Annotated in this window: 58 protein-coding genes (1 of these 58 running past the window's edge); 41 read left to right on the top strand and 17 right to left on the bottom strand. The window is 37.1% G+C overall.

From position 1 onward, the window contains the following. A protein-coding gene (locus R2800_01435; GenBank protein ID MEZ5015687.1) for a hypothetical protein crosses the window boundary here: on the bottom strand, positions 1-311 show its 5' portion. It extends 157 nt beyond the left edge of the window; 311 of the gene's 468 nt are visible here — the first part of the coding sequence; it begins with the start codon at positions 309-311; its stop codon lies off the left edge, out of view. Between the two features lie 250 nt (positions 312-561). Then, positions 562-3,969 carry a DUF4175 family protein gene (locus R2800_01430; protein MEZ5015686.1) on the bottom strand — a complete coding sequence of 1,136 codons (3,408 nt, stop codon included), beginning with the start codon at positions 3,967-3,969 and terminating at the stop codon, positions 562-564. Positions 3,970-4,058: 89 nt separating this feature from the next. Here R2800_01430 and R2800_01425 point away from each other — a divergent pair, with 89 nt between their 5' ends. The 4 genes from R2800_01425 to R2800_01410 are packed head-to-tail and all read left to right on the top strand — an operon-like array spanning position 4,059 to position 8,170. Continuing rightward, complete coding sequence (locus R2800_01425) at positions 4,059-6,194, top strand: DNA mismatch repair protein MutS (GenBank protein MEZ5015685.1); 2,136 nt, start codon at positions 4,059-4,061, stop codon at positions 6,192-6,194. Positions 6,195-6,238: 44 nt separating this feature from the next. Next, complete coding sequence (locus R2800_01420; protein MEZ5015684.1) at positions 6,239-7,153, top strand: EamA family transporter; 915 nt, start codon at positions 6,239-6,241, stop codon at positions 7,151-7,153. Further along, entirely contained in the window at positions 7,140-7,601 is a 462-nt protein-coding gene (locus R2800_01415; GenBank protein MEZ5015683.1) for a GNAT family N-acetyltransferase, read from the top strand. Before R2800_01420 ends, R2800_01415 begins: the two co-directional genes overlap by 14 nt. After that, positions 7,601-8,170, top strand: coding sequence for a DUF1572 family protein (locus R2800_01410; protein ID MEZ5015682.1), 570 nt, complete (start codon positions 7,601-7,603; stop codon positions 8,168-8,170). Before R2800_01415 ends, R2800_01410 begins: the two co-directional genes overlap by 1 nt. A gap of 61 nt (positions 8,171-8,231) precedes the next feature. On the opposite strand, the gene R2800_01405 is transcribed toward R2800_01410, so the two are convergent. Beyond that, positions 8,232-8,633 carry a DUF6249 domain-containing protein gene (locus R2800_01405; GenBank protein MEZ5015681.1) on the bottom strand — a complete coding sequence of 134 codons (402 nt, stop codon included), beginning with the start codon at positions 8,631-8,633 and terminating at the stop codon, positions 8,232-8,234. A gap of 105 nt (positions 8,634-8,738) precedes the next feature. On the opposite strand from R2800_01405, the gene R2800_01400 reads away from it, so the two are divergent. Both R2800_01400 and R2800_01395 read left to right on the top strand, forming a co-directional pair. Next, on the top strand, positions 8,739-9,314 hold the full coding sequence (locus R2800_01400; protein MEZ5015680.1) for an RNA polymerase sigma factor: 576 nt from the start codon (positions 8,739-8,741) through the stop codon (positions 9,312-9,314). A 23-nt stretch (positions 9,315-9,337) separates the two neighbouring features. Continuing rightward, on the top strand, positions 9,338-9,856 hold the full coding sequence (locus R2800_01395; protein MEZ5015679.1) for a hypothetical protein: 519 nt from the start codon (positions 9,338-9,340) through the stop codon (positions 9,854-9,856). On the opposite strand, the gene hxpB is transcribed toward R2800_01395, so the two are convergent. Next, positions 9,849-10,502 (bottom strand): hexitol phosphatase HxpB, encoded by a 654-nt coding sequence (hxpB, locus tag R2800_01390; protein MEZ5015678.1) that lies wholly within the window; start codon positions 10,500-10,502, stop codon positions 9,849-9,851. The genes R2800_01395 and hxpB overlap by 8 nt on opposite strands. Before the next feature lie 122 nt (positions 10,503-10,624). On the opposite strand from hxpB, the gene R2800_01385 reads away from it, so the two are divergent. The 3 genes from R2800_01385 (at position 10,625) to R2800_01375 (ending at position 14,692) form a co-directional block, all read left to right on the top strand. Continuing rightward, entirely contained in the window at positions 10,625-11,962 is a 1,338-nt protein-coding gene (locus R2800_01385; protein MEZ5015677.1) for a pitrilysin family protein, read from the top strand. Between the two features lie 42 nt (positions 11,963-12,004). Continuing rightward, positions 12,005-14,101: a pitrilysin family protein gene (locus R2800_01380; GenBank protein ID MEZ5015676.1), complete on the top strand. Its 2,097-nt coding sequence runs from the start codon at positions 12,005-12,007 to the stop codon at positions 14,099-14,101. Between the two features lie 129 nt (positions 14,102-14,230). Continuing rightward, on the top strand, positions 14,231-14,692 hold the full coding sequence (locus R2800_01375) for a hypothetical protein (GenBank protein MEZ5015675.1): 462 nt from the start codon (positions 14,231-14,233) through the stop codon (positions 14,690-14,692). Positions 14,693-14,739: 47 nt separating this feature from the next. On the opposite strand, the gene R2800_01370 is transcribed toward R2800_01375, so the two are convergent. Together R2800_01370 and R2800_01365 are read right to left on the bottom strand one after the other, a co-directional pair. Further along, a complete protein-coding gene (locus R2800_01370; protein ID MEZ5015674.1) occupies positions 14,740-15,399 on the bottom strand; it encodes a tetratricopeptide repeat protein in 660 nt (219 codons plus the stop codon). Continuing rightward, the gene (locus tag R2800_01365) at positions 15,366-16,814 is read right to left on the bottom strand and encodes a tetratricopeptide repeat protein (GenBank protein ID MEZ5015673.1); all 1,449 of its coding nucleotides are present in this window, start codon (positions 16,812-16,814) and stop codon (positions 15,366-15,368) included. Before R2800_01365 ends, R2800_01370 begins: the two co-directional genes overlap by 34 nt. Before the next feature lie 147 nt (positions 16,815-16,961). Between R2800_01365 and miaB the strand changes: the two genes are divergently transcribed. The 21 genes from miaB (at position 16,962) to R2800_01260 (ending at position 36,414) form a co-directional block, all read left to right on the top strand. Further along, entirely contained in the window at positions 16,962-18,389 is a 1,428-nt protein-coding gene (miaB, locus tag R2800_01360) for a tRNA (N6-isopentenyl adenosine(37)-C2)-methylthiotransferase MiaB (GenBank protein ID MEZ5015672.1), read from the top strand. A gap of 15 nt (positions 18,390-18,404) precedes the next feature. Further along, complete coding sequence (locus R2800_01355) at positions 18,405-19,688, top strand: sigma-54 dependent transcriptional regulator (GenBank protein MEZ5015671.1); 1,284 nt, start codon at positions 18,405-18,407, stop codon at positions 19,686-19,688. 20 nt (positions 19,689-19,708) lie between these two features. After that, positions 19,709-20,209, top strand: coding sequence for an LptE family protein (locus tag R2800_01350; GenBank protein MEZ5015670.1), 501 nt, complete (start codon positions 19,709-19,711; stop codon positions 20,207-20,209). A gap of 13 nt (positions 20,210-20,222) precedes the next feature. Further along, the gene (locus R2800_01345) at positions 20,223-21,284 is read left to right on the top strand and encodes a tetratricopeptide repeat protein (GenBank protein MEZ5015669.1); all 1,062 of its coding nucleotides are present in this window, start codon (positions 20,223-20,225) and stop codon (positions 21,282-21,284) included. Then, on the top strand, positions 21,281-21,592 hold the full coding sequence (secG, locus tag R2800_01340; protein ID MEZ5015668.1) for a preprotein translocase subunit SecG: 312 nt from the start codon (positions 21,281-21,283) through the stop codon (positions 21,590-21,592). The genes R2800_01345 and secG overlap by 4 nt, the downstream gene beginning before the upstream one ends. Before the next feature lie 77 nt (positions 21,593-21,669). After that, positions 21,670-22,752: an endolytic transglycosylase MltG gene (mltG, locus tag R2800_01335; GenBank protein MEZ5015667.1), complete on the top strand. Its 1,083-nt coding sequence runs from the start codon at positions 21,670-21,672 to the stop codon at positions 22,750-22,752. A 120-nt stretch (positions 22,753-22,872) separates the two neighbouring features. Further along, the gene (gene gap / locus R2800_01330; protein ID MEZ5015666.1) at positions 22,873-23,886 is read left to right on the top strand and encodes a type I glyceraldehyde-3-phosphate dehydrogenase; all 1,014 of its coding nucleotides are present in this window, start codon (positions 22,873-22,875) and stop codon (positions 23,884-23,886) included. Between the two features lie 74 nt (positions 23,887-23,960). Then, a complete protein-coding gene (locus R2800_01325; protein ID MEZ5015665.1) occupies positions 23,961-25,172 on the top strand; it encodes a phosphoglycerate kinase in 1,212 nt (403 codons plus the stop codon). Between the two features lie 115 nt (positions 25,173-25,287). After that, a complete protein-coding gene (locus R2800_01320) occupies positions 25,288-26,982 on the top strand; it encodes a carbamoyltransferase C-terminal domain-containing protein (protein ID MEZ5015664.1) in 1,695 nt (564 codons plus the stop codon). 110 nt (positions 26,983-27,092) lie between these two features. Further along, on the top strand, positions 27,093-28,493 hold the full coding sequence (locus tag R2800_01315) for a T9SS type A sorting domain-containing protein (GenBank protein MEZ5015663.1): 1,401 nt from the start codon (positions 27,093-27,095) through the stop codon (positions 28,491-28,493). Between the two features lie 87 nt (positions 28,494-28,580). Next, complete coding sequence (locus R2800_01310; GenBank protein ID MEZ5015662.1) at positions 28,581-29,483, top strand: DUF72 domain-containing protein; 903 nt, start codon at positions 28,581-28,583, stop codon at positions 29,481-29,483. 5 nt (positions 29,484-29,488) lie between these two features. Then, positions 29,489-30,091, top strand: a complete 603-nt coding sequence (locus tag R2800_01305) for a hypothetical protein (GenBank protein ID MEZ5015661.1) — start codon at positions 29,489-29,491, stop codon at positions 30,089-30,091. Between the two features lie 97 nt (positions 30,092-30,188). Then, on the top strand, positions 30,189-31,403 hold the full coding sequence (gene sucC / locus R2800_01300; GenBank protein ID MEZ5015660.1) for an ADP-forming succinate--CoA ligase subunit beta: 1,215 nt from the start codon (positions 30,189-30,191) through the stop codon (positions 31,401-31,403). Positions 31,404-31,514: 111 nt separating this feature from the next. Further along, a complete protein-coding gene (locus tag R2800_01295; protein ID MEZ5015659.1) occupies positions 31,515-32,174 on the top strand; it encodes a hypothetical protein in 660 nt (219 codons plus the stop codon). A 9-nt stretch (positions 32,175-32,183) separates the two neighbouring features. Further along, complete coding sequence (locus R2800_01290) at positions 32,184-32,483, top strand: transcriptional regulator (GenBank protein MEZ5015658.1); 300 nt, start codon at positions 32,184-32,186, stop codon at positions 32,481-32,483. A gap of 44 nt (positions 32,484-32,527) precedes the next feature. Then, positions 32,528-33,007, top strand: a complete 480-nt coding sequence (locus tag R2800_01285) for a hypothetical protein (protein ID MEZ5015657.1) — start codon at positions 32,528-32,530, stop codon at positions 33,005-33,007. Positions 33,008-33,015: 8 nt separating this feature from the next. Next, the gene (locus R2800_01280; GenBank protein ID MEZ5015656.1) at positions 33,016-33,498 is read left to right on the top strand and encodes a hypothetical protein; all 483 of its coding nucleotides are present in this window, start codon (positions 33,016-33,018) and stop codon (positions 33,496-33,498) included. Positions 33,499-33,508: 10 nt separating this feature from the next. Beyond that, positions 33,509-34,846: a cell envelope integrity protein CreD gene (gene creD / locus R2800_01275; protein ID MEZ5015655.1), complete on the top strand. Its 1,338-nt coding sequence runs from the start codon at positions 33,509-33,511 to the stop codon at positions 34,844-34,846. Next, positions 34,839-35,201, top strand: a complete 363-nt coding sequence (locus tag R2800_01270; GenBank protein MEZ5015654.1) for a diacylglycerol kinase family protein — start codon at positions 34,839-34,841, stop codon at positions 35,199-35,201. Before creD ends, R2800_01270 begins: the two co-directional genes overlap by 8 nt. A gap of 4 nt (positions 35,202-35,205) precedes the next feature. Further along, a complete protein-coding gene (locus tag R2800_01265) occupies positions 35,206-35,841 on the top strand; it encodes a DUF1361 domain-containing protein (protein ID MEZ5015653.1) in 636 nt (211 codons plus the stop codon). A 99-nt stretch (positions 35,842-35,940) separates the two neighbouring features. Then, the gene (locus R2800_01260) at positions 35,941-36,414 is read left to right on the top strand and encodes a Dps family protein (GenBank protein MEZ5015652.1); all 474 of its coding nucleotides are present in this window, start codon (positions 35,941-35,943) and stop codon (positions 36,412-36,414) included. A 50-nt stretch (positions 36,415-36,464) separates the two neighbouring features. On the opposite strand, the gene R2800_01255 is transcribed toward R2800_01260, so the two are convergent. The 7 genes from R2800_01255 to R2800_01225 all read right to left on the bottom strand — a co-directional run bounded on the left by R2800_01255 (position 36,465) and on the right by R2800_01225 (position 44,069). Beyond that, positions 36,465-38,018, bottom strand: coding sequence for an FAD-dependent oxidoreductase (locus R2800_01255; protein MEZ5015651.1), 1,554 nt, complete (start codon positions 38,016-38,018; stop codon positions 36,465-36,467). Between the two features lie 58 nt (positions 38,019-38,076). Further along, positions 38,077-40,092: a cytochrome c biogenesis protein CcdA gene (locus R2800_01250; GenBank protein ID MEZ5015650.1), complete on the bottom strand. Its 2,016-nt coding sequence runs from the start codon at positions 40,090-40,092 to the stop codon at positions 38,077-38,079. Positions 40,093-40,218: 126 nt separating this feature from the next. Then, entirely contained in the window at positions 40,219-40,911 is a 693-nt protein-coding gene (gene purQ, locus R2800_01245; protein MEZ5015649.1) for a phosphoribosylformylglycinamidine synthase I, read from the bottom strand. Between the two features lie 18 nt (positions 40,912-40,929). Continuing rightward, positions 40,930-41,913 carry a DUF6427 family protein gene (locus R2800_01240; GenBank protein MEZ5015648.1) on the bottom strand — a complete coding sequence of 328 codons (984 nt, stop codon included), beginning with the start codon at positions 41,911-41,913 and terminating at the stop codon, positions 40,930-40,932. Positions 41,914-41,931: 18 nt separating this feature from the next. Further along, positions 41,932-43,383, bottom strand: a complete 1,452-nt coding sequence (locus R2800_01235) for a hypothetical protein (protein ID MEZ5015647.1) — start codon at positions 43,381-43,383, stop codon at positions 41,932-41,934. Positions 43,384-43,411: 28 nt separating this feature from the next. Then, complete coding sequence (locus R2800_01230) at positions 43,412-43,825, bottom strand: DCC1-like thiol-disulfide oxidoreductase family protein (protein MEZ5015646.1); 414 nt, start codon at positions 43,823-43,825, stop codon at positions 43,412-43,414. 19 nt (positions 43,826-43,844) lie between these two features. After that, entirely contained in the window at positions 43,845-44,069 is a 225-nt protein-coding gene (locus tag R2800_01225) for a hypothetical protein (protein MEZ5015645.1), read from the bottom strand. Positions 44,070-44,224: 155 nt separating this feature from the next. On the opposite strand from R2800_01225, the gene R2800_01220 reads away from it, so the two are divergent. The 8 genes from R2800_01220 (at position 44,225) to R2800_01185 (ending at position 48,724) form a co-directional block, all read left to right on the top strand. Next, the gene (locus R2800_01220; GenBank protein ID MEZ5015644.1) at positions 44,225-44,899 is read left to right on the top strand and encodes a DUF4294 domain-containing protein; all 675 of its coding nucleotides are present in this window, start codon (positions 44,225-44,227) and stop codon (positions 44,897-44,899) included. A gap of 21 nt (positions 44,900-44,920) precedes the next feature. After that, on the top strand, positions 44,921-45,658 hold the full coding sequence (gene bshB1, locus R2800_01215; GenBank protein ID MEZ5015643.1) for a bacillithiol biosynthesis deacetylase BshB1: 738 nt from the start codon (positions 44,921-44,923) through the stop codon (positions 45,656-45,658). Positions 45,659-45,732: 74 nt separating this feature from the next. After that, complete coding sequence (gene rpmB, locus R2800_01210) at positions 45,733-45,969, top strand: 50S ribosomal protein L28 (GenBank protein MEZ5015642.1); 237 nt, start codon at positions 45,733-45,735, stop codon at positions 45,967-45,969. A 26-nt stretch (positions 45,970-45,995) separates the two neighbouring features. Continuing rightward, positions 45,996-46,178 carry a 50S ribosomal protein L33 gene (rpmG, locus tag R2800_01205; protein MEZ5015641.1) on the top strand — a complete coding sequence of 61 codons (183 nt, stop codon included), beginning with the start codon at positions 45,996-45,998 and terminating at the stop codon, positions 46,176-46,178. A gap of 19 nt (positions 46,179-46,197) precedes the next feature. Beyond that, entirely contained in the window at positions 46,198-46,365 is a 168-nt protein-coding gene (locus R2800_01200; protein MEZ5015640.1) for a DUF4295 domain-containing protein, read from the top strand. Between the two features lie 112 nt (positions 46,366-46,477). Beyond that, entirely contained in the window at positions 46,478-46,879 is a 402-nt protein-coding gene (locus tag R2800_01195; protein MEZ5015639.1) for a hypothetical protein, read from the top strand. A gap of 35 nt (positions 46,880-46,914) precedes the next feature. Beyond that, positions 46,915-47,754 (top strand): helix-turn-helix transcriptional regulator, encoded by an 840-nt coding sequence (locus tag R2800_01190; GenBank protein MEZ5015638.1) that lies wholly within the window; start codon positions 46,915-46,917, stop codon positions 47,752-47,754. Between the two features lie 127 nt (positions 47,755-47,881). Next, positions 47,882-48,724: a choice-of-anchor V domain-containing protein gene (locus R2800_01185; GenBank protein ID MEZ5015637.1), complete on the top strand. Its 843-nt coding sequence runs from the start codon at positions 47,882-47,884 to the stop codon at positions 48,722-48,724. A gap of 80 nt (positions 48,725-48,804) precedes the next feature. Here R2800_01185 and R2800_01180 read toward each other — a convergent pair whose 3' ends face one another. The 3 genes from R2800_01180 to R2800_01170 all read right to left on the bottom strand — a co-directional run bounded on the left by R2800_01180 (position 48,805) and on the right by R2800_01170 (position 53,968). Further along, a complete protein-coding gene (locus R2800_01180) occupies positions 48,805-50,397 on the bottom strand; it encodes a pyruvate dehydrogenase complex dihydrolipoamide acetyltransferase (GenBank protein MEZ5015636.1) in 1,593 nt (530 codons plus the stop codon). Between the two features lie 181 nt (positions 50,398-50,578). After that, positions 50,579-52,408: a DNA polymerase III subunit gamma/tau gene (locus R2800_01175; protein MEZ5015635.1), complete on the bottom strand. Its 1,830-nt coding sequence runs from the start codon at positions 52,406-52,408 to the stop codon at positions 50,579-50,581. Between the two features lie 132 nt (positions 52,409-52,540). Then, positions 52,541-53,968: a hypothetical protein gene (locus tag R2800_01170; protein ID MEZ5015634.1), complete on the bottom strand. Its 1,428-nt coding sequence runs from the start codon at positions 53,966-53,968 to the stop codon at positions 52,541-52,543. Positions 53,969-54,309: 341 nt separating this feature from the next. On the opposite strand from R2800_01170, the gene R2800_01165 reads away from it, so the two are divergent. From R2800_01165 to R2800_01155, 3 genes are read left to right on the top strand one after another with little or no spacing between them, the layout of a single operon-like run. Continuing rightward, the gene (locus R2800_01165; protein MEZ5015633.1) at positions 54,310-55,215 is read left to right on the top strand and encodes a mechanosensitive ion channel family protein; all 906 of its coding nucleotides are present in this window, start codon (positions 54,310-54,312) and stop codon (positions 55,213-55,215) included. 57 nt (positions 55,216-55,272) lie between these two features. Further along, positions 55,273-56,070, top strand: coding sequence for a hypothetical protein (locus R2800_01160; GenBank protein ID MEZ5015632.1), 798 nt, complete (start codon positions 55,273-55,275; stop codon positions 56,068-56,070). A gap of 41 nt (positions 56,071-56,111) precedes the next feature. After that, positions 56,112-57,029 (top strand): MlaD family protein, encoded by a 918-nt coding sequence (locus R2800_01155; GenBank protein ID MEZ5015631.1) that lies wholly within the window; start codon positions 56,112-56,114, stop codon positions 57,027-57,029. On the opposite strand, the gene R2800_01150 is transcribed toward R2800_01155, so the two are convergent. After that, positions 57,018-57,644: an outer membrane beta-barrel protein gene (locus tag R2800_01150; GenBank protein ID MEZ5015630.1), complete on the bottom strand. Its 627-nt coding sequence runs from the start codon at positions 57,642-57,644 to the stop codon at positions 57,018-57,020. The genes R2800_01155 and R2800_01150 overlap by 12 nt on opposite strands. Positions 57,645-57,671: the final 27 nt, after the last annotated feature.

The following is a 57,671-nucleotide window of genomic DNA, read 5'->3' as shown; positions in this document are numbered from 1 at the left end:
ATTGCGGCTGCTACAATTAAGAATAAACAGAAAATCATTATTAATGTAGGCCCTCCAGAGTCTATTTTGCGCATTTTAGACTTTACTACAATTTTGGTTTTGCCTCCCTCTCCTTTAAACCTAACGTGAGTAATTGGCAAAGTCTTGATATCAGTAACACTCTCTGCATGAGGAATGATCTTTAAAACTTTGTCGTTCTCCGATACTTCAAAATCTAGGTTATGCACTTTTACATGTTTACCTAGCAATCGGTTTTTAATGTCTTCTATCCGCATAGAAGAGTTGTACTGATAAGTTCGTGAAAATATCATAGGTACTCTGATTTAAGTTAAGAACTAATTACATTATGAAAGTTAAGCATATTTTTTGCCTACTACAATAGGTGAAAACACGGTAAACCCTCTTTACCTATATATAGACGAGAAGAGCTATATATAGGTTTGTAATAACATTGTGATAATGAATACTTTAACAATTAGTTACATAACTGTGGCAAAAAACAAGACAGATATTAAACTTTTTTAATGCGATTTACTATAAAAAGTAGAAAAATATATTATATTATGTACCTAGTATTTTATAGTATTCTTCTACCATAGATTTATAATATGGCTTGAGTTGTGGAGGCGCTACTTTATACTCTTCCAGAATACTTTTGCTCTTATCTATATATTGCTTTAAATCATCAGGAACAGGTCTTGCCTGCTTCTCTGCAGACTTTGAAGAGCGCTTATCATCTTGCTCCTGCTCTCTTACTGACTCTTCTACTTTTAGTAACCTAGATAATATTTCTTTCTGTCTCATTAGCAACTGAGCAGTTAGTCTTTTATTGACCAATTCTGCCTCTGTTCTATCCATTTGCTTTTCTAATTCGCGAAGTTCATTAACCTCTGCCCCCATCCCGTTACTATTAAGTAGCATATTCAACTCTTGTAGCTGCTTACGTATAGCTGATTGCTGTTGTGCCAACCTTGCCAATTTTTCCGCAGTCATTCCTTCTTTTTCACTATTACCTTCCTCACCCTGCTCTCCTTGCTGACCAGACTTAGGACTACCAGACTGACCTTGTTGACCTCCCTTCCCTTTTTGCTTAGCTTGTTGCATTTGCTGCATTGCATTACCGAGGTCTTTTTGTTTAGTAATTACATCGCTTAGCTGCTTACCCATTCCAGGTTTTGGCGTTTTACCTCCAGGCTTCTTACAGCTGCCTGAACTACCTTGAGATGCCTGACTTTGCATTTGCATTAGGTTAGACAGGGTCTCATTCAACATCAAGGCCAAATTGTTTACATGGGTCATTACATATTGTTGCCTACTAACAGCTTTGCTCACATCCCTATCTTCCAACAATGCAACCGAACGATTCATGTTCTTTTCCAAAGAAGTGGTCTCTCTATTAATAGCCGCTGATAAAAACTCAATTCTTTTACTAAGTGCAAAAAGGCTATCTCTTATCATCAGGGAATTTGTATGTAGTTTTTTCTGTTCTTGCTTGTTAGCAACGTACTGCTTACTGATAACTTGAGTAGATCTAACCTGCTCCATCAACTGCTCTTGCTTGAAAGACAGACGCATTAAATTGGATAACACTTGACGTACCGCCTTTATATCTACTTCTATCTGCTCTATATCCATACCCGATGCTTGCTGGCGAAGGGTAGACGCCATTTTTTTCAGGTTTTCCGCTGCTTTGCTTTGCGATTTTGACGCTTTAGACTTTTCACTTTTATTTAGCTCTTGCTCACTACTCTTCATCTCTTCTTGCGCCTGCTCACCTTGCTCTGTAGGTGTTTCTAACTGTTGTTGTTTTTCTAGCTGCTCATTTAACTCCTTTGCTTCCTTCATATCTTCCTTCAACACATCTTCTACATCTTTTTCAATTTTCTTTTGCTCTTCTGTAAGGGTCTTCAAGGCTTCCTCATCCTTGGCATTATCTGTTTTCTCTTTTAAGGCTAATTCTTTAGCCGCTAATTCATCAACCTTATTGGCCATATCCTCCAGCCTCATTTGCATTTCCATCTGCTTCATCAATTCCTGCATACGCTCCAGATCCATATCGAAAAGCTTATTCTCCTGCTCCAACTCTTGCATAGACTGAACAGCATTCTCCTTGTTCAGCTTCTTCATCAGGTCTTCCAACTTCTTCATCTGCTCCTTCAACTCTTTATCGAGCAGATTATCCATTTGTTTTTCTAATTGCTCTTGCTTATTCCTAAGATCCTCACTGTATTGTTTTTGTTTACTCTGTTCTACTTGCTCCTCAAAACGTTTTTTTACAGCATCCATTCTGCTTTGCAACTGCTGTTGCATCTTCATCAAATTCTTCATCGACTGCTGCATCTCCCAACCCATGGAGTTGTTTTGCAATAGCTTATTTTGCAGCTCCTTATACTCTTGCTTTAATGCTTCACTTTGCTCAGAGCTACTACTTAGGTCCGAATTTATTTGCTTAGCATGCTCATTAATTGCAGAATCAATTTCTTTTGCATTAAACATTTTAAATGTTCTTGCATCACTTCTTGTAGCCTTACTACCATTTATCTGATCATTATCCCACGCTTCTATATAGTAGCTTACTTTTTGTCCGGGCTGCAGGTCTAGTGTTTTAATATCAAAGTAATGCTGATAAGAAGTTAAAGCACCTTTCGAAATATTTAAAGGAATACTCTTTTTATTTAGCTGTTTATTTTGAGCGTCAGCTACTTCATAATTGAACAGCACCTTGCTAATTGCATAGTCATCCCCTGCCGTCCCTTTCATCACTATTTGTGTGCCAGATATCGAGTCTTTGAACTCTTGAAGCTGCACAACAGGGTGTTGATCCTTCACTACAGTTACGGTATACTTATAAGTATCAACCAATGACGAGTTATTATTTTTGAGGACAAGAGCATATGTGCTGTCTTTCAAGAAACGAGCGCTGTTATTATATCTACCACCACTTTCTTGCAACTTCACTATTTCTTCTGCTCCAAATTGCATGCTCACTTCATCAGTAAATTCTGTAGCAATGTCCCAAGTCACAACTGTTCCCTCAGGCACAGATATATCACCAAGACTATTTCTTACCTCATCTTGCTTACCTGTATAGCTAGGATAGTCTAAACTAACGGTAAATGATTTAAGAAGAGGTTTTTGTACCACCTTCAAGTCATACACTGTAGAATAAAAGCCTCCAGCATAGAGGTTGAAGGTTTGAGGCGCTGATACATTCCTGAATGTATAGCTAAAAACACCCTTCTCTTTTGACATAGGCACTCGCTCTCCATCAATGTCCAAAAACATCATTTCAGGTGCTACATCCCCTTCGGTCGTTACCTCCAATAAGTAATCAGTATTTCTTACTACCTGCAACGTATTATCTGCTAAAACAAAACGGAATGGTGCAGGCTTGGCAAATTCGGTTGTGGGGTGCAATAACCTTTCCGAAGCATCTCTGAATATACTCGGCGCTGCCACCAAAATAAACACACCTATTAATATCAATGGTAATAAATAAGGTAGGTATCTTTTATTCTTAGAAATATCTATAGCCGACCCAATAGGTACCACAGCTATCTGTGCTGCTTTCTGGTCTATACTTGCTTCTATAAGATCCTTACTGGATTGAGTAACCGACTCATTCTTTAGTTGTAGGATATTCAGCAGCTTATCACTCACTTCAGGAAAATGAGCGCCAATGATAACAGCCGCTTTTTCATGGCTAATAACCTTACCCAACCTATACATCTTAATAAGTGGCAATACTACCCATACTATTAAGGCAGTGCTACCCGCAATAATGAAAAACGAGAGTAACGTCATTTTAAGCCAAACAGGCATATAGAGATAATACTCCCCAATAGACACAGTAAGGACAAACAAGAGCAAACTTATCAAAAACACAAGCCCCCCTCTAACCAACTGATTGGTGTAATACTTCCTTGTAAAAGCATCTAAACGGGATATGAGCTGCTGGTAATTATTCATAAGCTGAATATGCAATATAACGGAAATATTGATTTAGACTATCATAACACTATGTTATAGTAACTTTGTGATCTTGATAGGAATAAAAGATGATGTTACTGTATCCTGCTCAGGCTCTCGAAGCTTTAGAATTTAATAAAATATGTACTCTTTTAAAAGAAAAGTGCAGAACTGATAGTGCAAAAAAATCTGTAGAGCAGATTCGATTTCACACTAAACTGGAGTACATAGAAAAAGAGCTGCATGAAGTAAAGGAGTTTAAATCTACCCTTAACCAAGGAGAGCGTTTTCCTAATGATTTCACTAGAAATATTGAAAGTGAACTTAAACTACTTTCTATCCCAAGAGCTTCTTTGACAGGAGAACAACTTCTTCAATTTCAAAAACTGGCACTAAACACTAGAGATATACTGGTATGGTTTAGAAAACAAGAACCATTTTATGATTACCTACGTGCTATAGTTGCCAATATCATCTATGAAAAAGAGATAGCGGAATTAATAACCGCTGTAATTGATGATACAGGGGCAGTAAGAGACAACGCATCTCGCGAATTGATGCAGATAAGAGCCAACCTGTCTACCAAACGTGCTCATCTCAGAAAAGTATATGAAGGCATCTTAAGAAAACTGAACAAGCAAGGTTATTTGGCAGATATTTCCGAAGGTTTTTTAAACGGGAGACGTGTAGTAGCCATACAGGCTGAACACAAGCGTATAGTAAAAGGCATCTTGCATGGAGAGAGCGATTCTCAAAGAACTGTTTTTATTGAACCTGAAAGCACCATTGAACTTAACAATGAGATTTTCTCTTTAGAAAGAGCGGAAGCAAGGGAGATACAAAGAATATTAGCAGAGACAACAGCAGCTGTATCTGTTTTTCATCCACAGCTTACTGGCTACTATCATATTTGTGGTATTTACGATTTTATAAGGGCTAAAGCATTGTTTGCCGAAGATTTAGGAGCTGATATGCCACAACTTAGCCCGCACCCTGTCATCAACTTAAGTAATGCTAGACACCCATTACTTTATCTACACAATAAAACACAAGGAAAAGAAACCATACCTCTAAACATAAGCCTCGACAGGAACAAACGCATACTTATGATAAGCGGACCGAATGCCGGAGGTAAAACAGTTTCGATGAAGACAGTTGGTCTTCTTCAGATCATGGCACAGTCCGGCATGTTAATTCCTGTAGACAGTCATTCTCAAATAGGTGTTTTCAAGCAAATAATGATCCATATAGGGGATACACAATCCATAGAAAATGAATTAAGCACCTACAGCGCCCACCTTAGAGACATGAAATACTTTATGGACTTTGCCACAGGTAAAACGCTTTTCTTTATTGATGAATTAGGGAGTGGATCTGACCCAAATCTTGGAGGTGCATTTGCTGAGGCCATAGTGGAAGAAATGGCCAAAAAACATGCTATTGGCATCATCACTACACACTACTTAAACCTAAAGGTAATGGCTGGGAAAGTACCAGGTATCATCAATGGTGCTATGATGTTTGATGAAGACAAACTAGAACCACTTTATAAACTAGAAGTAGGCAAACCAGGTAGCTCTTACACTTTTGCCATTGCTCAAAGAAGCAGACTACCTAAACATATCATTGACAGAGCCAGACAACTGACCGATAGAGGGCATTTTAAACTGGATAAGATGCTACTAAAAACGGAACAACAAGCCGTAAGACTAACTAAAAAGGAACAACAGCTTGACCAGCAACTCAAAAAGAACAAAGAACTAAAAGAGGAGTTTGAGGAACTAATAGATAAGGAAAGACTAGAGCAACACCATGACACATTAAAGCTTCAAAACAAGATCAAGAAAGAAGAACTAGACTACTTGAGAGACATGGAGCGCAAGTTCAAGCAAATAATACATGACTGGAAAAAGGCAGAGAACAAACAAGAAGTGATTGATGCTGCAGAGAAAGTTCTATTTAAAAAGAAGGTCATTAAAGCCAATGAATCTGCAGCTAAAAAAGCAGATAAAAACTATGCTCTAGTGGGAGGACAGCCCAAAGTTGGCGACCTGATACGGAATAAAAACAATCACCAAGTAGGCACACTTACCGAAATAAGGGACAAGAGGGCTATTGTTACCATTGGCAAGATGCCATTCAATGTAGTGCTAGAGGAGTGGGTTGTTGTTAAACCAAAGGAAAAACGTAGAAAAAACACTAGTATAAAGAACAAAGAAAAATAGCATCAACTAATATATAAATACATGATATTTGCGTAGCAATTATCATGGGCGACAAAACAAAAGCATACATTGCTTATTTCGTTATCTGTATAGCTTGGGGCACTACATACCTTGCTATTCGAGTAGGGGTATCACACTACCCTGCTTTTCTATTTGCAGGGATACGCCAAGTAGTATCGGGCTTACTTATGTTGGGCATTGGGCTAGCTTGGTACAAAAGAGCAGACCTGACCAAGTCTACTCTTTTTCATAATATGCTTATTGGCTTTTTACTTATCACCATAGGTAATGGCACGGTATCTTATGCAGAAAAGGTAATACCAAGTGGTGTAGCCGCTCTGATATGCACCATGATGCCAATGAATGCTGTTATTATCAACCTAATTGCATCAAAAGAAGAAAAGCTAAGCCTTACAATAGTACTCGGCATGTTACTGGCATTTGGTGGTGTTGTCTTGATCTTCAAAGACAATATTGCAGATCTTGCCAACCCCGCTTATCTGTTTGGCATGGTGAGTATTTACTTTGCTACAGCATTTTGGGCTTTGGGTAGTATCCTCAATAGAAAAAAGGTTGATATCATTAACCCCATATTTAACTCTGGTGTCCAAATAGGATTTGGAGGTCTGTTTCTTGTTCTACTCAGCCCTCTTGTTGATAGCTATACAGACTTTCAACCATTTCAAAAAGACGCACTACTATCTATGGGATATCTAGTGGTAGTAGGCTCTATAATAGCATACACTGCCTACATGTATGCTTTAAAGAAACTTCCTGTAGGCTTTGTAACTAGCTATGCATATATCAATCCTCTAGTAGCCGTTCTATTGGGATATCTTATACTGGATGAGAAGTTGACTTGGTATACTTGGTTGGCATTTGTAAGCATAGTATCAGGAGTATATCTGGTCAATAGAGGATATAAGGCACAACGCTTAAAAAACAATGCAACAAATTAATCACAAATACAACGACTACCTTATAACCTCAGACAAAGCAAAAGCAGATATTGTAGCCATCCACAAATGGCTGTCTAAAGAGTCGTACTGGAAAAAAGATATTGCCTTTGATGTTATCAAAGGTGCTGTAGAAAACTCATTTTGTATTAATATACTTTTCAACGAAGAGCAAGTTGGCTTTGGCAGGCTAATAACAGACTATACTACCTTTGCTTATTTAGCGGATGTTTATATTGTAGAAGAGCATCGTAAAAAAGGATTAAGCAAAGTGATGATAGAATTAATGTTAGGCTTAGATTGGGTGAAAGCCCTACGCAAAATAATGTTAGCCACACTTGATGCACAAGCCCTTTATGCTCAATATGGATTTATACCTATAAACAACCCGGAGCGATTTATGGAGTTTAGCCCCGTAACTACATTTGATAACGACCAAAACAATATGTAATGGAAACAACACTTGACTATCTAAAAAGCACCAAACAGCAATTCACCTACTACAAGCAACTTGGAGAAAAGTCTATGGCGCAACTACCAGATAACAAGCTGTTCTTACAACCTAATGAAAACAGCAATAGTATAGCCACTATTGCTAAACACCTTTGGGGAAATATGTTGAGTCGCTGGACAGACTTTCTTACTACAGACGGAGAAAAGGAATGGCGTCAACGCGATGCAGAGTTTGAAAACGACATTCAAACAAGAGAAGAACTGCTCAGCAAATGGAATGAAGGTTGGCAATGTTTATTCAATGCTTTAGATAGCATATCAGACAAAGACTTATCTAAAACCATATACATACGCAACGATGGGCATACTATACTAGAGGCTATAAATAGACAAGTAGCGCACTATGCTTATCATGTGGGCCAAATAGTGTATGCTGCCAAGCTGCTAAAAGAAGAGGAATGGAGCAGCTTATCTATCCCCAAAAACGCTTCAGCACAATACAATGAAAAGAAATTTTCACAAGAAAAGGGAGACCGGCACTTTACCGATGATTTGCTAAAAAACTAAAAGCCCGTTTAGACAAACAGGCTTTTATGGTATCTATCTGGTTAATATTTATTTGCAGGGTTTATTCATTATTACTACTATTATCATCAACGCGTCCTTCGTTCCAGTGTTTGCGCTCTTGCTTATAGGCAAGATAAAGCCCTAAACCGCCACCTATAGCTAGCATGGAAAAATATATTGCAGCGGTATCATTATGTCTCATAACGCCATTCTTATCTACATATTTAGTAGCCTCGTGCAACCAAGCCACATCTACAATATAGGCTATCAACAATCCCAAACCTGCACCTACCAATAGCAAGGCATATTTCATATAAACATAAGGTCTAGGACCTCCAAAGTTTTTTCGTGGGTTAATGCCATTCTCTATCAATGCCATATTCTCTCTACTCCGCATAAAAAACAGCCCCAGCACAGTAGCAAAAAAAGACATCGGGATTAATACTTCAGCAGCTTGATACATAATATTCTTTTAGTTTTAAAAATGCTTGTTTACCATAAGACGAGATAATGAGTAATGAGGTTACAGAAAAAAGAAAATAAAATTGTGTAACCTAACTTTAAGGTAATGCGTCTTATATCATATATGCACGATGCAACTGATAATGATATCATTGACGATATACTAAAAGGGCAACAAAAACCTTTTGCTATATTGGTCGAGCGTTATCAGCATTATGTATATACGCTTACCCTACGCTACATAAAAGACAATCAGGAAGCAGAAGAAATAGCACAAGATATATTTGTGAAAGCATACCACGCACTATACAGCTTTAATAAAAACAGTAAGTTTAGTACATGGCTGTATACTATTGCCAGAAACACATGCTTATCCCATCTTAGAAAGACCAACCCTAAATTTGAAGAGATACAGGATGACAACATAGGTTATAATGCCTCTTTTCCTATAGAACAGAAATCAGAAAAAGAACAATTAAGTTTAGCTATTAACAAACTGACTAAACAAGAAGGAGAAATAATAACCCTATTCTATCTACATGAGCAAACTATTGAAGAGATTGAACGTATAACAGGACTTAGTAAGAGTAACATAAAAGTAAGACTATATAGAGCTAGAAAAAACTTAAAAACAATACTAGAGCGATATTCCGACGCAGCACTAATTGATAACAATAAGTAGCTTAACTTTATAACAGAAAAGAGATGCAACACGAAGAGATAGAAATACAACTGTGGGATTATATAGATGGCACTTGTAACGAACAAGACCACAACCGTATATCAGCATTAATAAATACTGATGCTATTTGGCAGTCTACCTATCAAGAGCTACTAGCGTTGAATAATCAAATCTCTTTAAACACAGCTATAATAAAGACGTCTGATAGTTTTGCTAAAGATGTAATGAGCAACATAGAACAAAGTGCAAAGAAAAAACGCTCAACCTTGCTGTTAGACTGGGGCATAAAGGGAGTCGCTGCTTTTTTCGCTGTTTCCATATCCTCTATTATCATTTATACATTAGCACAAGCAGATTGGAGATTTACCAATACAAATAATCCATCTTCTAATTTCGGCTTTGGAGATATAGAATTACCTCAATTTGTTGCCAATATCCAGATAAGCGATACGGCACTTTACATTACTTCCTTCGCAGTAATGATCATGGTTTTAGTATTAATAGAAAAGTTCCTACACAACAATAAACTAAAAGCTATATAGTCCTCAGCAAGTTCATACTCAACTCTTCCAAACTGCTCAGCTTTTTATCCGCTATTGCAAACCTTGGATTGTCATAGTGAATTTCATCAGGCACAGCTATCACCTTCATTCTAGCTGCTTTTCCTGCTATAACACCATTTATAGAATCCTCAAATACAACACTCTCAAGAGGAGTACTGTTAAGCTGTTTAGCACAACTTAAAAATACCGCTGGGTGCGGCTTACCCAATTCAACCATATCAGCAGATACTACAGCGTCAAAGTATTGCTTTAGATCAAAATGCGTAATCAATTCATCTATCATGCGTGTAGTTGAAGAAGAAGCTAAGCCTATTTTATAACCTTCTTTTTTTAGCATATCGATAGACGCTAAAACGCCCGGCATAATCGATCCTTTTATTTTAGCGGTTGCTATAATATCGTCTAATATATCATCGGCCACCTGTATAGAACTAGCACCACTCCACGGATATTTTATAGCCCAATACTCCGTAACCTCATATATTGTCAATCCTGTTGTTTCCTTAAATTTATCTCTAGAAATAGGTATACCATGATGTTGTGCTACTCTTAACATACATTCTCCCCACAATGGTTCCGTATCCAGTAGCAAGCCATCCATATCATATATAGCGGTGTTAAGCATATTCTAAAGTTTGTGCAAAAGAACAAACTATGGGGGAGATTTTGGGGGAATTAAGACACATTCTATTAATAAACATTTATCATTCAGTATTGAAGGCTTATTTTTGTTGAAAATTAATTTATATGAAGCTGAATGCGCTATGCTCCTTTTTATTGGGCGCTTTACTATTGTCTAGCAGTGTTGCTATGGCAAAAGGTAATATTAAGTTTACGGAATATGATTTGCCTAACGGCCTCCATGTTATCTTACATGAAGACCACTCTACACCTATTGTAGCAGTATCTGTAATGTATCATGTAGGTTCTAAAAACGAAGACCCTCAACGTACTGGTTTTGCCCACTTCTTTGAGCACCTTTTATTTGAAGGAACAGAAAACATTGGCCGTGGTGAGTATATGAAAACGATACAATCTGCAGGTGGTCAACTAAATGCTAATACATCTCAAGACCGTACTTTCTACTACGAAGTGCTACCTTCTAACCAATTAGAACTAGCACTATGGATGGAAAGCGAGCGTATGCTACATGCTAAAATTGACGAAATAGGCGTAGAAACACAGCGTAAGGTTGTAAAAGAAGAAAAAAAGCAACGTTATGACAACACACCTTATGGTCAGATATTGAATGTTGTTTACGAAAACGCTTATACTAAACACCCTTATCGTTGGTCGCCAATAGGTAAGGCACAATATATAGACCAAGCTACATTGAGCGAGTTCATGGATTTCTATAAAACTTTCTATGTACCTAACAATGCTACACTAGCTATTGGTGGAGATCTGAACATCAAGGAAACTAAGAAATTCATCGAGAAATATTTCGGTGGCATTCCTAGGGGAACTAAAGCTATACCACGCCCTACAGAAGTAGAACCAGCACAAACTGCTGAAAAGCGTGTTGAATTTTATGATAATGTTCAACTACCAGCTGTTGTTATAGGATACCATACTCCTAAAATGGGTACTAAAGACTGGTATGCATTACAATTATTAACACAAATGCTATCTCAAGGTCAAAGCTCTCGTTTCCAAAAAGAGCTTGTAGACAAACAACAAAAAGGACTAGCAGTAGGTGCATTTATGATACCTAATGAAGATCCGGGTGTTGCTTTCATGTTTGGTATTACTAACCAAGGTGTAAAACCAGCAGAAATAGAAGAAGCAATGCTTGCTGAAATTGAGAAAGTAAAAACAGGCAATATTGATGATGAGGAATACCAAAAACTTATCAACCAAGCAGAGAATGATTTTGTAACACAAAATAGAAGCATACAAGGTATTGTAGAAAACTTAGCTACTTATCACACTTATTTTAAAGATGCTGATCTAATTAATACAGAGTTGGAGAACTACACCAGTATTACAAAAGCAGATCTTAAACGTGTTGCTAATAAGTATTTCACAAAACAAAACAGACTAGTTGTTTATTACCTACCAAAATCTGAAGAAAAGAAAGGTTAATTCAACTTATTTAATTCAAAAAGCTTCTCTTAAAATATTTATATGAAAAAGTTCATTCTTTCAATATTAACACTTGCTCTAGCTACTACTGCGTCTCAGTCGCAAGAGCTTGACCGTAGTGTAAGACCTAAACCAGGTCCTGCACCGGAAATAAAACTAGGTAAAACAGAAAGTTTCACACTAGATAATGGCATGCGTGTTTTCGTTGTAGAAAACCACAAACTGCCTACAATTACTTGTAGCATACAATTGGATGTATACCCTGAACTAGAGGGAGACCAAGCAGGGTACTCTACCTTCCTTTCTGAACTATTAACCTCAGGTACTAAAACACGTACTAAAGATGAGTATAATAAAGAAATAGATTTCATAGGTGCCAACATTAGCGCTAATAGTAATGGTGTATTTGGTAGTAGCCTTAAAAAGCACCAGAAGAAATTACTAGAGCTAATGAGTGATGTAGCAATGAATGCAAAATTCAATGCTGAGGATATGGAGAAAGTTAGGAAGCGTACACTTTCTGGTTTAAAAGCTAGTGAAAACGATCCTGACGACATGTTAAACAATGTTGCTGCTGCTGTTAAATATGGTACAAATCACCCTTACGGTGAAGTAGTTACAGACAAGACTGTAGAAAAAGCGACATTAGCTTCTTGCGAGAAATACTATCAAACATACTTCCGCCCTAACGTAGCATATATGGCTGTTGTGGGAGATGTTACTGTAAAAGAAATAAAGCCTCTAATAGAGAAATACTTCGGTAGCTGGCAAAAAGCAACAGTTCCTGTTGCTAAATATGCCAAAGTAAATACACCGTCAGCTACTAATGTAGCTTTTGTACCAAGAGATGCTGCTGTACAAAGTGTCATCAATGTTACCTACCCTGTTGACCTACAACCGGGACATGCTGATGTAGTAAAGGCGAAAGTAGCTAATGCTATATTAGGTGGAGGTTCTACAGGTCGTTTATTCTTAAACTTACGTGAAGAACACGCTTGGACTTATGGTTCTTACTCTTCTATCTCTCAAGACGAGATCATTGGTCAATTTAGCGCTTATGCTAAATGCCGCAATGAAGTAAGTGACAGCTCTGTTGCTGAAATATTGAGCGAGATGAAACGTATGCGCAATGAGAAAGTATCTCAGGAAGACCTTGACCGTCAGATATCTTATATGTCAGGTGGTTTTGCAATTGGTTTAGAGCGCCCTCAGACTGTTGCTCAATATGCTATTAACGTAGAGCGCTACAACATGCCTAAAGATTATTATCAAAACTATTTGAAGAATCTTAGTGCGGTAACTGTTGATGATATACAAGCAATTGCTAAAAAGTATATCGACCCAAGCAAAGCACATATTGTGGTTGTAGGTAGTGTAGACGAAGTAGCTGACAAACTAAAACGTTTTGATAGCGACGGTAAACTAGACTACTATGATAATTACGGCAACAAAATAGAAGTAGCTAAAAAAGCTGCTGCCCCTAGCGATGTAACTGCTGAACAGATATTCTCTGACTACATCAATGCTATTGGTGGAGAAAAAACTATTGCCTCTGTTTTGGATGTCAAATCTGTAAGTAAAGGTATGTTGAGCGTTCAAGGTCAGGAAATACCATTGACGATCACTGAGATCAAGAAGTCTCCTAACAAACTAAAGACTCAAGTAGAAGCTATGGGTATGGTTGTTCAAAAACAAGTATTTGACGGCACTACAGGCTACAATGAAATGCAAGGCCAAAAAGCGGATATGGATGCTGCTACAATGAAAAGTGCCAAGCAACAAGCAGACCTACATGCAGACTTGCACCCAGAGAAATATGGCATCAAACGTACTCTTGACGGTATGGATAAAGTAAATGGTAGCGATGCTTATGTACTAATAGTAGAAGATGGTGATGGTAAAAAATCAAAAGAATACTACGATGTAAAAAACCATCTTTTAGTAAAATCTATCAGCACAGAAGAAAGCCCTCAAGGAGCTATTACTACTACAAGTGAGTATAGCAACTATAAGGAAGTGCCGGGTACAAGTTATAAAATACCATACAAAGTATCTCAATCATTTGGCCCTCAGTCTATAACAGCAGAGGTAGAGACTATAGAGATCAATAAAGGTATAAACGATAGTGAGTTTAAATAGAACGGTTATTAACAAACAATACAAAGCCTCGCAAATTGCGGGGCTTTTTTTATAGATACAAACCAATAATATTATATCTCTTTGATTATAAAGTATTTATTATTATTCTTGCGACCACAATAAACACTTATGAATCTTAAATTATCTCTATTAGTAGCCTTAGTTGCTATTCTCGGTTTTAGTTCTTGTAAAAACAGTTATCAGGCTATGCGTGAGCCAAACGCAAGAGTCGAATTTGAAAAGAAAGACTTTATTCTATCTGGCCAAGTAAGCGGAACTGCTGAACAAGTTAAAGTATTAGGTATCGACTGGAATCGTTTCTCGAAAAAACAAAAAGGATCAGTAAGCCCATCATATGCTAAAATACCTGTTATTGGTGGAGGCTTATTTAGTAACCCAACTGGTAGTTATGCCTTGTATAACATGATGCTAAATACTCCAAACTACGATGTAGTATTTTACCCTAAGTACTCTTACTCCGTATTTAAACCAGTTATGAATATTGGTTTTATCTATAAAAAAACTAAAGTAGATGTAACAGCACGCTTAGGTAAGCTAAGAGTATCTGAAGACGTGGAAGAGGAGGACTAATTATACTCATTATAACAATAAAAAGCCCTGCTAAATTCGGGGCTTTCTTATGTCTGTTTCTTATCTCTTTCAGAAATACAAAGAACAAGATTTTTTTTCACTGTCTTAGTTGAGGGGTGATCTTCACCTAGGAATTGTTGCATTATCTCCAATGCTTGCTCATAATATCCTATCGCTTTATCATACTCCCCTTTGGAATCCCATGCACCACCTAGATTATTATAACGAATAGCAATATCAGGGTGTGAATCCCCATAATATGCTTTACCTATCTCCAATGCTTGCTCATAATATCCTATCGCTTTATCATACTCCCCTTTGGAATACCATGCCATACCTAGATTATTATAACGAGTAGCAATATCGGGGTGTGAATCCCCATAATATGCTTTACCTATCTCCAATGCTTGCTCATAATATCCTATCGCTTTATCATACTCCCCTTTGGAATCCCATGCCAAACCAAGATTATTATAACGAGTAGCAATATCGGGATGTGAATCCCCATAATATGCTTTACCTATTTCCAATGATTGCTCATAATATCCTATCGCTTTATCATACTCCCCTTTGGAATCCCATGCCAAACCAAGATTATTATAACGAGTAGCAATAGTAGGGTGTGAATCCCCATAATATACTTTATCTATTTCCAATGCTTGCTCATAATATCCTATCGCTTTATCATACTCCCTTTGGAAGACCATGCACTACCTAGATTATTATAACGAATAGCAATATCAGGGTGTGAATCCCCATAATATGCTTTACCTATCTCCAATGCTTGCTCATAATATCCTATCGCTTTATCATACTCCCCTTTGGAATCCCATGCCATACCAAGATTATTATAATCAATAGCAATATAGGGGTGTGAATCCCTGTAATATTTTTTATCTATTTCTAATGCTCGCACGTGATAATCGATAGCTTTATCATACTCCCCTTTGGAATACCATGCACTACCTAGATTATTATAACGAGTAGCAATAGTAGGGTGTGAATCCCCATAATATGCTTTATCTATTTCCAATGCTTGCTCATAATATCCTATCGCTTTATCATACTCCCCTTTGGAATGCCAAACCAAACCAATTTCATTATAGTATATTGCCAAATCTTTAGTTCCCGTTTCTTTTTGCTCCTCTATTACTATTGCTTTGTCAAGATATCTTAGTGCATTATCTACATATCCTAAGTCTCGAGATAACCTTCCCGCCTTATCTAAATAACCAACATTATTAGGAGATGCCCTTACAGCTAATTCATAGTATTCTAAAGCTGGCCTGTATTCTAACTTTAGTTCTTTTACTTTCCCCAATTGGTAAAAATCCTCAGCTACCTCACTTATTCTATCTTTAGCAGACTCTTTTAGCAATTCTTCTGCAGTGTCATAATCTTCTTTTTCTACAGCTTCAAAAGCTTTTTGCTTTAGTATATCACTCTCTTTTTGTTTGCTAAGAGATTTTTCTAGTTCTTCTTTTATCTTTTCTTGCTCTTGTCTTACTTCCTCACTTTTAAGAAGCTGCAATTTTAAATCATCACGTTCCTCTTCTAATTTTTTTAATTGGGTATTAAAATCATCGTTATTAGTATTAGAAATAAGTCCTCTTAGATCTGCAATTTGGTTTTCTATATTCTGCAAATCAGAAACAGAAACTAATGTATGCGAAACTGGATTAACACTCTTATTATAATTTGCCTTAGTTACTCTTTTAACTATTAAGTCGACTATTTCCTGAGGTGCTCTACCTCTTATATCTATATATCCATCTATAGACAATAAACCATCAATTTTAGAATCATCAAAACGAAAAGGCATAATATCCTCACCTCTCTTTTTCTTGATAATTTCTCTCATAAAACGCCATTCAAGCCTACACCATTCTTTATTTGCATAATCTTCACAAAAGAACGGTACTACGAGGTGAGACTCTTTTGTGTATACGTTCATGAGATAATTATCTAGGTCTGTTCTTGCTAGCTCATCTTCATAGTAAAAATCATAAAATATACTATCTCTACCATACTCTTTAGAAAGCAGGTCTGCGACTTGTTCTATAAAAGGTCTGTATTCTCCAGGAAATGAGAGTGCTACTTTAAATCTTTTGGGTGTTGTCATAGTGCTGCATATAGTATCTTCTAAATTTACATAAAATCTACTTATAGGAAAACCATAAAGCCTGCCATTATTACCTCATTAACGCTTCTTTATCATGGAGAACCCGTATAAACTAACTATCTTTGCGTACTATTCTAATCGGAAAATATGGCAGACACTCTTGATAAAGTGATGGATGAAAACAGGCAAGGTGAGGCTTATGCCCCATTTTTGGACGACCCAAACACTTACAACAAGAAATTTTATATAGAAAGCTATGGCTGTGCTATGAATTTCAGCGATAGCGAGGTAGTAGCCTCCATCCTTCAAGAACAGGGTTTTGGAGCTACTAGAGACCTTAATGAGGCAGATCTTGTATTACTGAATACCTGTTCTATTAGAGAAAAAGCAGAACAAACCGTTCGTACCCGACTAAAAACCTTCCGAAAAGTGAAGCAAGCCAAGCCAGGTATGCTGGTAGGTGTTTTAGGCTGTATGGCAGAACGATTGAAAACCAAGCTTTTAGATGAGGAGAAGCTAGTAGACATGGTTGTAGGCCCTGATGCATACCGCAGCCTGCCCAACCTTATAGATGAGGCAGATGGGGGACAAAAATCAGTAAATGTGCTACTAAGTAGAGAGGAGACTTATGCTGACATCTCCCCTGTTCGTTTGGATAGTAACGGCGTTACTTCCTTTGTAAGCATCATGCGCGGTTGTAACAATATGTGTACATTCTGTGTAGTTCCGTTTACTCGTGGTAGAGAGCGTAGCCGTGATGCAGCAAGTATTGTGAAAGAAAGCCAAGAGCTATTTGATAGAGGCTATAAGGAGATAACACTATTAGGGCAAAATGTTGATAGCTATTACTATACTACTACTAATTCTGATGGCACCGTTACAGAAGTAACTTTTGCTAAGCTATTAGAGATGGTAGCATTAATATCACCAAAGCTTCGAGTTCGTTTTAGCACCTCTCACCCTAAGGACATCACAGATGATGTATTGTTTACCATGGCAAAGTATGACAACGTGTGTAATAACATACACTTGCCTGTGCAAAGTGGAAGTACCCGTTTACTAGCACTTATGAACCGCACCTATACGCGCGAGTGGTATTTAAACAAAGTAAAACGCATCAGAGAGATTATTCCTGACTGCGGTTTGAGTACAGATATTATTACAGGTTTTTGTACAGAAACAGAGGAAGACCATCAAGAATCTCTTAGCTTGATGGAAGCGTGCTGCTTTGATATGGCTTATATGTATGCCTACAGTGAACGTCCGGGCACATTAGCAGCTCGTAGATATAAGGATGATGTACCTGAAGATGTAAAACAACGACGCCTTGAGGAGATCATTACACAGAAAAAGAAGAATTCAGAAGAGAGTTATAAAAGAGATATAGGTAAGACATTTGAAATACTGATAGAAAACAGAAGTAAAAAAAGCGACCAAGATTGGGCAGGTAGAAACAGCCAAAACAAAATGGTAATTTTCCCTAAAGGTGATCATGGCTTGAAGATCGGGGATTATGTAAATGTGATGATCAAAGAAGCTACTTCTGCTACCCTTATCGGCGAGATCGTTTCATAAAAGCGTTTTAGACTTATGGAAATACAAAGTATAAAAAACAGGTTTGGCATTATTGGCAACTCCCCAGCACTCAATCATGCTTTGAGTACCGCAGTACAAGTAGCTAACACTGACCTTACTGTACTTATAGTAGGTGAAAGTGGAGTTGGTAAAGAAGCTTTCTCTAATATCATTCATGCACTATCTCCACGCAAACACAATTCTTTCATTGCTGTCAACTGCGGTGCTATACCCGAAGGCACTATTGACAGTGAACTTTTTGGCCATGAAAAAGGAGCCTTTACAGGAGCTGTAGATAGTCGTAAAGGGTATTTTGAAACGGTGAACAGTGGTACTATTTTTCTTGATGAAATTGGAGAATTACCACTTGGTACTCAAGCCCGTTTATTAAGAGTTTTAGAAAGTGGTGAATTCATTCGTGTCGGTTCATCAAAAGTGCAAAAAACCGATGTGCGTGTCATCACAGCTACTAACCGAGACCTACTGGAACAAACCAGAAAAGGTAAGTTTAGAGAAGACTTATATTACCGCTTAAGCACAGTACCTATTAGAGTACCAGCTTTAAGAGACAGGAAGGAAGATATCCCTCTACTATTCCGCAAGTTTGCCTCCGATTTTGGCGAGCGCTATCGTACTACATCAGTACAGCTCGACGCTTCGGCACAGCAAGTATTGATCAATTATACCTGGCCCGGAAATATTCGCCAACTGAAAAATATTGCAGAGCAAATATCTGTTCTTAGTATCGATAAAACTATTGACGCCACTCAGATGCAAAGCTTCCTGCCTACAGAAAGTGAATCGAGAGCTTTGGCATTATTACAACCATCGGGCATGCCCATACCTAACCCATCTGGCAGCGGGCATGAGCAAACCAGTAGTACTGAAAGAGATATACTTTACAAGCTCTTTTTTGACTTAAAGAAAGACCTTACAGAGTTAAAACAAATGATGTATAAACTTGTCAGCCCTAATGATGACAGCTATACACCTACCCCATCTGTTAGTAGTGAGAAGTTGCTACCTGCTTATAGTAGTAGCCCAGAACCAACCAGCCAACAATCCTATAATACAGGCACTGGCGGTACGACCCCAATTGTAATCCACACTCCATCTGGTGGTGCTGTAGATGTACATGAAGAGGTTGAAGAATCTTTATTATTAGCCGATAGAGAAAAAGAGTTTATCATCAAAGCGCTACAGAAACACAAAGGCAGAAGACGTGATGCGGCTAGTGAATTAGGCATTTCGGAGCGTACGCTGTATAGAAAAATTAAAGAATACGATATCAAAGAGTAATTTAGAGACAGGAATAGCTCATGTACAAATTCAGTATATATATCATTTTAGCTTTTTGCATTACAATATCCGGCTGTGGTATTTACAGCTTTACCGGTGCATCTATTGATGGCAAAACCATCAATATCCATACACTGGAAAACAATGCCCGTAATGTAGTTCCTACATTAAGCCCTGCGCTCACTTCTAAGATCAGAAGTCGTATTTTATCGCAAACTGGTCTTTCTCCTGTAAATAATAACAATGCTGATTATGATATATCCGGCTCAATAACTACTTATCAGGTTACAGTATCTGGAGTTCAGAATACGCAAACAGCGAGCTTAAATAGGCTTACTATAGGGATTTCTGTAAAATTTGAAAATAGATTAGACGAAAAGGCAAACTTTACACAAACATTCACGAAGTTTGCAGACTTCCCTGCTACACAAACCTTACAAAGTGCTGAAGCAGGTCTTATTGATGAAATAGGAGATTTACTGGCTACTGAAATATTTAATAAAGCATTCGTAAATTGGTAGACGAAATTATAATATGATTACATCTTCATCCATACCATATATCAGTAAGGCGCTTAATGAGCCCCAAAATATATCTGAAGCAGACGCAGAAAGTATTGATGCTTTAATACAAGCATACCCATACTTTATGCCAGCTAGGTATATGGATGCTGCCAAAAAACACAAAGGCTCACCTTATAACGAGGAGCTGATGGCTCAAATGCAGCTTTATTCAGGCAACTGGATACTTTATAGTGATTTCTTGAATGAAGTAGTAGATGGCGCTGATGTTGAAATGGCTAGCCAAGAAGCCCTAACATCTACTACTGAACAAACTGTAGTTGACAATGTGCCTGAACCGATTACAGAAGAAACTACTCAAACAGTAGAGGAAGCGCCAGTAACAGAAGCTGTCGAAACCAAAAACGAGCCTACTATCATCAGTAGTGAAAATGATAATGATACAGACGATGCTGATGACTTTAATCCTGTAAATACTGATTTTAACACAGGAGATAAGCCTTATGTCAGAAAAGAGAAGAGAAAAGACAGGAAGCCAATAGTAGAAGAGAGGATGATGACCGATAATGAGGATGATGAAGCACTAATTTTGCCTATTTATACGGACGATTACTTCCTACATCAAGGAGTAAATGTTTCTAACAAAATACCTGAAGACTTTGAATCGGCAGAAGGAGCTATCGAATCAGAATCAAATGAAGATGATGAGGAGAAGGCACTAATGGTGGTCATGAGCTTTGCAGAATGGCTCAACTTCTTCAAAACTAAAAAGCAAGCTGAAGAAGAAGAGGAAGAAGGTCAGAAAGCCTTAAAAACAATGTGGCAAAAAGAAAAATTGGCAGCCGCTTTGGAGGAAGAAGACGAAGAAATACCGGAAAATGTATTTGAAATGGCGGTCAACTCCATTTCGAAGGAAGATGGCTTAATTAGTGAATCTCTTGCCAATATCCATATAAAGCAAGGCAGGTACGATAAAGCCATAGATATGTACCGTAAATTAAGTTTGCGAAATCCGCAGAAAAAGGCTTATTTTGCGCGCAAGATCGAATATCTTATAAAAGAACAAGAACAATGATTACGCTAATAGCTATTTTAATATTATTAGGTTGTGTGGTACTAGGCTTTTTCATTCTAGTACAAAATCCGAAAGGAGGTGGCCTTTCTGGAACTTTTGGTAGTGTTGGTTCTCAAGTAATGGGAGTAAAACAATCTACTGACATCTTGGAAAAAGGAACATGGACAGCAATGGGTGTTATTGCTGCACTTTGCATTGTTTCTGTAATGTTTTTTGAATCTCCTAAAGAGACTAAAACAAATACACCACCCGCAACTAGCGCTCCTGTGCAACAACAACAAGCACCTGCAGGGCCAGATGCTCAATAGGAATAATTACTATAATCATTTTAAATAATTGATACCTGCCTAATTTTTCAGGCAGGTATCTTATTTTTAAGCCCATAATGAGCCGCTCAAGATTTGATACTGTACAAGATGTACCTACATCAAGAAAAAGAAAAAAAAGCAATAGATGGCTTAGTGTCCTTTTTGCATTACTAATTATTCTTGTATCACTAGGTGCGGTAGTGTACTACAAAACTTTTGGCCCTAATACTGGCAGCTTCAAGACAGGGGAATATTTATATATCTACACAGGCGATAATTATCAAGACCTCCTATCTACATTAGAAAGAGAAGGGTTTGTAAAAGATATTGTCAGTTTCAACTTACTAGCAAAACAAGCCAATCTCCCCAACCATGTGAAAGCAGGTAGGTACAAAATACAACATGGGGAAAATAACTATGACCTGATAAGGCAGCTACGCTCTGGGAAGCAAGCACCAGTAAACATAGTTATAAATAAGGTACGTACTAAGCAAGAACTAGCAGGCATCATTGGCCGCAACCTCGAGGCTGACTCTGCTTTGTTTTTAGAGCAAATATCCAACCCTGAATACCTCTCGGAGTTTGATCTTGACAGCAACACATTGCTTACTGCTATTATCCCTGATACTTACGAATTTTACTGGAACACTTCAGCCGACAGAGCTTTTAGAAGACTAGAAATCTATAAACATAAATTCTGGAATGCGGATAGACTTGTCAAGGCAGCACAAAAAAAGCTATCTCCTGAAAAAGTAAGCATTATAGCTTCTATAGTAGAGGAAGAAACCAATAACAATGAAGAAAAGCCACTCATTGCCAGTGTATATATGAACCGGGTTCGCTATGGTATGAAATTACAAGCCGACCCTACTGTAAAATTTGCTGTTGGCGACTTCACACTACGTAGAATATTGGACATTCACCTGAATCACGACTCTCCTTACAATACATATATGTATTTTGGGTACCCTCCAGGTCCTATTTGTACACCATCTAAGACTAGTATAGACGCCGTACTTAATGCTCCTGAAACAAAGTACTTATACTTCTGCGCCAAAGAAGATTTTAGTGGCTCTCATAGCTTTGCCAGTAGCTACAAACAACACCTGGACAATGCATCGAAGTACCATAAAGCACTTAATGAGAGAGGTATTAAGTAATTGAAGCACTAGTATATCAACCAGTTATACACCTATATATAGTAGTACCTTGGATATTATTTAGGTAGAACGTACCTTTGCCGCACAATTTAAAAAGTTCATATTAAATAATTTCACAGAATGAGTACAGTAAAAGTTGCCATTAATGGTTTCGGTCGTATCGGTCGTTTGGCTTATCGCCAAATTTATAACATGGAAGGTATAGACGTTGTTGCTATCAACGATCTTACTAGTCCTGAATTTTTGGCTCACCTGTTGAAGTACGATACTGCTCAAGGTCGTTTTGAAGCAAGTGTATCTAGCAGCGATAATTCTATCACCGTAAATGGTGACGAAATAAAAATATATGCAGAGCGCAACCCTTCTGATATTCCATGGGGAGAGCACGATGTAGATGTTGTATTAGAGTGTACAGGTTTCTTTGCTGATAGAGATAAAGCTGCTGCTCACATCAACGCTGGTGCTAAGCGCGTTGTTATTTCTGCTCCTGCTACGGGAGATCTAAAAACTATCGTATACAATGTTAACCACGAAATACTAGATGGTTCTGAAACTGTAATTAGTTGTGCTTCTTGTACTACTAACTGTTTAGCTCCAATGGCTAAAACTCTTCAAGACAACTTTGGTATCGTTACTGGTTTAATGAATACAATTCATGCTTACACTAACGACCAAAATACACTTGATGCACCGCATCCTAAAGGAGACTTCCGTCGTGCACGTGCTGCAGCTGCAAACATCATCCCTAACTCTACTGGTGCTGCTAAAGCTATTGGTTTAGTTATGCCTGAATTGAAAGGTAAACTTGATGGTGGTGCACAACGTGTTCCTACTGTTACAGGTTCTCTTACTGAACTAGTATCTGTTCTTGAAAAGAAAGTAACTGTTGAAGAAGTAAATGCTGCTATGCAAGCTGCTGCTAATGAAAGCTTCGGATATACTGAAGATCAAATAGTTTCTAGCGACATCATCGGTACATCATATGGTTCTTTGTTTGACGCTACGCAAACTAAGATCATGACCATGGGTGATACTCAGCTAGTTAAAACTGTTAGCTGGTATGACAATGAAATGAGCTATGTATCTCAATTGGTTCGTACGGTGAAGCATTTCGCAGGTTTGATTTCTAAATAATTAAATTTCAAAACTATATTGAAACGCTACCGTCATTTATTGCGGTAGCGTTTCTTTTATATAAACTATTTGTTATGAGCCAATTCAACGCTTACAATTTTCAGAACAAAAAAGCACTTGTACGTGTCGATTTCAACGTTCCTCAAAAAGACGGTAAAATTACCGACGATACACGCATACAAGCAGCACTACCTACAATAAAGAAAATCCTTGCTGACGGCGGTAGCGTTATATTAATGAGCCATTTAGGTCGTCCTTTAAAAGCTATTGCTAAAGACCCTGAATTGAGCCTTGCCAACTTTACACTAAAGAATGTACAAGCTCATTTAGCTACCCTTATAGATAATGAAGTATTATTTGCCGAGGATTGTGTAGGAGAAGATGCAACAACAAAAGCTGCTGATCTCCAAAATGGCCAGGTACTATTATTAGAAAATTTACGTTTTCACCAAGAAGAAGAAAAAGGAGATAAAGAATTTGCAGCCCAACTAGCAGCTTTAGGCGATGTATATGTAAACGATGCATTTGGTACTGCACACCGTGCACACGCATCTACGGCAATCGTTGCCGACTCTTTTTCTAAAGAAAATAAGATGTTCGGTCTACTACTAGAGGCTGAAATTGTAGCTGCACAAAAAGTATTGAACGATTCGCAAAAGCCTTTTACAGCTATCATAGGTGGAGCTAAGGTTTCAGATAAGATCATGATCATTGAGAACCTACTTGATCGTGCAACAGATATAATCATAGGAGGAGGCATGGCTTATACTTTCTTCAAAGCGCAGGGAGGTGACATAGGCAGCTCTCTTGTAGAGGACGACCGTATGCAAATGGCCATTGAGCTGCTAGAGAAAGCAGAAAAGAAAGGAGTACAGATACACCTACCTAGTGATAGTATTATCGCAGATAAATTTGCTGCTGATGCGCAAACCTCTTCTGCCAACAATATGGAAATACCTGACGGATGGATGGGCTTAGATATTGGGCATTTCGCTTGCGATACTTTCTCTAAAGTTGTCAAAGACTCTAAAACCATTTTATGGAATGGGCCTATGGGTGTTTTTGAAATGGAAAAATTCCAACACGGCACTAAATGTATTGCCGATGCAGTAGCAGAAGCTACAGCAAATGGAGCTTATTCTCTTGTAGGTGGTGGTGATAGTGTTGCGGCTGTAAACAAGTTTAACTATACCGACAAAGTAAGCTATGTATCAACTGGTGGAGGTGCTATGCTAGAGTTTTTTGAAGGAAAAGAATTACCCGGAATAGCTGCTATAAACAAATAAAAACTATACATACTATTCATAAAAAAGCCTCACAATTAGTGAGGCTTTTGTTATTTAAAGCCATAGATTAATAATACTTTTAGTAGCTAAACATACCTGACCAAGACATCACCATATGGCTAAAAAAAATAGCATTTATATACTAGGTACCGGCTTATCACACAATGGTTCGACATGTTTACTTAAAGACGGCAGAATAGTAGTAGCAATAGAGAAAGAAAGACTTACAAGAATCAAACACGACGGAGGCAATGATCATCAAACAGTACAATACTGTTTGAATGCCGCAGGAATTACCATTAACGATTTAACCCTCGTGGTACAATGTGCCAATTTTGAAAAAGACATTGACATCTCAAAATATATGGGGAAGCGTTTTTTCCCTGACAACTATCAAGTACCTGTAGTAACAATATCTCATCATTTAGCACATGCTTATAGCGCTATTGGCACCAGTCCTTTTGAAGACAGCAATGTCCTGATCATCGATGGCTGTGGAAGTCCTATCGAACAGTGTGACGATATGAATGGTGCTAAAATACACGTCCCGGATTCTATGGCTATGATAGCTGAAAAAGACAGTTATTATCGATACCAAGATGGTATACTTAAGTCATTATATAAAGACTTCTCAGAATTCAAACCACCTACCGGCAGTAATATTCATTTGCCTACAACACGGCATTCTATTGGAGGGCTTTATAGCCTAATGAGTAGGTATGTATTTGGCAATATGAATGATGTAGGCAAACTAATGGGGTTAGCCCCCTATGGAGATAGGAAAGCATACACTACTCCCCTATTTCACCTAAAAGAAGAAAGAGTATTTGTAAATGAAGACGCTTTCTCCATATTGAATAATGCTTCAAAAGGGTTCGAGGATTTCAAAAGGCGATTTAAGTATTTTGCAGATATAGCTGCATGGACGCAAAAAGAGGTGGAGAAAGCCATCCTCTACACTATACGATCCAGGTTGAGTTTTAATTACAACTCCAACTTATGCTATGCTGGGGGAGTAGCATTAAATGCAGTAGCTAATGCTCGTATTTTAAAAGAAGGGCTAGTAGACAGTTTATATATACAACCAGCCGCTGCCGACAATGGCATTGCAATAGGTTGCGCCTACTATGGATGGCTGAAAACATTAAAAAAAGAAAAAGTAACACATAACGGATCTACTTACTTTGGAGCAAGCTATTCAGAACAAAAAATACTCAATGCCATTATCGGTTATGAGAAAACAAATAGGCTTAATATCAATTACAGTATTGACAAAAACGCTATTGTAACTGCAGCGAAATATTTAGCGGAAGGTAAGATCATTGCTTGGTATCAAGACGGGGCCGAGTTCGGACCAAGAGCTTTAGGCAATAGAAGCATTCTTGCAGACCCTCGTCTTCCATCCATACAATCCTTCATCAATAAAGAGATAAAATTCAGAGAAGACTTTAGACCATTTGCACCATCTGTATTAAAAGAGGACGCCTCCAAATATTTCAAGTATGCTTATGATAGCCCTTACATGATACTGGTTGACGAAGTATTAGAAGAACATCGAAAAGCACTTGCAGGGATAACACATAACGACAATAGCGCTCGTGTACAAACTGTAACAGCAACTAGCAACCCAAAGTACTATGAGTTGATAAGTGCATTCAAAAAAGAAACAGGTTTGCCTATACTGCTCAATACATCTTTTAATAAACGCGGCATGCCGATTGTTGAAACTCCTGAAGAAGCTATCAGTTTATTTTACGAAACTAAACTTGATGTATTAGTAATGGGAAACATTATTCTAAATAAGAATTGACAACCAGACATTCCTTTTCATTTCACTTTGCCACAAAAATGCCATATTCCCTGAAGTTACAGACTAGTATTCACTTTTTCGTAAATTACAATACATCTAAAAGCTATGTTATGAAACACCTTATCGCAACTTTATGCTATTTAGCCCTAATAGCTCAACTTTCTCAAGCACAAACACATGTAAGTGGTCAAATTAGAACTAACACCACTTGGACTAAAACTAATAGCCCATACATAGTAGATTCAAAAGTAGAAGTTGCCAATAATACATCCTTAACTGTAGATCCTGGAGTGACAATAATTATGAAGGCTACAAATATTGTTATTTATGGCAATTTAACTGTAAACGCTACCACTCAAGATCCCGTAAGAGTTATTGCAGACCCAAAAGAATTATCTAGTATTGATTTTAACGAGCAGGCTTTTTCTAAAACGAACAAGGATACTTTACAATTGCAAAATATGTTGTTTGAAAACGTCGGTATAAATTTTTTCAAGAACGGACCTAGTTTGATGTTTTCTAACAACAAAATAAAAGGAACTACAAATGTAACTTGGGAAGCTGGCTTAGGTGAATCTTTTATTTTTAATAACAATCATGTAGATGCCGAATTCATGATTTATATGACTGGCAATACACCAATTGAGCCTATTGAACAAATAGTAATAAAAAACAACAAATTTGAAAACAGTATTAAACACATGGCAGTTCTATTTTTAAACTGCACATCAAATAAAGGAATCATTATAGAAGAAAACGAATTTCTTAATAATGGTACTGCTATTAGAGCTAGAGGAAATAAAACAACAACCATAACAAAGAACAACTTTATTGGTAACCATCTATGCATTGACGATAAAGGGCAAAGTGCTAGCATAAATGTTAACCATAATATATTCATGTCTAACCTTAAAGCTATAAGAGTGTACTCTAACGACTTTGACATTCAACACAACTCAATATATTATAACAGACAAGGCATTAGCCTATTAGAAAACAATACACCTACAACCTATACTCCCCCCAACATTATTATTGAAAACAATTGTATTTATGAAAACATAGAATATAGCATAAGATGGGGTAATACTAACAATTGGTCTTTAGGTAATAACTGGTGGGGCACCACAGATACTAATAAGATAGATAGTGCTATTATCGACTTTACAGAAGATTTTAAGTTAGGTAAGGTTTCCTATGGTATAATGGCAAAAAAAGATGGTTCTTGTAAGACGATTACCCTCCCACCCACATCTATACAAGAAATAAAAAAGAATAAGGATGTATCAATATACCCCAACCCATATAGTAATATTGTCACTTTTGACTTTGGGACAACGAGCGTCTTATCTATATCTCTATACGACATAACTGGAAGAGAACTAGTATCAAAGACCAACCCTAATACGAATGTGAAATTTGATACTGAAAATCAACCTAGTGGAGTATACATTTATAAGATAACCTTCTCGGATAAAACTACTCAAACAGGTAGACTCATAAAGCAGTGATAATTATTAATTATTTAAAGCCATACTAACCTCACAAATTGTGAGGTTTTTTATCATTAATTCTTATCAATGTTTTAACTTGAACTCATGGAATTTGGCAAAGTCACGGAACAAGAATTAGAACAAATAGACTTCTCCTTACCTAAAGACCCAAAGGTTACTACGGAGGTTCTAAAAAAAGGAAAAGGAGATACCAAGTTTTATATAGGTTGTGCTAAATGGGGAAGAAAAGATTGGGTAGGTAAATTATACCCTCCCAAAACAAAAGAGAAAGACTTTTTAGAACATTATGCTCGCACATTCAATTGTATTGAGTTCAATGCTGTATTTTATAGGATGCCCTTTCCTACGGACGTTCAGAAATGGAAAAGTAAAGTACCTGAAGGCTTTCTATTCTGCCCAAAGTTCACCAATACCATCACTCACTTGAAACGCCTAAAAAACGTTCATTTTGAAACGGGGAAGTACCTGGAAGCCATTACTACTTTTAAAGATAATCTTGGACCTATATTCTTAATGCCGCACCCTCAGGTTGCACCTAAACATATAGATACCCTTAAAGAATTTGTTGAAGCTATGCCTAGCGATGTGGCTATGTTTACAGAATTAAGGCATACTGATTGGTATAAGGAAGGATACCATGATGAGTTTTATAATTTCTTGAGAGGACAGAATAGAGGTACTATCATTACAGATGCTGCAGGTCGAAGAGATTGTGTTCATATGCACCTCAGTACGCCTGAGTGCTTCATTCGTTTTGTTGGAAATTCGCTGCACCATTCCGACTATGAGCGTATTGACGAATGGGTACAGCGCATTAAACAATGGATGAAACAAGGATTAGAAACTTGCTACTTCTTCATGCACCAGCACGAGGAGTTGCACTCACCTGAATTGATCAAATATCTCATAGAAGAATTGAATAAACATTGCGGCACGTCTTTAAAGCCACCACAACTATATACAGATAACTCAGGTAAACTGTTTTAACTAACATGAAAGCCTTATTACACATATCCGCCCTTCTCTTGTTATTTTGCAGTTGTACTGATAATGATTATTACCACAACCCTTTTGAGTATGACAAAATCATCCATTATTCTGTAACATTAGACGATGATGAAGTTGACACCTACTATCAATCTATAAGCGACATAGATGAAGCCGACTCTATAAAGAATGATTCGCTTTTTAATAAAGACCTCTACGATATAGTTTTTGAGCATGATAAAATATCATCACTATCAGATGTTCATACCATTAGCAAACTTGCTGAGATAGGCTTTACAAAAAGAGAGATTCCCTCTCATAGCTACTCCTCGATCGATAGTACATTTCGCTTCAACAAAACAGATGTATATGAAGAATCTTTTTGCGAGCCTATTTACCGAGACATACTAGTTTTTAAGATGGGTAATACTATTACTGGATGGGCTAAATATTGCTTTGAATGTAACAAACATGACTTTGTAGGTGCTGACTATATCTACAAGATAAAACCTTATAACATTGATTATAACAGACTTGAGCAGATATTAAAGCCTATTAACAATGCCAGTAACACTAAAGAAGAACTTATAGAGGAAGAAATATTTTAGTTATCCCCACAATCACATTAAACTAATCTACTATTCGTTTAAATTTCATTGGTATAGCTCCCTATTTTAAATTATCTTCGCACAAAATTTTGCTATAATGAACTTGCACGAATATCAAGCTAAAGAGCTATTAAAAAGCTTCGGAGTACCTACACAAGACGGTATAGCTGTAGAAAATGTTGAAGAAACTGTAAACGCTTATAACAAAGTAGCTGCTGATACCGGCGCTAAATTTGCTGTTATTAAAGCTCAAATTCATGCAGGTGGCCGTGGTAAGGGTACCATAAAAGAAGCACCTGAACAACATGGTGTTGAAGTAATTAAGAGTGCAGATGACGCTAAACGCGTTGCTGAGAACATACTAGGCAATACACTCGTTACTATCCAAACAGGAGAAGCTGGTAAGGTTGTAAATAAGCTATTCGTAGCTCACGACATGTACTACGATGGACCTAGCGAGCGTGAAGAATTTTACCTTTCTATATTGATGGACCGTTCTAAAAAGCAGAACGTGATCATGTATAGCACTGAAGGCGGTATGGATATTGAAGATGTTGCACACAATACTCCTGAAAAAATATTCAAAGAGTGGGTAGCACCAAATATGCCATTACAAGGTTTCCAAGCTCGTAAAATAGCATTCAACCTAGGCTTAAGCGGTACTGCATTTAAAAACTGTGTAAAATTCGTATCTAACTTATATAACGCATACGTTAGTCTTGATTGTGAAATGTTAGAGATCAACCCTCTATTCAAATCGAGCGACGACAAGATACTAGCTGTAGACTGTAAGATGAGCATCGACGAAAGCTCTCTATACCGTCACAAAGATCTTGCAGAAATGCGTGATAAAACAGAAGAAGATCCAACAGAAGTAGAAGCTGGTGAGTACAACCTAAACTATGTAAAGCTAGATGGTAACGTAGGCTGCATGGTTAATGGTGCCGGACTAGCAATGGCTACGATGGATATGATCAAGTTAGCTGGTGGTGAGCCTGCAAACTTCCTAGATGTTGGAGGTAGCGCAAACGCTGAAACAGTAGAAGCTGGTTTCCGTATCATCATGAAAGACCCTAATGTTAAAGCAATTCTTATCAACATTTTTGGTGGTATCGTTCGTTGCGACCGTGTTGCTGCTGGTGTGGTAGAAGCTTATAAAAACTTAGGTAATATTGATATTCCGATCATTGTACGTTTACAAGGTACAAATGCTGAGGCTGCTAAGGAATTGATAGACAACTCTGGTCTTGAGGTACAGTCTGCAATTCTTCTTAGCGAAGCCGCACAGCTAGTACAAAACGCTGTTAGCTAAGCGCACAATGCATTTATAGAATTCAAAGCCACCCAACTGGGTGGCTTTTTTATTTTTTTAACATGGATAATTAAAATTCTTTTATTTACTTTGCAGTTCAAAGTGCTTTATATGAATCAAAATTCACAAGAAGAGTCTTTACAAACCCTATCTGATATAAAACGGATAATGGAGCGTTCTGCACGTTTTTTATCTCTAAGTGGCTGGAGTGGTATATGGGCAGGTATTGTAGGATTAATATCTGCAGCAATAGCCTACAGTTGGATCGCCGACCTAACTACAGCTGACTACTATAACTACAGAGCTACAAAGGGAGCAAGCATAAGAGCTGGCCAGCTTACTGGGATAGATGTTCAGTTTATTGCATTAGCAGCCATTACATTTATTGTAGCATTGGCAGGAGGCATTTACTTTACTTGGAATAAAACAAAGAAACAAGGATTAAAAATATGGAATAGCGCTTCGAAAAAAATGCTGGTACAAATAGCAATACCGTTATGTGCCGGAGGTGTATTTGTATTGGTATTTTTATTTAATGGCTTGGAAATGTATATAGCGCCTACCTCTCTAACTTTTTATGGGCTAGCCTTACTAAATGGTAGTAAATATACCTTATCAGACATTCAATACTTAGGCATATTAGAAGTACTTTTAGGCTGTATTAGTCTTTTGGTACTCGGACACGGATTAATATTCTGGGCAATAGGTTTTGGACTATTACATATTATATACGGTGTAATAATGTGGAACAAATACGATAAAAAACAATAAGCATTATTAATGGGCAGCCCAATTAACAACTTAAATAAGGTTTTTGAAAGCCGAATACGGATAGGCATTATGAGTGCGCTTGTAGTTACAGACCAAGTCAACTTTAATGACCTCAAAGCCTTAATTGACGTTACTGATGGCAACCTATCATCTCATTTAAAAACACTGGAAGACAATGGTTTTATCAAAGTACAGAAGGGTTTTGTTGGGCGAAAAACCAATACTACCTATTCGGTTACTAAAGCAGGAGACAAAGCATTTAGAGATCACCTACATGCACTAGAACAAATTATCAATAAACTAAATTAATATTTTTTTGACTATTTTACTCTGAAATACAAAGTACTTTACAAATGAAAACAACTTTGAAAATATGGCTACAAAGTAGAGCCTTGTTCGCATTACAGCTATTGATAGTAGTGCTAATAACGGTAACAGCTAGTAGCCATGACCTAAATGCACAGCAGTATGTGATGAATGGGGTACAGTTCTACCTATCAGCATTATTGCTAGAAGCCTTATTCACGTCTCCACAAATAGGATTTCATCTTGGCTTGTTAGAACTGCTAAAGGGAGAGCAAAAGCGGAAAATAGACATTATGGTTATTACCATAATAAGTACAGCTACTTTATTATACACTAGCTCCTGCTTAATGATATTCTTTTTTAAGAAAATAGCATTTTTAAAACCTGTATTGCAAGACCCTATTTTTTATCAGTTAACCGCAATCTCAATTATCATCTCACTAACCAACATTTTGCTGCAACGCCAAAGTATTTACACCTACTGTAACACACCTATCAATATTGACATCAGACATTTTACTAAATAAAAAAAACTATGAACCTTGCTTTTAAAATATGGCTAAAAACACAGGGCATATTCTTAACTATGCTTTATGTCATTGCTATATCAGCAACAATAATTGGCGTGTTGCAAAACGAATTTGAACTAGAATTTTACATCATGCGCCTAGTGTTAGTACCATTAGTAGTAATAGTAGTAGAAGGCTTCTTCTCTATACCTAGCATCTTCTTAATAGCTCTAATCATAGAGTTACTTAAAAGTACTAAGGCCACTACTGAAGAGAAGCATGTGATCCTAATCATAGGGACAGTTATTTCTTTTTATATCTGTGCCCTATTAATGATACTTCTATTATTCCAAGAAGAGTTTCTAGATATAATCCAAGACACAATATTTAACCTATTCACTATAGGCGTGCTGGTTGCATCATTAATAAGCGTAGTACAACATAGAAGAATCATAACGGAAAACAACAATACAAGCATAAAAGAAACATCTACTAATAACCAATACTAAAAACTATAAAATGGAACAGAACAACAAAACCAGCATCTTCGACAAAAACAGAATTTTAATAAAAGGATTCCTAATAGGCTTTCTTATCCTACTAATGCTCATACCTAAGTTCATGGTCAATGACGTGATCAATGAAAGAAGGCATTATCAATCAGAAGTAGTAAAAGAAGTGAGTAGCAAATGGGCTGGCGAACAAGTAGTAGCAGGACCAATATTAGTAGTGCCTTATAATAAACACTCCATCGCCAAGGATGGCAAAAAAGTTACGACCAAAAAGAAAGTATACATACTTCCTGAAAAACTAAAGATAAACGGCGAGGTAACTACAGAAACTAAAAAACGTAGCATTTACCATGTTAGCCTTTACCGTTCAGACATGACACTTGAAGGAAATTTTTCTTCATCACCTATTAAAAAACTAAACATCAATCCTGATGATATTATTTGGAATGAAAGTAGACTAGTAATGGGCATTAGTGATGCCAAAGGACTGGAGGAAGAAGTAACACTAGACTGGGCAGACAACACATCTATAATGGAGCCAGGCATCCAAGGTGCTGAAATTTTTGATACAGAACTGGGGGCAAACATAAAACTGAACCTTGAAACAAATAGCCAATTTAATATTAAACTTAAAATGAAAGGATCTTCGGACTTACAATTTGTACCTGTAGGCAAAACAACGGATGTAATGCTATCATCTAATTGGAAAGACCCTTCATTCAATGGCTACTACCTTCCCGACACAAATAACGATACTGATGGTTTTAAAGCTAAATGGAGAGTACTACATGTATCCCGTAGTTTCCCTCAATACTGGGATGGCTATAATAATAAGAACACCAACAAAATGTACGACAATAGTTTTGGTGTAAAGCTAATACAACCAGCCGACCATTATGCAAAATCTAACCGTTCCATCAAATACGCTCTACTAATAATAGCACTCACTTTTACTGTATTCTTTTTCATGGAGGTAATACAGAAAATACGCATACACCCTTTACAATATATTCTTGTCGGCATGGCTTTGATCATATTCTATACCCTATTACTCTCTATCTCAGAATATATAGGATTCAATAGTGCTTATATGGTAGCAGCAGTAGCAACTGTAGCCCTTATAGGCCTCTATGTATGGAGCGTTATCAAGAAATGGAAAATTGCTATTGGCTTTACGTTCTCATTAACTGCTCTTTACGCTTATTTATTCATGCTTATTCAACTTAAAGAATACGCACTTATTTCAGGCAGCATAGGCTTGTTCTTTGTCCTTGCCATTATTATGTACTTCTCTAGGAAAATAGACTGGTACAGCACTAACAAACAAATAGAAGATCATGAATAAGAAATCAGATTCACCTAAAGCAAGAATACAAAGTTTCTCGTACGCAATTCGTGGGGTTATTGCTTTGATACGTCAAGAGCCCAACGCTAGGATACATACTATTGCTACAATAGTTGTGATTATTGCAGGCTTTATAAACCAGCTATCCACTCATGAGTGGATAGCTATAGCCTTTGCAATAGGCATTGTATGGATAGCAGAAGCATTGAACACTACAGTGGAAATGTTATGCGACCTCTATACCAATGGCGCATATAATACTAAAGTAAAAGTGATAAAAGACATTGCTGCAGCGGCAGTATTGATCTCATCATTAACAAGCATCACTATAGGTTTACTCATATTTTTAAACTAGAATAATGGATTTTTTACTAAAATATAAATGGCTACTCCCCTCTTTAATATTTAGTATTACCCTTACCATTGTAAGAATACTTTATACAGGACACAGCCTATACTTTTGGATGAACTGGAACTTACTATTAGCTATAGTACCACTATACATAAGCTACAAGGCTAGCACCACTCAAAAACGTAGTCACCGTTGGCTATTGGGTTTTATCTGGTTATTATTTTTTCCTAATGCCATATATATGGTTACAGACCTGTTCCACTTATCTCCTACTTATACTATCCCACTATGGTACGATTTGTTGTTATTGTTTTCCATGGCTCTAAATGGGATTGTCCTTGGGCTACTATCCCTTAACAATATAGAAAAGACGATAAGCTCTGTATTTAAAAAGAAGGTTATGCACTTCACTATTTTCTTATTGCTTTTCTTATGCGGTTATGGTATCTATCTAGGCAGGTATGAGCGATGGAATAGTTGGGATATTATAACCCAACCCTACTTATTATTCAATAGTATGGCCCATCATATCATACACCCTTTTCGAAACTTAGAAGTGTGGGCTATTAGTTTTACTTTTTCTATTTGGATGTATCTTTTGTATCAATACATCAATAAATTTAAACAGTACATACACGGATAACATCATTCTTTCTTAACCCACCATTAAGGATACCTATTAGTATACACATTATCATTTTTGTATTTTTGTAGTCTAACAATAGACAAAATTTTTGATACTATGACAGCAAAAAATCAAATAGGTTTAGACTTAGCAAAATCAGAAGAATTAGGAAAAAAACTAAACATACTATTAGCCAATTACCAACTTTTCTACATGAACCTTAGAGGGTTTCATTGGAACATTAAAGGGGAAAAATTCTTTGAATTGCATGTAAAATTTGAAGAACTATACAATGATATACTACTAAAGGTTGATGAAATAGCAGAACGTATAGTAACAATAGGAGTTACACCTTTACATTCCTATTCATCATTCCTAGCTGAAGCTAAAATAAAAGAGCATACCAACATTACAAATGGCAAACAATGCGTGGAGCATATCGTCACCGACTTTGGTATACTACTGGAACTTGAAAGAGAACTATTAGCTATGTCTGGCGATGCTAACGATGAAGGAACGAATGCATTGATGAGTGATTATATCAGAGAGCAAGAGAAACTAATATGGATGTATAATGCATTCTTAAAATAAGCAACATTATTTTTTTCAAGCCTAGCAAATGCTAGGCTTTTTTATTTATCCTAGATAGAACGTACAGCTGCTTCTGCACAGCGCTCTCCATCAATAGCGGCGCTAATAATTCCGCCTGCGTATCCAGCGCCCTCGGCACATGGATAAAGCCCTCTTATCTGGGTATGCTCTAAAGTTTCTTTATTGCGTGGAATACGAACTGGCGAGCTGGTACGAGATTCTGTAGCTACCATAACGGCCTCATTAGTATAGTAGCCTTTCATTTTCTTACCAAAGTACACTACAGCCTTTTGCAAAGCACCATGCACCTCCTGTGGTAAAACATCTTTTAAACTATGACTACTTAAACCAGGTAGATAAGAGTTGTTGGGCAAACTACCAGACACATTACCTTTTACAAAATCAACCATACGCTGTGCGGGAGCAACAAGCTTTCCTCCTCCAACTTCATAAGCTTTTTGTTCTACCATTTGCTGGTAATACATACCTGCCAAAGGACCTGTAAATCCGTATGTAGCAAAATCTTTTTCATCAACGCTAACTACAGTACCCGAATTGGCATATGGGTTGTTCCTCTTTGAAGGAGACCAACCATTCACCACTATTTCGTTAGGGTTAGTAGAAGCTGGCGCAATGATACCTCCTGGACACATGCAAAAAGAAAACACTCCTCTACCATTCTGTTGAGACACTAAGGAATAGCTGGCAGGCGGTAAGTAGTCTCCTCGCAAATCACAATGATATTGCACACTATCAATTATAGATTGAGGGTGCTCTATCCTAACCCCTAATGCATAGGGCTTACATTCTATTTCTATCCCCTTATGGTGTAACAATTCAAAAATATCCCTAGCGGAGTGCCCCGTGGCTAATATTAAGCTAGTACATGTTATATGATTACCAGTGACGGTTTTCACACCTGCAACTCGATCACCATCAATTACGATATCTGTTAGTTTTTCTTCAAAACGAACCTCTCCACCACAATCTATAATCGCTTCTCTCATCTTAGTAATGATCTGAGGAAGTTTATTTGTTCCTATATGTGGATGAGTTTCGTAGAGGATATTCTCCGTAGCACCAAAGTGATGAAATAATTGTAGGATACGAGGCACATTCCCTCGCTTATTAGAGCGGGTATATAGCTTTCCATCACTATAAGTACCTGCCCCACCTTCACCAAAACAATAATTTGATTCAGGGTTTACAACACCTTCTTTATTGATAGCAGCTAAGTCTCTACGTCTACTTCTTACGTCTTTACCTCTTTCTAATATTATAGGCTTAAAACCAAGTGCAATTAACTTGAGTGCTGCGAACAAGCCTGCGGGACCAGCTCCTACTATAACCACATGAGGAGCATTATTAACCTGCCTTAATTCCGGATCGAATGGGATATCTTCCGGCTCTTTTTCATCTATAAAAACATCTACTTGCAGTACTATCTTTACCTGCTTCTTTCTAGCATCAATTGATTGCTTTTTGATCTTATAGCCTGTAATACGTTTAGAACTTACCCCGAGCTCTCTACTTAGCAATTTCATTACCTCTTCAGAACTGGCAGCAGCAGAAGGAGACAATTGTATATTTAGTGACTTTATCATTTGCGTTAGGTTTTTATCCTAAAAAGCAAAAAGAGGCTTTATGAAGCCCCTTTTAATATTAATGTGTTTCGTTGTATTTTTCTTTCACTTTATCAAGGTGCTCAATAAAAGCTTGTATATCCGGGTCATAGCCATAACCCTCAGGCGCTAGTAAATTCTCATCGGCATCTATAAAGAAGTAGAATGGCTGTGCATTTGCTTTATACTTTGACGCTTGAATATCTGAATTTCTTTGCCCTAAAGTCTTTACTGTTTTCTTCAAGTACTCGGAATGATATTGTTCACTTTCCGGAATTTTAACCCCTTGTGCATCGCAATACAAGGATGCTACAATAAAATCTTCTTTCATTCTTTTCATTACACCAGGATCAGACCACACCTGCCCTTCCATCTTTCGGCAGTTAATACAATTGATACCTGTAAAGTCAAGCATTATTGGCTTGCCTGACTCCTTAGACGCTGCTATAGCCTCATCATAATCGTAATAAGAAACTAAACCATATTTGATCGCAACTTCGGGTTCGTATATTTTAAGTTCAGAAGCATATCGTCTTGTTGGGCCATGTTCACTAGCTCCTCCAGAGGCTGAACTACCAGAACCTATAACAAAATCTTGTGTACCCATTGGCGGTACAAAAGCACTCAAACCTTTAAGTGGTGCGCCCCACATACCGGGTACCATATATACCGCAAATGAGAAGCAGGTTATAGCCAAGAATAATTTGAAGATAGATACATACTCTTGCCCAAACAGGTTTTTAGCATTTGCATCATCATGAGAAAGTTTCAACTTGCCTAGTAGATATAAACCAAGAAGAACAGATAATACTATCCATATAGCAATGAATACCTCTCTATCTAATAATCTCCACCCTTCTTGCAAGTCTGCATTTGATAAAAACTTCAAGGCTAACATTAGCTCAATAAAACCTAATGTAACTTTCACTTGATTCAACCAGCCTCCTGACTTACCAAGTTTATTCAATAATCCCGGGAAGATGGCAAATAATGCAAATGGTGCAGCTAAGCCAAGAGAAAAACCAAACATACCAATAGCCGGACCTAATTTACCTCCCGTTGCTGCTCCAACTATCAATGGACCTATAATTGGACCTGTACAAGAAAAAGACACTATTACTAATGTCAATGCCATAAAGAATATCCCACCAAGACTTTTAGTATTTGCTTTTGCATCTGTCTTGCTTGTCCAAGAAGATGGAAGTGTGATTTCAAATGCCCCTAAGAAAGAAATACCGAATATGATGAATATTACAAAGAATATCATATTAGGCACCCAGTGTGTAGCAAGTACGTTTAATGCATCGGCACCAAAAATTGCAGATATAGCAACCCCCAATACAGTAAATATGGTAACAATAGACAAGGAGTACCATATCGCGTTTTTAATACCTTCGGCACGAGTATTACTTCTTTTAGTAAAGAAACTTACTGTGATTGGTATCATCGAAAACACACAAGGTGTAAGTACCGCTAAAAAGCCACCCAAAAGGGCTAATAAGAATATGGTAAGTAGAGACTTATCGCTTCCCTCTTTTTCTGCAGATACTATTTCGCTAGCAGCCTCTTCATCTCCTGTGGCGCTGCCACCGTTACCTATTTTCAGAGAAAAATCTTTGGTTGTTGGAGGAAGACAGGTTTGATCGTTACAGGTCATATAACTATACTCCCCTTTCAGATCCATGTCTTGTTTTGCCAACTCTACCGTTTGGATATAGTCTACCTCATGGTAATAATGAACCGTACCTATATCTTCTATCGTCTCATCTATCAATTCACCTACTTCTCTAGGCTCTCCTACAAGCTTAACATCAGTGTTGCCTAAAAAATCAAATGAAGGCGGTAAAAAACTGCCATCTCCACCCGGGTCTAGTGAATAAATATGCCAATCATTGTTCACCTTACAGTGAAATACAATATCATATTTATTCTCGTCCACCTGCTTAGCTTCAATTGTCCACTCGGTCGGGTCTTCTATCAATTGCGCCTTAGCTTCAACGGATAGCACAAATCCTAAAACAAGGAAAAGGATTACTTTGAAATTTTTTACCATCATAATCAAGTTTCTATACTAGTATTATTATAAACTGCTAGTTTTAATAATTAGTTAGTTGTGTCAAGTCTTTTTAGCAGACCTTTAGCAGATTAAAAAATCATTAAAACGGTACCGAATATAGTAATATTAATTGGAACGAGATAAGGCTTCAAGTATAAGCTGACCATCTAAGTTGTTCAACTCCTTACTACAAGCTCTTTCTGGGTGAGGCATCATACCTATTACGTTACCCTTCTCATTACAAATACCTGCTATATTATCAATTGCACCATTAGGGTTGACGTCCTCTGTGACATTTCCTTTCACATCACAGTATCTAAATAATATCTGATTGTTCTTTTTTAAGTTCTCCATTGTAGCATCGTCTGCATAGTATCTACCTTCTCCATGTGCTACGGGAATTGTTAATACTTTACCAGATGTGCTTTTCCCAACTGTAGTCGTATCATTATCTGACTTGATATAGACATTCTTACAAACGAACTTTTGATGATCATTCAACAATAATGCTCCAGGAAGTAAACCAGACTCACACAATACTTGGAATCCATTACATACACCAAACACTTTTCCTCCTTTGTTAGCAAAAGCTACAACCTGCTCCATTATAGGGCTGAAACGTGCTATGGCACCACAACGTAAGTAATCACCGTAAGAGAAGCCACCAGGCAGAATAATACAATCGTCTGTAGTAAACTGGCTTAAGTCTTCGTCTTTATGCCAAAGCGTTACCACTTCTTGCTTCAAATCGTCTTGCAGAGCATTTATCATGTCTCTATCGCAATTAGAACCCGGGAAAACTACTACTCCAAATTTCATTAATAAGAATTAATACAATCAAAAATTAGCCGTAAACTGACAATAAACAATCAACAGCAATGAAAAATAAAAGACAAAATTACTAAACAGTTTATTTTTTTCTGAATAAAGTGCCGGTGCAACTACCAAGCTCAATGCAGGCAAGGCTATCAACCACCCACTCCTTACCTCAAAAGGGGTAAAAACTGCCACAAGCATGCTAAAAAACAACATGGAGGCAATTACAGTCCACCCTCTTCTGGTAAATATACTTGCCCTTACTATCTGCTTTTGTAAGGAATAAGTACCCATACTCAACAGCATTATTACCCCAACAACCAAACCTATAATGTATATCGGATCCGGAATTCTTCTCGGCAATGAAATACCCAAATGTATCCACCCGGGTAGCTCATCCAGCATATTGAACAAGTATAAAAATGTTACAAAAAAGTAAATAGGTGTTAGATAGCCAACTAAACCTACCAGCCATTCACTAGGATTGAAACGTCTCAACAAAGAAACTGATACGAATACCAACAAAAACAAAAAAACAGATGGCGCATGAAGAATGGCTGCCATGCTTATTAAAAAGCCAATATTAAATATACCTGACCTTGGCTTGCTCGTTTGGTGAATATTCAAGATGATATTCAATGCCGAAATAATAAACCAATTGGCTAGCAGAACTTCACTAAAATAATTGAATGCGGGGTAAAGTGACGTTAAACTTAAATACAAAAAAGCTACGTAATACGTTTGTTTCCCATACAGCTTATGTCTTATAGCTATTGCATTAAGATATATGGCTTGCCCAAATAGCATAATAATAGCTAATAAGGTATAAGCAAACGCATTATTAAATAAGATCAAATCAAAAAAGGTAACAACTTGTTCAAATAAAAAATTCTGTGTAACAACAGGAGCTACCGGATGCAATAAAAACTGCATCTTAACAAGTATGGTAAATATGAATAGAATAATAACTGTAAATGGACTATTATTCCTTATAAGCTGCAACACAAAAAAATATTTAGAATGCTAAAATTCAACTTTTACAAAACAAATATCTCTCTTATATAAGCAGGGCACCACAACCTCTCTAGCTGATATTTGCTTCCCGTATCTTGGTAACCAATCAGGCTCTTTATTCCCCAACTTTGACAAAGTACGTGTAGTAATAGCTCCACTACCATCTATACTTGCCAGCTGCACTCTGGAACGAGAAGTATTAAAATCGTTATACAAGATACCTAAAGCACCGCCCGTATTTATAACAGAAAAGGACGAAAACAATCCCCCATCATCGTAAGAGAATTGATTCTTTCTCACAAATCCGAACCATTCTATTTGGCCATCCACAGCATAAGAAACGGTTAGCAGGTCTCCATAATTATATTCGGTAACACTAGAAGCTGCCGACTGAAAATAAGAGGAATAGTAACCAAACCCAGGCGTATAACTACTTCTTGTAGTAGCATAAAAACGTTCCGCCATTAGAACAAACCCTCCATTGTTTTTAACTACGATCTTTTTAAGCCTATAATCATCAAAAGCTCTTTTCTTATTCTTCTCTCCACTTGCAGTTAGAAGTCTATCGTTAAAAGGTAACAACAACGTTGGGATAAACTCTTTACTTGCTATATCATAATAGGTATAGGTCGCTCCAATAAAATGTCCATTCTTTTTATCAGAATAAAAACCACCAACATATATGCGGTTATTCCTATTATCCAACTCCATAAATGTACCTGAGGCAAACATATTATTTAACTGCATTTCTGAAGAAACAAAATCTGTTCCTCCCTTGGACAATGCCAACAACCATAACCTGTCGGCATACTGCCTAGCACCTACTGGGGTATATATTGCTAAAAACAACGTTCCATCATTATTAACGATCACCTCACCATTAGCTACATTATTATCAGCAGCATAGCTAGCATTTGATTTTGTTTGCACTTCACACTGCTCGTCTATCCATATGGCTTCCAAAACCAGTTCAGAGCCCTTAGTAGCAGTACCATATATTAATACCGTCTCTTTATCATCAGACACCGCGTAAGAAAACAAGTTGTTTTTTGCTCCAAAAACACCTGCTTTTTCTTTCACAATTACGCGAGGATTAATAGCCAACATTCCTTTGGCATTTAATGTTGCTGCATAAAGTTTCAACTCTCCTCCTTCTATCACCTGATACAACAACATCAACTTATCCTTGTAAGTCACAAACTTTACTCTAAAAACCCTTTTGGGTAAAAAGTCCAATATCACTTTAGCTTTACGCTCCATTTGGTCATTATAAGCATCCAAATAATAACCTTCTACACCACTTCTATACACATATATATAATCACCTACCTTTCCTACTACATCAAAATCGCCAGATCGGAAATCATAATTTTCGTATTCAGAATAGCTGATCTCTTGCCCGTTCATGTTAATGGACAACAAGCTAAAAATTGCCACTATTATAATTCTTATATTCTTCATACTATAACTAAATAATAGTTTTTAGAACTTAAATGAACCTATCTTTTAGTTCAGGTGTAGGTACCATACACTCTTCTTTCTTACCAAACCATTTATACCTGTTTCTTGCTATTATATCGTACACAAAGTTGCTAATGACTCTTGGCACCAACCTGAATATAGCCAATAACTGCCACCAACTACCCATAAAAGCCGCCGTGCGTAATGCAGCGGCGGCTTTTGAATATACTTTACCTTTATACAGTAATAATAAACTATCAGGAACAATCTCTCGTTGTTCTTTAAGATGATTTATTAGTGCTTGCCCATGTACTGATTGTAAAGATGCGAACCGAACAATATGTTTCTTATCATTTCGAATAATGAACTGTACTGCCGAGCTACATAAGTTACAAACCCCATCAAAAAAAAGAATAGGTGTAGTACTATCTGGCAAACTCATACTTCTACCGTAAATACAATTATTGTGCAAGCGTAGCCTGAACTATTGAATCTGCTTTTGCCTTTACCTCTATTGACTTTCTTTTATCAAGGTCTGCAGAAGCCTCATCCATTATCTCCATATGCTTCTCTCCCACAATAGAGTCTATTTTTGCTGTTTTTTCACTTTCAGTCATTCCAGCTTGTTGCTCAGCACATGCTGTTAATGAAATAACGATAACTAACGGTAAGATCAATTTCTTCATTTTGATATATATTTTGAATTACAAAGGTATACAATCAAGCATAGTTATTACGCAATACAGTATATCATAAAGAAAATTTTCACATTTAGTTTCTATTAAATTTCACTATACTGTAGTGCACAAGTTAAAAAATAAGAAATTTGTCTCCTACTTGTATGAGTTATCGTTCTACATACCTATTGATTCTCAGCTTTACCCTATCCTTATTGGGATCAAAAGCTGTGGGACAATCGGGCATGAACGACACCTTGCTCTTAGGAGGCATTGTGATAGGTCAAGACACTTTTGGCATGGTGTATATGAATGATGTAATTATTAAAGACAAGTTGCCCAAGCGTTTTGCAAGACAAAGAAGGCGTTACAACAAACTTCGGTATAATGTCTACAAGGTTTACCCCTATGCTGTAATAGCTGCAGAAATATTAAAAGATGTAGACTCTGTGTTGTTGGCAATTGGTGATGACAAGAAAAAACGCAAAGCATACCTTAAAACCATAGAAAAAGAGCTAAATAATCAGTTTAAAGGAGAGTTATCTGATATGACTATCTCTCAAGGTCATGTTCTAGTAAAACTAATAGACAGAGAGACAGGAAAAAGCTGCTATAACATTGTAAAAGAATTAAAAGGAGGATTCTCAGCAGTTGTAGTACAATCGGTAGCTCGGATTTTCAGTCATAACCTTAAAAAAGAATATGATGCTGAAAACGACGATAGGGATATAGAACAAATAATCAGGGAACTGGAAGCTAACCAGTATTACCGAAGCCAATTCATAAAACGAAAACCTACCTTTGAGTCTAAAAAGAATAAAAAACGAAGGGGAAAATAGATTACGAAACACAGATTATTTATGGCACAAAAACTTGATATTCTAGCTATTGCTGTACATCCTGACGATATAGAGCTAAGCTGTGCAGGAACATTGATCAAGCACGTAGATCTTGGGCAAAAAGTGGGTATCATTGACCTTACTCAAGGCGAACTGGGAACACGCGGCACACCTGAACTTAGATTGCAGGAAGCCCAAGCAGCAGCAGAAGTAATGGGAATAGAGGTACGAGAAAATTTAGGTATGGCAGATGGCTTTTTCGTAAATGATAAGGCACATCAGCTAAAACTGATAGAATATATTAGAAAATACAGCCCGGATATTGTTATTGCAAACGCCTTGGAAGACAGACATCCTGACCATGGCAGAGCAGGAAAACTAATTGCAGATGCCTGTTTTCTTTCCGGTTTAAGAAAAATTGAGACAACACATAATGGCGAACCACAAAAGGAATGGCGTCCTAAGCGTGTTTTTCATATGATACAAGATCGCTTTCTAAAACCGGACTTTATTGTAGATATATCTAGCACTTTGGATAGGAAATTAGAGTCTATAAAATGCTATGGAAGTCAGTTTCACAACACAACGTCCGACGAGCCAATGACTTATATCGCCACTAGTGGTTTTTTAGACAATATATTAAACCGTTCTTCACTTCTTGGCAAACGCATTGGCGTAGCACATGGTGAAGGTTTTATATGCGAAAACACTATAGGTATCAGCGATTTAAACAGCCTGATCTTGCCTGAAATGGCTTAATTAAACTTTTTCTAGAAATAATTTTGTGTTTACATAAAAAAAAGTGACCTTTGCAGTCCTAAAAAAATTAAAATATGGCACGTGTTTGTCAGGTAACCGGTAAAAAGCCGATAACTGGTCATAAAGTATCATTTTCTAACAAAAAAGCTAAGCGTCGCTTTTTGCCAAATTTGCAAACTAAGCGCTTCTATTTTGTAGAAGAAGATCGTTGGATTACATTGAAGTTAACCACAGATGCAATTCGCACCATTAATAAGAATGGTTTGAATGCAGTTGTAAAAGAGCTTCGTGCGAAAGGCGAAAATATATAATTAAAAATTTATAAATACCATTTATAATGGCTAAGAAAGGTAACCGTGTTCAAGTTATTCTAGAGTGCACAGAGCACAAAGATACTGGTATGGCTGGTACTAGCAGATACATCAGTACTAAAAACAAGAAGAATACTCCTGAACGTATAGAGTTGAAAAAGTACAACCCTATACTGAAGAAATATACTGTACACAAAGAAATTAAATAATATTTAAATTTAATATATCATGGCAAAGGCGGCAAAAACGGCGATTAAAAAAGATAGTCAGAAAGACCTAGATGCTAAAAATTACACTAAAGTAATTAAAAGCGTGCGTAGCCCTAAGTCTGGTGCATATACTTTTAAAGAAGTTATCATGCACAAGGATAAAATAAAAGATTTCTTGGCTAAGTAATTCAGCCTCTATAGACTAAGACTATAAACTTAGTACTTATAAAACCATTAAGCTACTCTTAACAGAGTAGCTTATTTTTTTTCAGTAACTTGAAGGCATAAATTCACCATATATGCGGACAATATTATTACTGTTTGTGCTTACATTATTTAATACACTAAGCTACGCTCAGCAAAAGGTAGACCTTAGTAAAGCCCCAATTGGTAACAATGGGCTGAGCAACACGAAAAGTAATGCTGCCATATTACGCGATGCTACTCCTCAAAGTGCTGACAATAAAGAAGTAGACTTAGCTGAAAAATATAAATCGGACAACACCACAGTACAAGGCACTTTTAGAACTGTAAAGCAAAATGAACCTCGCCCCAATATGATGAATAGTGGTACAGAAGTTCTTAATGGTAGTACTCATCAAATGAATATTGGTACAGGCACCAAAGCCAACTCTACTACATATTATGATAATGAAGGTAGGATCAGGGGTACCAACACAACAATATCGTTTGGAAAATAAGTACTGTTTCATTGCTAATATATCAATTGAACTTCTTGAAAGACAATATACAACACCACGTTTCACTACCAGACCCCAATAAAATGCTCATAATTGAGCGAATAGATTACCAAAACCCTTATGATTATAAAAAACTACATCGACACGATTACTTCGAACTAATATTTGTTCGTGATGGCAATGGTTCACAGTTGATCGATTTTTCCCCTTATGATGTTTCAGAGGGAGATATATACATTATATATCCTGGCCAGTTACATCTGATGAATAGAAATACAGCAACGGGCTATTTGGTACAATTTCGAAAAGACGTATTTGAATATATAAACCCGGTAAGACATTACCATTTGTTCTTTAATTCTGGTAAGATATCATGCGATGTAAATACATTCAATCATCTTTATGACCTCATTGTAAGGATCAAAGAGCTACTTACTACAACAAGCACCTCTTCTCTTACAGCTCATAGGGCATATAGTTACCTACAAATAATACTTATTACCATAGCAGAGCTTAACAACGAGAATCTTAACCATAATAAAGAGCATTATATATTAGAAGATTACCTCTCTTTGCTAACGGACAACATACATGAGAAGAAAAAAGTATCGGAATATTGTGCTTTAATGAACTGCTCTGCAGAAAAGCTTAATGATGCTTGCAAAAAAAGCCTCGGCAAAAACGCTCTAGAGTTAATTCACGAAGAACTAATTTTAGAAATAAGACGGCTAATGCTACTTAATGAACTCAGTTACAAGGAGATAGCTTATCAACTCAACTTTGATAGCCAAGGCAATTTCAATGCTTTTATCAAAAACAAAACAGGATTAACTCCTAAAGAGCTACAACAAGCAGTACTAGATATCTATAATTAATAACGGTAATACTATAATTGATACACCTATCATTATCAGTACCTTTAGCATAATAATATTTCTTAAAGTTAACTAATGTCCGTACATTAGTAATACGACAATATTAATGTTAAAAAAACAACTGCTTATGAAAAAAACAATTCTACTTTTCACCTGTATTTCTGGTCTATTGTATCTTACGCTAACTAGTAGCAGTAATGGTGCATCAGCAACTCCTAAAGGACACACTGCTGCTTCTACTGGTTGTGGCGGCTCTGGTTGCCATGGTACTGCAGCTAGTACAGCTACTACAGCATCCATTACTCTTAAAGATAAAGCCACTGGTACTACAATCACAAGTGGTAAATACGAGTCTGGTAAAACATATGTTGTAACTGTAACAGGTAACAACTCTGCAGCTGTAGAGTTTGGTTATATGTTATCTACAACAAATGGCAGCAATGGACAAGCTGGTACATTAGCTAATGCTTCAGCTGGTTCTAAAATACAAACTATTCCTCCTGGTACTTACACAGTAGCTGAACACAACGCCCCAATACCAGCGTCATCAGGTATGTTCACTGCTACTTTCGACTGGACTGCTCCGGCTACAGGTACCGGTAACGTTACTATGAACCTAGCTGTTAATGCTACAAACAATAACAATGCTACTACTGGCGATCAATTTAACACTACCAATTTAGTACTAGCAGAAGACAACACTTCTGTTGGAACAATCGCAAAAAGCATCAGTGTTTCTACTTATCCAAACCCAGTTGTAAATGAACTAAACATTAAGTTTGGCAATATTATTACAAGCACTTACCATATTCAAGTAATCAATATGCAAGGTCAAATAATCGCACAACAAACTAATACTGTGAGTTCTTCATCTGTAGTTAAACTAAATACTACAAACTGGGCTTCAGGCATATATCATGTTGTACTAAACAATGGAGCTGCTAAACAAAGCATCCAAATAGTGAAATAATACGACAGATAAATAAATTATAGAAAAAGGGCTTCATTTATAAATGAAGCCCTTTTTCTATATCGTTCGTTATTTTCACACTATGCAAGCATAGTAACTGGATTTTCTAAGAATGCCTTAAGTGTTTGTAAGAACTTAGACCCAACAGCTCCATCTACAACTCTATGGTCGCAACTAAGTGTTAACTTCATTAGGTTACGAACTACGATCTCTCCATTTTCCACCACAGGTGTTGGTACTATATTACCTACAGCTAGTATACAGCTATCTGGTGGGTTAATGATAGCAGTAAACTCATCAATACCCATCATACCTAAGTTAGATATGGTAAATGTATTACCTGTAAACTCAGGTGGTTGTAATTTTTTATCTCTTGCTTTTGTAGCTAATTCCTTAGCTTCTTTGGCAATCTCTGACAATGATTTCTGATCTGCAAACTTGACAACAGGTACGATCAAACCATCATCAATAGCTACAGCAGTACCTATATGTATATGATGATTTTGGCGGATAGTATCTCCTAACCAGCTGCTATTTACAAATGGATGCTGACGAAGAGCCATAGCCGATGCCTTGATCACTAAGTCGTTGAAAGATACCTTGTGAGTAGATACCTCGTTAATTGACTTGCGAGAAGCCATTGCATTATCCATATTAATGGTAATGCGTAAATAGAAGTGAGGTGCATTAAACTTGCTTTCTCCAAGTCTTCTAGCTATAGCACCTCTCATTTGAGATACAGGGATATCGGTATAACCTTCTTGACCTGTAACCGCAGTAGCCATAGCAGGTGCATTACTACTAGTAGCTGAAGGAGCAACAGCTGAAGGCGTATAATTTTCGATATCTCTTTTTATTACTCTACCGTTATCTCCTGTTCCTGTTACCTTAGATATATCTATCCCTTTTTCTGACGCTAACTTCTTAGCTAAGGGGGATGCTTTTATTCTATCATCTGTATTTGATGTAGTTACTGTTGTAGATGTTGTACTTGCAGCTGCACTAGCTTGCTTAGGAGCTTCTTCACTAGCGTCAACTGTTGAAGCAGAATTATCACCCGCTAAATATGTTTCTATATCAGTACCAGGCTTACCAACAATGGCTATGATCTCATTCACCTTAGCAGCATTACCTTCTTCAACCCCAATGTAAAGTATAGTACCGTCTACATAAGGCATTACCTCCATTGTTGCTTTATCGGTTTCTACTTCGGCCAATACATCATCACTTTTCACTACATCGCCCACCTTTTTATGCCAAGCTATTATTTTACCTTCCTTCATTGTATCACTCAACAAAGGCATGCGTATTACTTCAGCCTCGCCCGGTTTTGGAGCAGCTACTTTCTTTTCTTCTTTAGGGGCTTCAGGTGCTGCCTCTTCCTGTACAGGTGTGCTAGTAGCTCCATCTTCTAATAAACTCTTATAGTCTTCACCTTCTTTACCTACAATGGCAATAATACCATTTACAGGCGCAGCACTACCTTTCTCAACACCAATATATAATAGAGTTCCATCAACGTATGGCATTACTTCCATAGTTGCCTTGTCGGTTTCTACGTCCGCAATTACATCGTCGCTATTAACTTTATCACCAACTTTTTTATGCCACTCTGCTATTACCCCTTCCTTCATCGTATCACTCAGCAAGGGCATACGTATCACTTCAGCCATAAATACTTATGTGTTTACAATATTAGTTGTCAAAAGTAATCAATTCCGCTTTTATTTCATCCTAAATTACCTGCTATTCAGTCTAGGAATTGATATATCTATACCAACAATATAAATTAACCATTATCCAATGTATAGGTAATTAGATTACAGCACTATAAACAGGAGAATTTTGTAAAAATCAATACTCTATTTGAAGATTAAGGTTATCCTTTAGTTTACCCAGATTGGGATTTTTTTCTATCATAACATCCAATATCTCTGGAGTACTTAAAACAACCTCTTGTTGTGTTTGCTCTATGTTCTCGTCTACCCTCAGATCGGTAGTAATACGAATTCTTATGCCGGTTTTATTGGAAAAAAATTCCAATAGCTCATCTCTTTGATTGAGTGCATAAGTATTGGTCAGATCAGTAGGAACAACGAAACATATTTCATCAGGTGGCTTTACTTCAGGCGTCATCATAAGCAATTGTGCATACAACATGCTTTTATTGCCTTTTTGAGCTTTTTCTTTATAGTCTGCAAAAACCCGCTCTACAAGATCTTGTGTTAATTCTCTACGCTCCTCTTCATCTGAATCAGACAAGTTGTTTACTGCATCATCTATTTCAGCCATGATATCCCTTCTTACTCTACGAGATTTATTGGTACTATCATGCTCTTGGCTCGTAATTGGCTTGTTAGCTATGACTGGCTTTTCATTTACCTGATTACCAGAAGGAGGTTCAGCCTTTGTTATGCTATTTTCTATTACTGGAGCTTGCTGTACCTCTTTTGGTGGAGAGGCCGGTTGAGATATCTCCGTCTTTGCTACAGGGACAGATAAAGATGGTGTATACTTATTTTGAACTGGTGGGCTTGAAGGGATTATTACGGAACTTTTATCGTTTTTTTTTTCGCCCTCTTCAATTGTTTGTAGCAAGTAGCACATGCGAATCAAACACATCTCTACATGCAGCCTTTTGTTATTTGCATTTCGATAGCTTAACTCACTCTCGTTTACAATATTGAGTGCTGAAATGATAAAAGAAGGTGGTGCCTGATTGGCCTTTTCGTAATATATAGGCTTATGCTCGCTTGGTACATCTAATAATTTAGCCATCCTTGCATCTCTACAGAGTAGAAGATTACGCAAATGCTGTGCTATACCCTCTAACACTACATCTCCCTCAAACCCTTTCTCCAATGCACCATCAAAAGCAAGCATTACTCCACTCACATCTTGCGCCAGCATCAAATCGAGCAACTTAAAATAGAAATCTGCATCTAACAAATTAAGATGCTCCATAGTACTACTGTAAGTAAGCATCCCATTTGTAAAACTTACTATCCTATCAAACATACTTAAAGCATCACGCATACAACCCTCACTTTTCTGAGCCATTACATGTAGAGCTGCTTCCTGTGCTACAACACTTTCTTTCGTAGCTATACTGTGTAAGTGGTTGGTTATATCACCACTGGTAATACGCTTAAAATCAAAAATCTGACAACGGCTAAGTATAGTTGGGAGTATCTTATGCTTTTCTGTAGTCGCTAATATAAATATGGCATAAGATGGCGGTTCTTCCAAAGTTTTAAGAAAAGCATTAAACGCCGAGGCACTCAACATATGCACCTCATCTATGATATATATCTTGTATTTGCCAGACTGTGGAGCAAATCTAACTTGGCTAACCAACTCGCGAATATCGTCTACAGAATTGTTACTCGCAGCATCCAATTCAAATATGTTGAATGAAGTATGGTTGTCAAAGCTTTTACACGTAGCACAAGTACCACAAGCCTCCATATCCTCCGTGGGTTGCTCACAGTTAATAGTTTTCGCTAGTATACGCGCGCAGGTGGTTTTACCTACACCTCGAGGCCCACAAAACAAGTATGCATGCGCCAAATGACTATTCTTTATCGCATTCTTGAGTGTAGTAGTAATATGCTGCTGCCCCACTACGGTGTCAAACGTCTGTGGGCGATACTTCCTTGCCGATACTATATAATTCTCTGCCATTACTGTATTCCAAAAGTAACAAGGAATTAGACAAATGAGAAAATTAGTTTTTACAGATGTGGATTGACTGTTAAATCAAAAAAAGAGCGAGACCCATTTGCCTCGCTCTGTATTCTTGATACTAAAACATTTTTAGTCGTTCATTAAGTTACCAGGAATGGACCAAGCAAAATCAACTTTCAATGTATTTTTAAAGTTGGCACCTTCCATATCTACATAAGTATCTCCTAGATAATTTGGAGCATTCTTAACAGTAGCAGGAGCATAGTTAGCATGAGCATGACATGACATACAATTGGTCAAAACGCCATAGTTATTAACCACCTTCTTACCATTAGTTATTACCGTTGCTGGGTCTGAAAGTACATGCGGACCAAAGCCAGCCTCTAAGTAAGGATTATAAGCATAGATTGATGTTCCTATATTATTTCCTCCCGTAAATGGTTGATCAGGGTTAATAAATGTATATGCTTGAGCCATTGCGTAATGCGCAGGTGCACCATTCAATTGAGTAGGCATTTGAGCCGCTATCATTGCAGAACTAGGTGCTGGTGGATTTACTGCATCCGGTGTCCACCAGAATGTTTGCCATGTCCAGCGTTTAATTTCTTTAGAAGTTACGTGCATCGCTACCAAAACTGCGATATCTCCTTCCTCGGCCGATACACCTAAGCTCATTTTCAGATCTTCAGCTGTGGCAGCATCCAATTTAAAGTGAACATAGTCTGTCAAGTTATAAGTATTTTTAGGAGTACGGCCACCACCATTATCTACACCTCCATTTCCTTCACCTTTGTTATTAGGATCTATATAAACATAATCAGGCCATGTACCTTCAGGAGACTCTCTTGGCGTAGCAGGAGGACCAGACCATACATTCAATTTAAAATAGCCATCGTTTTTATTTAGCTCTTCCTGAGTAATGATCTCAAAAACTGGTTTCAAGGTCATACCAGTATTTGGAAAATCAGGGATGTCAGTCATCCCTCTATCTAGCATACCTTGCAGCACTGACTTTTTCAATAACTGATTAGTAACGGTAAACTTTGCTGCAGTAGGATCGTACTTTACAAAACCTAATATTCTTGAACTATCATAATTAGGTTTTACTCCAGCTTTAGCTAAGGCCGTTGTTGCGTGTAAGAATTGATTAGGCTTGCTCAACTTACCTCTATGTTGTTTTACTTCTTCCATTAGCATTTTCTCCCCCTTATCTGTTGCCCGTATCAATGCTTGCATATCCGCAGGAGTCAGCCAAGTTTCAAAAACTCTCAGTTTTTGTTTTTGATAACTCTGAGCAGTCTCCTTATTTAAAGCCGTCCATATACCCCAACCATGTTGAGCTATAGCTTTATCATCTTGCTCCATTATCCACTTATTTATCAATGTGGAATCTTCTGGATAATTAAAATTATTGATACCGTTAGACGACAAAGGAACAGGTACGATCATACCCGTTGCAACTTCTTCTTCCTCTTCTTCTTTTGGTGTGGAGTTTTGGCACTGTGATACAAGTATACCTGCAACAAGCACCAGCATAATGGCTAGATTCTTTTTCATGTGTGATGTGTTTAAATAATAAGTAAAAACTATAAGAATAGTTATCAGGCATAAAGATATTATAAATAAAAAGCATAAGCTAACGTTTTGCTCCTTTTTTACAGGGTATTTATACCCTTGACATTGAGATTTGGTTAATATAGCTGGCGGGGTAAAGCCTTGAATAAAAACTTTGTTATTTTAGAGGAAACATAAATGAACTATGAAAAAAGTAGCCTTTTTTGTCGTTTCCCTGTTAATAACGTCACTTATTTTGGAAAGTTGTTCAAAACCACCAATAAGTACAGGGCATAAAACGTACAGACACAGCAAAAAAAATCGCTAACAGAGTAACTGCTACTATGGAAATAGATAAGATAGACGACATTGTTCTGGAAAAGCTGACCACTTGGGCAAATGACACCATTAATATCTTGCCCGATATTGCGTTAGCAGCTATCACTCTTGTTATAGGACTTTTCCTTTCTAAGTTGATAAAGAAGGGGTCGTCTAAGCTGATCAACAGAATGTCTCAACAACAAACAGTCAATAACCTGTTTGTTTCCTTTGTATACATAGTCGCCATTGGCATTACTATATTTAGCACCCTTAGCATCCTTAAACTTGACAAAGCAGTCACATCAATATTAGCCGGTGCCGGTATTATTGGTTTGGCACTTGCCTTTGCATTTCAAGATATCGCCGCCAATTTTATATCGGGCATTTTCATGTCTTTCAGACGCCCCTTACATATCGGGGATATTGTAAAAGTGCAAGACTATATGGGTAAAGTCGAGGATGTAACTCTAAGAGATACTGTTCTTCTTACATTTCAAGGACAAAGAGTAATAATACCCAATAGGCAAGTTTTCCAAAACCCAATAGAAAACTACTCCTTACTAGGCAAAAGAAGAATGGATCTTTTTGTGGGAGTATCTTATGGAGAAGACCTGCAAAAAGTAAAAGACATAGTACTTGAAGCCGTTAAGAAAGTATCCGTAAGAACCAATGATGAGATTACTTTCTTCTACAGCGAATTTGCAGATAGTTCCATAAATTTTGAAGTAAGGATATGGATCAATAATCCTAACCAGCCAGTATGGCTACAAGGTAGAAGTGAAGCGATCATGCACATCAAAGAAGCTTTTAACAAAAATGATATTACCATCCCATTCCCAATACGCACACTTGACTTTGGCATTAAAGGCGGTGAGAAGCTATCGGAAATGGATATAAAAATGAGCAATACAAAAACAATAGATAGTTAATGCATTATTGGTCAAAATATATTTTTATCCTAAATTGATGCTAATATCAACTACAATATGAAACTACGTTATATCGTCTTACTAGCTGCCCTGCTATTGTTAAACTCTAGTCATCTGAAAGCGCAAGAATTTTGGGGCAATAATAGGCTATATGACTACTATCTATCTAAAGGCAATACAGAAGGACACTTTTGGCAACGTGTATCAGTAGGTTTTGGTAAACATTTCCTATCCGGCAATCTTGAAGGCACTTATACCAACTATAGTGTAGCTCCCATAGCCGACACGACCTATCAACACCCTTTCAGACTAAAGAAATCGTTTGCTGGTCATGTAGGTACGTTTTTCCCCATTATTCTACTTACGGACAATACCATGCTTACTTTTAATACTGAGCTATATTTCAGCTACGGGAAAATGAGCTTTGACACATTAGTATTGGGAGAGGATGTAAAATACATTACGGATTATCAGTTTTATAAATTTGGCATACCACTAAGTGTAGACTATAAAATGGGGGCAGACGTGCCATTATCAAGAGAAGGCACACAGATGTTCTCAATTGGAGGAGGTATAATGCTTACTCACAATAGTTTTTTTGGAGGGAACACACAATTCCCTGTAGCACTTGTACCATTTGTAAAGGCAGAAGTTGGATTCTTTTTAGGTGTGGCAATGAAATTAAGAGGAAGTGTATTCTTTGGTAGTGCAGATTTGGTAAATGACGAACAAGCTGGCATATCTTCTAAAGGTATCAATGATGTTCTCCAGATCAAAAACTCTTCTGGATATGGTTATACACTTTCAGTAGTAGTTATGCCTTTTTCAAGAAGATGGATATCTGAAATTTGGTAATCAATAGTTCTGCCTACCTTTGCCAACAGTATTGATTACGAATGAGTAGTAAAAAAAGAAACTGGATAAGTACTTTACTATTAATAGCTGTAGCTGTTAGTGGCTATTTTATCTATCAAAACAGCTATTGGGTCACAGACTATTATCAGTATCGTGTTTACTATCCTGACATATATGGCCTACTACCTTCCGACCCTGTATATCTAAAAGGTGTAAAGGTAGGTAGGGTATCTAAAATAGAATATAGAGGGCAAGAGAATATACTTGTAACAATGTCTATATCTAAGGATATTCCTATTCAAGAAAATACTATCGCTCAATTATCTGCATCAGGCCTACAAGGCAGTAAACATATCAAGCTACTTTTAGATAGTGTTACAGAAAAGACATTAGCACACCAGTCTGAATTAATAGCACAGTACGATACTACTGTTATTCAAACCTCTACTTTAATCAACCCGATGATTGCTTCGGCAAAATATTATGTCCGCTCATTAGACTCTTCTTTATCAAATATAAATGAGGCGATGAAAGACGGTGCTGCCAAAAAGATCAAGAACGATATAGTGACGTTAAGGAATAACTTTTACACCTTTTCACAAAACACCAACACACTAAAAGAACAAGGAGACGATATTCTCCATCAACTAGCGGCTTTTAAAACTAGTTCGGATGAAGTAGCTGCAAGTATTGACAGCTTTAATGCTAGTATAAAGACAACTAGCAAAACATTCACAGAGCTTTCAAAAACTACTATCAAAAAAGACCTTGCCGAACTAAGTAAGAATATCAGAAGTTTTTCAAAAGCAATAAAAGAGATAAAAAACGACAGTAGTTTCAACCAACTAATTGCTGACAAAAAACTTTACACTACTGCAGCGGGCAAGCTGGACACAATACAAGGTAAGATACAAGAGGCAAAAGACGACCCTAAGCCTATCAGCATTTTAGGGAAATAAATACATTAGCCTCAAGCTAAAAAGGCTATTAAACTGGTTGCTCCCATTTCCAAAACCAACAGGAACTCTTTGCGGGTCACGAATAGTAGACAAAGAATATCCGTATCTGGCATTTAAATATAGACTTCTACCAAACTGATAACCGAGGTTAAGCAAGAGATTCATATCTGAACTCTTAAAAGAAGAAGGGTCTTCCTTTAAATATACCGGCTGGGCAGCATAAGCATCCTCTTTAGAGTTTATCAACTGGGAATAGCTAACTCCTAAGCCTCCATGCCATTTATCATTATAGAAATAGTTAATGATCAAGGGTATCTCTACATAGTTTAAGTCTAAAAAATACCTTTCTACTCCCTGACCTGTATATATAGAACTTACCGTTTTAACGCCTCTACTACCCTTCTGACTGTATAATATCTCTACATTACCATAAAAAGAACCCAACAACTTTACATACACTGTAGCTCCGCCGTTTATACCTACTTTATGAAAGCCGCCATAGTTATCCCCTTCAACAGTAGAGAAATTAGCTCCGAAGACCAAACCACCATAGAAGGTTTTATCGCCATTGGCCATCTCTACTCTTTGAGCAAATACAGTACTTGCTAAAAGCACTGAGAAAAGAAATACAAAATAAAAGGG

It is taken from the genome of Flavipsychrobacter sp. (genome assembly GCA_041392855.1).
Taxonomy (GTDB): domain Bacteria; phylum Bacteroidota; class Bacteroidia; order Chitinophagales; family Chitinophagaceae; genus UBA5543.
The sequence above is the reverse complement of the archived record's forward strand: the minus strand, read 5'-3'. Positions and strand labels throughout refer to the sequence as shown.

Excerpts from the sequence above, each read along its gene's own strand:
- R2800_01410 (MEZ5015682.1), top strand. The coding sequence starts at position 7,601 with ATGGAAACAACACTTGACTATCTAAAAAGCACCAAACAGCAATTCACC.
- R2800_01270 (MEZ5015654.1), top strand. The coding sequence starts at position 34,839 with ATGAATAAGAAATCAGATTCACCTAAAGCAAGAATACAAAGTTTCTCG.
- R2800_01225 (MEZ5015645.1), bottom strand. The coding sequence starts at position 44,069 with ATGAAGAAATTGATCTTACCGTTAGTTATCGTTATTTCATTAACAGCA.
- secG (MEZ5015668.1), top strand. The coding sequence starts at position 21,281 with ATGATTACGCTAATAGCTATTTTAATATTATTAGGTTGTGTGGTACTA.
- mltG (MEZ5015667.1), top strand. The coding sequence starts at position 21,670 with ATGAGCCGCTCAAGATTTGATACTGTACAAGATGTACCTACATCAAGA.
- R2800_01220 (MEZ5015644.1), top strand. The coding sequence starts at position 44,225 with ATGAGTTATCGTTCTACATACCTATTGATTCTCAGCTTTACCCTATCC.
- R2800_01305 (MEZ5015661.1), top strand. The coding sequence starts at position 29,489 with ATGAAAGCCTTATTACACATATCCGCCCTTCTCTTGTTATTTTGCAGT.
- sucC (MEZ5015660.1), top strand. The coding sequence starts at position 30,189 with ATGAACTTGCACGAATATCAAGCTAAAGAGCTATTAAAAAGCTTCGGA.
- creD (MEZ5015655.1), top strand. The coding sequence starts at position 33,509 with ATGGAACAGAACAACAAAACCAGCATCTTCGACAAAAACAGAATTTTA.
- R2800_01395 (MEZ5015679.1), top strand. The coding sequence starts at position 9,338 with ATGCAACACGAAGAGATAGAAATACAACTGTGGGATTATATAGATGGC.
- R2800_01160 (MEZ5015632.1), top strand. The coding sequence starts at position 55,273 with ATGAAACTACGTTATATCGTCTTACTAGCTGCCCTGCTATTGTTAAAC.
- R2800_01430 (MEZ5015686.1), bottom strand. The coding sequence starts at position 3,969 with ATGAATAATTACCAGCAGCTCATATCCCGTTTAGATGCTTTTACAAGG.
- R2800_01415 (MEZ5015683.1), top strand. The coding sequence starts at position 7,140 with ATGCAACAAATTAATCACAAATACAACGACTACCTTATAACCTCAGAC.
- R2800_01195 (MEZ5015639.1), top strand. The coding sequence starts at position 46,478 with ATGCGGACAATATTATTACTGTTTGTGCTTACATTATTTAATACACTA.
- rpmG (MEZ5015641.1), top strand. The coding sequence starts at position 45,996 with ATGGCTAAGAAAGGTAACCGTGTTCAAGTTATTCTAGAGTGCACAGAG.
- R2800_01180 (MEZ5015636.1), bottom strand. The coding sequence starts at position 50,397 with ATGGCTGAAGTGATACGTATGCCCTTGCTGAGTGATACGATGAAGGAA.
- R2800_01235 (MEZ5015647.1), bottom strand. The coding sequence starts at position 43,383 with ATGAAGAATATAAGAATTATAATAGTGGCAATTTTTAGCTTGTTGTCC.
- R2800_01370 (MEZ5015674.1), bottom strand. The coding sequence starts at position 15,399 with ATGGTCTTCCAAAGGGAGTATGATAAAGCGATAGGATATTATGAGCAA.
- purQ (MEZ5015649.1), bottom strand. The coding sequence starts at position 40,911 with ATGAAATTTGGAGTAGTAGTTTTCCCGGGTTCTAATTGCGATAGAGAC.
- R2800_01260 (MEZ5015652.1), top strand. The coding sequence starts at position 35,941 with ATGACAGCAAAAAATCAAATAGGTTTAGACTTAGCAAAATCAGAAGAA.
- R2800_01380 (MEZ5015676.1), top strand. The coding sequence starts at position 12,005 with ATGAAAAAGTTCATTCTTTCAATATTAACACTTGCTCTAGCTACTACT.
- R2800_01250 (MEZ5015650.1), bottom strand. The coding sequence starts at position 40,092 with ATGATGGTAAAAAATTTCAAAGTAATCCTTTTCCTTGTTTTAGGATTT.
- R2800_01345 (MEZ5015669.1), top strand. The coding sequence starts at position 20,223 with ATGATTACATCTTCATCCATACCATATATCAGTAAGGCGCTTAATGAG.
- R2800_01350 (MEZ5015670.1), top strand. The coding sequence starts at position 19,709 with ATGTACAAATTCAGTATATATATCATTTTAGCTTTTTGCATTACAATA.
- R2800_01310 (MEZ5015662.1), top strand. The coding sequence starts at position 28,581 with ATGGAATTTGGCAAAGTCACGGAACAAGAATTAGAACAAATAGACTTC.
- R2800_01290 (MEZ5015658.1), top strand. The coding sequence starts at position 32,184 with ATGGGCAGCCCAATTAACAACTTAAATAAGGTTTTTGAAAGCCGAATA.
- R2800_01255 (MEZ5015651.1), bottom strand. The coding sequence starts at position 38,018 with ATGATAAAGTCACTAAATATACAATTGTCTCCTTCTGCTGCTGCCAGT.
- R2800_01165 (MEZ5015633.1), top strand. The coding sequence starts at position 54,310 with ATGGAAATAGATAAGATAGACGACATTGTTCTGGAAAAGCTGACCACT.
- R2800_01170 (MEZ5015634.1), bottom strand. The coding sequence starts at position 53,968 with ATGAAAAAGAATCTAGCCATTATGCTGGTGCTTGTTGCAGGTATACTT.
- R2800_01420 (MEZ5015684.1), top strand. The coding sequence starts at position 6,239 with ATGGGCGACAAAACAAAAGCATACATTGCTTATTTCGTTATCTGTATA.
- R2800_01385 (MEZ5015677.1), top strand. The coding sequence starts at position 10,625 with ATGAAGCTGAATGCGCTATGCTCCTTTTTATTGGGCGCTTTACTATTG.
- R2800_01295 (MEZ5015659.1), top strand. The coding sequence starts at position 31,515 with ATGAATCAAAATTCACAAGAAGAGTCTTTACAAACCCTATCTGATATA.
- miaB (MEZ5015672.1), top strand. The coding sequence starts at position 16,962 with ATGGCAGACACTCTTGATAAAGTGATGGATGAAAACAGGCAAGGTGAG.
- R2800_01405 (MEZ5015681.1), bottom strand. The coding sequence starts at position 8,633 with ATGTATCAAGCTGCTGAAGTATTAATCCCGATGTCTTTTTTTGCTACT.
- R2800_01400 (MEZ5015680.1), top strand. The coding sequence starts at position 8,739 with ATGCGTCTTATATCATATATGCACGATGCAACTGATAATGATATCATT.
- R2800_01265 (MEZ5015653.1), top strand. The coding sequence starts at position 35,206 with ATGGATTTTTTACTAAAATATAAATGGCTACTCCCCTCTTTAATATTT.
- R2800_01325 (MEZ5015665.1), top strand. The coding sequence starts at position 23,961 with ATGAGCCAATTCAACGCTTACAATTTTCAGAACAAAAAAGCACTTGTA.
- rpmB (MEZ5015642.1), top strand. The coding sequence starts at position 45,733 with ATGGCACGTGTTTGTCAGGTAACCGGTAAAAAGCCGATAACTGGTCAT.
- R2800_01425 (MEZ5015685.1), top strand. The coding sequence starts at position 4,059 with ATGATGTTACTGTATCCTGCTCAGGCTCTCGAAGCTTTAGAATTTAAT.
- R2800_01185 (MEZ5015637.1), top strand. The coding sequence starts at position 47,882 with ATGAAAAAAACAATTCTACTTTTCACCTGTATTTCTGGTCTATTGTAT.
- hxpB (MEZ5015678.1), bottom strand. The coding sequence starts at position 10,502 with ATGCTTAACACCGCTATATATGATATGGATGGCTTGCTACTGGATACG.
- R2800_01175 (MEZ5015635.1), bottom strand. The coding sequence starts at position 52,408 with ATGGCAGAGAATTATATAGTATCGGCAAGGAAGTATCGCCCACAGACG.
- gap (MEZ5015666.1), top strand. The coding sequence starts at position 22,873 with ATGAGTACAGTAAAAGTTGCCATTAATGGTTTCGGTCGTATCGGTCGT.
- R2800_01320 (MEZ5015664.1), top strand. The coding sequence starts at position 25,288 with ATGGCTAAAAAAAATAGCATTTATATACTAGGTACCGGCTTATCACAC.
- R2800_01285 (MEZ5015657.1), top strand. The coding sequence starts at position 32,528 with ATGAAAACAACTTTGAAAATATGGCTACAAAGTAGAGCCTTGTTCGCA.
- R2800_01375 (MEZ5015675.1), top strand. The coding sequence starts at position 14,231 with ATGAATCTTAAATTATCTCTATTAGTAGCCTTAGTTGCTATTCTCGGT.
- R2800_01280 (MEZ5015656.1), top strand. The coding sequence starts at position 33,016 with ATGAACCTTGCTTTTAAAATATGGCTAAAAACACAGGGCATATTCTTA.
- R2800_01230 (MEZ5015646.1), bottom strand. The coding sequence starts at position 43,825 with ATGAGTTTGCCAGATAGTACTACACCTATTCTTTTTTTTGATGGGGTT.
- R2800_01365 (MEZ5015673.1), bottom strand. The coding sequence starts at position 16,814 with ATGACAACACCCAAAAGATTTAAAGTAGCACTCTCATTTCCTGGAGAA.
- bshB1 (MEZ5015643.1), top strand. The coding sequence starts at position 44,921 with ATGGCACAAAAACTTGATATTCTAGCTATTGCTGTACATCCTGACGAT.
- R2800_01200 (MEZ5015640.1), top strand. The coding sequence starts at position 46,198 with ATGGCAAAGGCGGCAAAAACGGCGATTAAAAAAGATAGTCAGAAAGAC.
- R2800_01315 (MEZ5015663.1), top strand. The coding sequence starts at position 27,093 with ATGAAACACCTTATCGCAACTTTATGCTATTTAGCCCTAATAGCTCAA.
- R2800_01155 (MEZ5015631.1), top strand. The coding sequence starts at position 56,112 with ATGAGTAGTAAAAAAAGAAACTGGATAAGTACTTTACTATTAATAGCT.
- R2800_01355 (MEZ5015671.1), top strand. The coding sequence starts at position 18,405 with ATGGAAATACAAAGTATAAAAAACAGGTTTGGCATTATTGGCAACTCC.